Source organism: Marinactinospora thermotolerans DSM 45154 (assembly GCF_900167435.1).
Classification (GTDB): Bacteria; Actinomycetota; Actinomycetes; order Streptosporangiales; family Streptosporangiaceae; genus Marinactinospora; species Marinactinospora thermotolerans.
In genome coordinates this window covers 596,984-654,654 of sequence record NZ_FUWS01000001.1, presented here as the reverse complement: position 1 = coordinate 654,654, position 57,671 = coordinate 596,984, and the positions used below count along the sequence as shown (strand labels likewise).

50 protein-coding genes (2 of these 50 running past the window's edge) are annotated in these 57,671 nt (G+C 71.3%); 37 read left to right on the top strand and 13 right to left on the bottom strand.

Translation table 11 applies throughout. The annotated features are described in order from the left end of the window. The 13 genes from mraY to B5D66_RS02710 all read left to right on the top strand — a co-directional run. A protein-coding gene (gene mraY, locus B5D66_RS02770; protein WP_078759946.1) for a phospho-N-acetylmuramoyl-pentapeptide-transferase crosses the window boundary here: on the top strand, positions 1-858 show its 3' portion. The gene continues 198 nt to the left of window position 1, outside the view; the window shows 858 of its 1,056 coding nt (coding positions 199-1,056); the start codon falls outside the window, past its left edge; it ends in the stop codon at positions 856-858. 2 nt (positions 859-860) lie between these two features. Further along, the gene (gene murD / locus B5D66_RS02765; RefSeq protein WP_078759945.1) at positions 861-2,273 is read left to right on the top strand and encodes a UDP-N-acetylmuramoyl-L-alanine--D-glutamate ligase; all 1,413 of its coding nucleotides are present in this window, start codon (positions 861-863) and stop codon (positions 2,271-2,273) included. Positions 2,274-2,453: 180 nt separating this feature from the next. Further along, a complete protein-coding gene (gene ftsW, locus B5D66_RS02760) occupies positions 2,454-3,815 on the top strand; it encodes a putative lipid II flippase FtsW (RefSeq protein WP_078759944.1) in 1,362 nt (453 codons plus the stop codon). Then, positions 3,812-4,966: an undecaprenyldiphospho-muramoylpentapeptide beta-N-acetylglucosaminyltransferase gene (gene murG, locus B5D66_RS02755; RefSeq protein ID WP_078759943.1), complete on the top strand. Its 1,155-nt coding sequence runs from the start codon at positions 3,812-3,814 to the stop codon at positions 4,964-4,966. Before ftsW ends, murG begins: the two co-directional genes overlap by 4 nt. Beyond that, the gene (gene murC / locus B5D66_RS02750) at positions 4,963-6,393 is read left to right on the top strand and encodes a UDP-N-acetylmuramate--L-alanine ligase (RefSeq protein WP_078759942.1); all 1,431 of its coding nucleotides are present in this window, start codon (positions 4,963-4,965) and stop codon (positions 6,391-6,393) included. Before murG ends, murC begins: the two co-directional genes overlap by 4 nt. A 33-nt stretch (positions 6,394-6,426) precedes the next feature. Next, positions 6,427-7,173 (top strand): cell division protein FtsQ/DivIB, encoded by a 747-nt coding sequence (locus B5D66_RS02745; RefSeq protein WP_078759941.1) that lies wholly within the window; start codon positions 6,427-6,429, stop codon positions 7,171-7,173. A gap of 377 nt (positions 7,174-7,550) precedes the next feature. Further along, positions 7,551-8,975: a cell division protein FtsZ gene (gene ftsZ / locus B5D66_RS02740; protein ID WP_078759940.1), complete on the top strand. Its 1,425-nt coding sequence runs from the start codon at positions 7,551-7,553 to the stop codon at positions 8,973-8,975. A 122-nt stretch (positions 8,976-9,097) separates the two neighbouring features. Continuing rightward, complete coding sequence (gene pgeF / locus B5D66_RS02735; protein ID WP_078759939.1) at positions 9,098-9,826, top strand: peptidoglycan editing factor PgeF; 729 nt, start codon at positions 9,098-9,100, stop codon at positions 9,824-9,826. A 5-nt stretch (positions 9,827-9,831) separates the two neighbouring features. Continuing rightward, complete coding sequence (locus B5D66_RS02730) at positions 9,832-10,551, top strand: YggS family pyridoxal phosphate-dependent enzyme (RefSeq protein WP_078760046.1); 720 nt, start codon at positions 9,832-9,834, stop codon at positions 10,549-10,551. Positions 10,552-10,675: 124 nt separating this feature from the next. Further along, a complete protein-coding gene (locus B5D66_RS02725; protein WP_078759938.1) occupies positions 10,676-11,203 on the top strand; it encodes a cell division protein SepF in 528 nt (175 codons plus the stop codon). A gap of 39 nt (positions 11,204-11,242) precedes the next feature. Further along, on the top strand, positions 11,243-11,536 hold the full coding sequence (locus tag B5D66_RS02720; RefSeq protein ID WP_078759937.1) for a YggT family protein: 294 nt from the start codon (positions 11,243-11,245) through the stop codon (positions 11,534-11,536). 130 nt (positions 11,537-11,666) lie between these two features. Then, the gene (locus B5D66_RS02715) at positions 11,667-12,554 is read left to right on the top strand and encodes a DivIVA domain-containing protein (RefSeq protein WP_078759936.1); all 888 of its coding nucleotides are present in this window, start codon (positions 11,667-11,669) and stop codon (positions 12,552-12,554) included. A gap of 64 nt (positions 12,555-12,618) precedes the next feature. After that, on the top strand, positions 12,619-14,136 hold the full coding sequence (locus B5D66_RS02710) for an MSCRAMM family adhesin (RefSeq protein ID WP_078759935.1): 1,518 nt from the start codon (positions 12,619-12,621) through the stop codon (positions 14,134-14,136). A gap of 299 nt (positions 14,137-14,435) precedes the next feature. Here B5D66_RS02710 and ileS read toward each other — a convergent pair whose 3' ends face one another. Next, positions 14,436-17,612, bottom strand: coding sequence for an isoleucine--tRNA ligase (ileS, locus tag B5D66_RS02705; protein ID WP_078759934.1), 3,177 nt, complete (start codon positions 17,610-17,612; stop codon positions 14,436-14,438). Between the two features lie 367 nt (positions 17,613-17,979). On the opposite strand from ileS, the gene B5D66_RS02700 reads away from it, so the two are divergent. From B5D66_RS02700 to B5D66_RS02690, 3 genes are all read left to right on the top strand, one after another. Beyond that, a complete protein-coding gene (locus B5D66_RS02700) occupies positions 17,980-18,246 on the top strand; it encodes a TIR domain-containing protein (protein WP_078759933.1) in 267 nt (88 codons plus the stop codon). A 225-nt stretch (positions 18,247-18,471) separates the two neighbouring features. Next, positions 18,472-19,125, top strand: coding sequence for a signal peptidase II (gene lspA, locus B5D66_RS02695; RefSeq protein WP_235000658.1), 654 nt, complete (start codon positions 18,472-18,474; stop codon positions 19,123-19,125). Continuing rightward, positions 19,118-20,044, top strand: coding sequence for an RluA family pseudouridine synthase (locus tag B5D66_RS02690; RefSeq protein ID WP_078759931.1), 927 nt, complete (start codon positions 19,118-19,120; stop codon positions 20,042-20,044). The genes lspA and B5D66_RS02690 overlap by 8 nt, the downstream gene beginning before the upstream one ends. Here the strand turns inward: B5D66_RS02690 and B5D66_RS02685 are convergent. Further along, on the bottom strand, positions 20,026-21,006 hold the full coding sequence (locus tag B5D66_RS02685; RefSeq protein WP_078759930.1) for a DMT family transporter: 981 nt from the start codon (positions 21,004-21,006) through the stop codon (positions 20,026-20,028). The two genes, B5D66_RS02690 and B5D66_RS02685, sit on opposite strands and share 19 nt — an antisense overlap. A gap of 73 nt (positions 21,007-21,079) precedes the next feature. On the opposite strand from B5D66_RS02685, the gene B5D66_RS02680 reads away from it, so the two are divergent. Next, positions 21,080-21,985: a LysR family transcriptional regulator gene (locus B5D66_RS02680; protein WP_078759929.1), complete on the top strand. Its 906-nt coding sequence runs from the start codon at positions 21,080-21,082 to the stop codon at positions 21,983-21,985. Positions 21,986-22,004: 19 nt separating this feature from the next. Here B5D66_RS02680 and B5D66_RS02675 read toward each other — a convergent pair whose 3' ends face one another. Then, positions 22,005-23,693 (bottom strand): thiamine pyrophosphate-binding protein, encoded by a 1,689-nt coding sequence (locus B5D66_RS02675; RefSeq protein ID WP_078760045.1) that lies wholly within the window; start codon positions 23,691-23,693, stop codon positions 22,005-22,007. Between the two features lie 918 nt (positions 23,694-24,611). Here B5D66_RS02675 and B5D66_RS25880 point away from each other — a divergent pair. The 6 genes from B5D66_RS25880 (at position 24,612) to B5D66_RS02645 (ending at position 29,301) form a co-directional block, all read left to right on the top strand. Then, positions 24,612-24,764, top strand: coding sequence for a VOC family protein (locus B5D66_RS25880; protein ID WP_235000657.1), 153 nt, complete (start codon positions 24,612-24,614; stop codon positions 24,762-24,764). A 254-nt stretch (positions 24,765-25,018) separates the two neighbouring features. Then, positions 25,019-25,252: a hypothetical protein gene (locus B5D66_RS02665; RefSeq protein WP_078759928.1), complete on the top strand. Its 234-nt coding sequence runs from the start codon at positions 25,019-25,021 to the stop codon at positions 25,250-25,252. A 60-nt stretch (positions 25,253-25,312) separates the two neighbouring features. After that, on the top strand, positions 25,313-25,741 hold the full coding sequence (locus B5D66_RS02660) for a GNAT family N-acetyltransferase (RefSeq protein WP_078759927.1): 429 nt from the start codon (positions 25,313-25,315) through the stop codon (positions 25,739-25,741). A 153-nt stretch (positions 25,742-25,894) separates the two neighbouring features. Further along, positions 25,895-26,554 carry a PaaI family thioesterase gene (locus B5D66_RS02655; RefSeq protein ID WP_078759926.1) on the top strand — a complete coding sequence of 220 codons (660 nt, stop codon included), beginning with the start codon at positions 25,895-25,897 and terminating at the stop codon, positions 26,552-26,554. 45 nt (positions 26,555-26,599) lie between these two features. Then, positions 26,600-28,372, top strand: coding sequence for an AMP-dependent synthetase/ligase (locus B5D66_RS02650; protein ID WP_078759925.1), 1,773 nt, complete (start codon positions 26,600-26,602; stop codon positions 28,370-28,372). Positions 28,373-28,563: 191 nt separating this feature from the next. Next, entirely contained in the window at positions 28,564-29,301 is a 738-nt protein-coding gene (locus B5D66_RS02645) for a carbonic anhydrase family protein (protein ID WP_078759924.1), read from the top strand. A 26-nt stretch (positions 29,302-29,327) separates the two neighbouring features. On the opposite strand, the gene B5D66_RS02640 is transcribed toward B5D66_RS02645, so the two are convergent. Then, positions 29,328-30,032 carry a YdcF family protein gene (locus tag B5D66_RS02640; protein WP_078759923.1) on the bottom strand — a complete coding sequence of 235 codons (705 nt, stop codon included), beginning with the start codon at positions 30,030-30,032 and terminating at the stop codon, positions 29,328-29,330. Then, positions 30,029-30,385 (bottom strand): CU044_2847 family protein, encoded by a 357-nt coding sequence (locus B5D66_RS02635; protein WP_200813484.1) that lies wholly within the window; start codon positions 30,383-30,385, stop codon positions 30,029-30,031. Before B5D66_RS02635 ends, B5D66_RS02640 begins: the two co-directional genes overlap by 4 nt. Positions 30,386-30,461: 76 nt before the next feature. On the opposite strand from B5D66_RS02635, the gene B5D66_RS26425 reads away from it, so the two are divergent. Further along, entirely contained in the window at positions 30,462-30,881 is a 420-nt protein-coding gene (locus B5D66_RS26425; protein ID WP_327307694.1) for a DUF397 domain-containing protein, read from the top strand. Between the two features lie 42 nt (positions 30,882-30,923). On the opposite strand, the gene fxsT is transcribed toward B5D66_RS26425, so the two are convergent. The 3 genes from fxsT to B5D66_RS02615 form a co-directional block, all read right to left on the bottom strand. Next, the gene (gene fxsT, locus B5D66_RS02625) at positions 30,924-35,384 is read right to left on the bottom strand and encodes an FxSxx-COOH system tetratricopeptide repeat protein (RefSeq protein WP_235000656.1); all 4,461 of its coding nucleotides are present in this window, start codon (positions 35,382-35,384) and stop codon (positions 30,924-30,926) included. 62 nt (positions 35,385-35,446) lie between these two features. Continuing rightward, complete coding sequence (locus tag B5D66_RS02620; RefSeq protein ID WP_078759920.1) at positions 35,447-36,577, bottom strand: AAA family ATPase; 1,131 nt, start codon at positions 36,575-36,577, stop codon at positions 35,447-35,449. A gap of 25 nt (positions 36,578-36,602) precedes the next feature. Beyond that, positions 36,603-38,387 carry a VMAP-C domain-containing protein gene (locus B5D66_RS02615; RefSeq protein ID WP_159457205.1) on the bottom strand — a complete coding sequence of 595 codons (1,785 nt, stop codon included), beginning with the start codon at positions 38,385-38,387 and terminating at the stop codon, positions 36,603-36,605. A 468-nt stretch (positions 38,388-38,855) separates the two neighbouring features. Between B5D66_RS02615 and B5D66_RS02610 the strand changes: the two genes are divergently transcribed. Continuing rightward, positions 38,856-39,149, top strand: a complete 294-nt coding sequence (locus tag B5D66_RS02610; RefSeq protein ID WP_078760043.1) for a chorismate mutase — start codon at positions 38,856-38,858, stop codon at positions 39,147-39,149. Between the two features lie 245 nt (positions 39,150-39,394). Next, a complete protein-coding gene (dnaE, locus tag B5D66_RS02605) occupies positions 39,395-42,922 on the top strand; it encodes a DNA polymerase III subunit alpha (RefSeq protein WP_078759918.1) in 3,528 nt (1,175 codons plus the stop codon). Between the two features lie 296 nt (positions 42,923-43,218). Here the strand turns inward: dnaE and B5D66_RS02600 are convergent, their stop codons facing one another. After that, positions 43,219-43,737 (bottom strand): DinB family protein, encoded by a 519-nt coding sequence (locus B5D66_RS02600; RefSeq protein ID WP_078759917.1) that lies wholly within the window; start codon positions 43,735-43,737, stop codon positions 43,219-43,221. Positions 43,738-43,854: 117 nt separating this feature from the next. Here B5D66_RS02600 and B5D66_RS02595 point away from each other — a divergent pair, with 117 nt between their 5' ends. After that, on the top strand, positions 43,855-44,472 hold the full coding sequence (locus tag B5D66_RS02595) for a hypothetical protein (RefSeq protein ID WP_078759916.1): 618 nt from the start codon (positions 43,855-43,857) through the stop codon (positions 44,470-44,472). 7 nt (positions 44,473-44,479) lie between these two features. On the opposite strand, the gene ybaK is transcribed toward B5D66_RS02595, so the two are convergent. The 3 genes from ybaK to B5D66_RS02580 form a co-directional block, all read right to left on the bottom strand. Next, complete coding sequence (gene ybaK, locus B5D66_RS02590; protein WP_078759915.1) at positions 44,480-44,962, bottom strand: Cys-tRNA(Pro) deacylase; 483 nt, start codon at positions 44,960-44,962, stop codon at positions 44,480-44,482. 92 nt (positions 44,963-45,054) lie between these two features. Further along, complete coding sequence (locus B5D66_RS02585) at positions 45,055-45,732, bottom strand: LON peptidase substrate-binding domain-containing protein (protein WP_078759914.1); 678 nt, start codon at positions 45,730-45,732, stop codon at positions 45,055-45,057. An 88-nt stretch (positions 45,733-45,820) separates the two neighbouring features. Continuing rightward, a complete protein-coding gene (locus B5D66_RS02580) occupies positions 45,821-46,387 on the bottom strand; it encodes a ferritin (RefSeq protein ID WP_078759913.1) in 567 nt (188 codons plus the stop codon). Between the two features lie 241 nt (positions 46,388-46,628). Between B5D66_RS02580 and hisD the strand changes: the two genes are divergently transcribed. From hisD to hisF, 7 genes are read left to right on the top strand one after another with little or no spacing between them, the layout of a single operon-like run. Then, positions 46,629-47,933, top strand: a complete 1,305-nt coding sequence (hisD, locus tag B5D66_RS02575) for a histidinol dehydrogenase (RefSeq protein ID WP_078759912.1) — start codon at positions 46,629-46,631, stop codon at positions 47,931-47,933. Then, on the top strand, positions 47,930-49,015 hold the full coding sequence (locus B5D66_RS02570) for a histidinol-phosphate transaminase (RefSeq protein ID WP_078759911.1): 1,086 nt from the start codon (positions 47,930-47,932) through the stop codon (positions 49,013-49,015). The genes hisD and B5D66_RS02570 overlap by 4 nt, the downstream gene beginning before the upstream one ends. A gap of 60 nt (positions 49,016-49,075) precedes the next feature. Next, positions 49,076-49,669 carry an imidazoleglycerol-phosphate dehydratase HisB gene (gene hisB / locus B5D66_RS02565; protein WP_078759910.1) on the top strand — a complete coding sequence of 198 codons (594 nt, stop codon included), beginning with the start codon at positions 49,076-49,078 and terminating at the stop codon, positions 49,667-49,669. After that, positions 49,669-49,830, top strand: coding sequence for a hypothetical protein (locus tag B5D66_RS25630; protein WP_200813483.1), 162 nt, complete (start codon positions 49,669-49,671; stop codon positions 49,828-49,830). Before hisB ends, B5D66_RS25630 begins: the two co-directional genes overlap by 1 nt. A gap of 30 nt (positions 49,831-49,860) precedes the next feature. Next, positions 49,861-50,496: an imidazole glycerol phosphate synthase subunit HisH gene (gene hisH / locus B5D66_RS02560; protein ID WP_078759909.1), complete on the top strand. Its 636-nt coding sequence runs from the start codon at positions 49,861-49,863 to the stop codon at positions 50,494-50,496. 46 nt (positions 50,497-50,542) lie between these two features. Further along, the gene (gene priA / locus B5D66_RS02555; protein WP_078759908.1) at positions 50,543-51,274 is read left to right on the top strand and encodes a bifunctional 1-(5-phosphoribosyl)-5-((5-phosphoribosylamino)methylideneamino)imidazole-4-carboxamide isomerase/phosphoribosylanthranilate isomerase PriA; all 732 of its coding nucleotides are present in this window, start codon (positions 50,543-50,545) and stop codon (positions 51,272-51,274) included. Next, the gene (gene hisF, locus B5D66_RS02550; protein ID WP_078759907.1) at positions 51,271-52,041 is read left to right on the top strand and encodes an imidazole glycerol phosphate synthase subunit HisF; all 771 of its coding nucleotides are present in this window, start codon (positions 51,271-51,273) and stop codon (positions 52,039-52,041) included. The genes priA and hisF overlap by 4 nt, the downstream gene beginning before the upstream one ends. Before the next feature lie 45 nt (positions 52,042-52,086). Here the strand turns inward: hisF and B5D66_RS02545 are convergent, their stop codons facing one another. Further along, on the bottom strand, positions 52,087-53,871 hold the full coding sequence (locus B5D66_RS02545) for a glycosyltransferase family 4 protein (RefSeq protein ID WP_078759906.1): 1,785 nt from the start codon (positions 53,869-53,871) through the stop codon (positions 52,087-52,089). 246 nt (positions 53,872-54,117) lie between these two features. Here B5D66_RS02545 and B5D66_RS02540 point away from each other — a divergent pair, with 246 nt between their 5' ends. The 3 genes from B5D66_RS02540 to B5D66_RS02530 form a co-directional block, all read left to right on the top strand. Beyond that, positions 54,118-54,675, top strand: coding sequence for a peptidoglycan-binding domain-containing protein (locus tag B5D66_RS02540; RefSeq protein WP_159457204.1), 558 nt, complete (start codon positions 54,118-54,120; stop codon positions 54,673-54,675). A 210-nt stretch (positions 54,676-54,885) separates the two neighbouring features. Continuing rightward, on the top strand, positions 54,886-56,784 hold the full coding sequence (locus B5D66_RS02535) for an ABC transporter ATP-binding protein (protein ID WP_078759904.1): 1,899 nt from the start codon (positions 54,886-54,888) through the stop codon (positions 56,782-56,784). Next, positions 56,781-57,671, top strand: the 5' portion of a protein-coding gene (locus B5D66_RS02530) for an ABC transporter ATP-binding protein (protein ID WP_078759903.1). 951 nt of this gene lie beyond the right edge of the window; only the first 891 of its 1,842 coding nucleotides appear in the window; its start codon is at positions 56,781-56,783; its stop codon lies off the right edge, out of view. The genes B5D66_RS02535 and B5D66_RS02530 overlap by 4 nt, the downstream gene beginning before the upstream one ends.

The following is a 57,671-nucleotide window of genomic DNA, read 5'->3' as shown; positions in this document are numbered from 1 at the left end:
GGTGCCCACCTGGTGTTGATGACCAGACCGACGGTCTCCGGCCTTCTCGTGATGTTCCTGTTCGTCGGGTTGGGCTGTGTCGGCTTCCTCGACGACTTCATCAAGATCTACAAGCGGCGCAGCCTGGGGCTGCGCAGCGGCGCCAAGATGGCCGGCCAGGCCATCGTCGGTATCGGCTTCGCCTTCGCCGTCACCCAGTTCCCCAACGGCTACTCCTACACCCCCGGCTCGGTCCACCTGTCGTTCCTGCGCGACTTCGGACCGCCCCTGATGCTCGGCGTCTTCATCATCTGGGCGCTGTTCCTCATCGTCGGTTTCTCCAACGCGGTGAACCTGACCGACGGTCTCGACGGTCTCGCCACCGGTGCCACGATCCTGTCACTGGTCGCCTACGTGGTCATCGGCAACTGGCAGCTCCGGCAGAGCTGCGTCAACGCGCTGGAGCCCAACTGCTACACCGTCCGTGACCCCCTGGACCTGGCGGTCGTCGCGGCGGCGGGGCTGGGCGGCTGCATCGGCTTCCTCTGGTACAACGCGCCGCCGGCCAAGATCTTCATGGGCGACACCGGCTCGCTGGCCCTGGGCGGTCTGCTCGTCGGCCTGGCCATCACCACCCGTACGCAGCTGCTCCTGGTGATCATCGGCGGTCTGTTCGTCCTCATCACCCTGTCGGTGATGCTGCAGATCGGATCGTTCCGGCTGACCGGCAAGCGGATCTTCCGGATGGCCCCCCTGCAACACCACTTCGAACTGAAGGGCTGGGCGGAGAGCACGATCGTCATCCGGTTCTGGATCATCCAGGGCCTGTTCGTCGCGGTGGGGGTCGGGCTGTTCTACCTGGAATGGATGCCGAGGTAGTGATGAGCGACACCAGCGGATCCAAGACGGGCTTCGGCAACCGCGCGGTCTGCGTGGCCGGCCTGGGCGTCTCGGGCGGGCCGGTGGCGCGGGCGCTGCTGGCCCAGGGCGCGCGCGTCACCATCCTCGACGCGCGGACCGACGAGGCCACCCGGGCGCGGGCCGCGGAGCTGCGCGAGGCCGGTGCCGAGGTCGTCCTCGGCGGCGACAGCCTCCCCGAGGGGACCGAGCTGGTCGTCACCTCACCGGGATGGCGGCCCGACGCCCCGCTGCTCGCCGCCGCCGGCGCCGCGGGGGTCGAGGTCATCGGCGACGTGGAACTGGCCTGGCGGCTCAAACCGCGCGACCAGGTGTGGCTCGCCATCACGGGGACCAACGGCAAGACCACCACGGTGCGCATGCTGGAGGCGATGCTGCGGGCCGACGGGCGGCGCGCCCTGGCCGTCGGCAACGTCGGAACCCCCGTCATCGAGGCGGTGCAGGGCGAGGACGCCCCCGACGTCTTGGCGGTGGAGCTGTCCAGCTTCCAGCTGCACTGGTCCTCCTCACTGCGACCGCACGCCGCGGTCGTGCTCAACATCGCGCCCGACCACATCGACTGGCACGGAGGGCTGGAGTCCTACGCGCTGGCCAAGGGGCGGATCTACGCGCCGGGGACGATCCGCGTCGTCAACTCCGCGGACTCCTGGTCGCGGCGTCTGGCGGGGGAGTGCGGCGACCCCGCCGCGCCGTTGGTCGGTTTCACCCTGGAGACCCCGCGCGCCGGCGAGCTCGGTGTCGTCGAGGACCTGCTCGTGGACCGCGCCTTCGTCGCCGACCCGCGCACCAGTGCCGAGGAGCTGGCCACCCTCGCCGACGTCACCCCGGCCGCGCCGCACAACGTGGCCAACGCCCTGGCCGCCGCCGCGCTGGCCCGGTCGATCGGGGTCGACCCGAAGTCGGTGCGCGCCGGCCTGGCGGCCTTCACGCCCGAACCCCACCGCATCGCGCACGTGGCGACCATCGCCGGTGTCGACTACGTGAACGACTCCAAGGCCACGAACCCGCACGCGGCGGCCGCCTCGCTGGCCGCCTATGAATCGGTGGTGTGGGTGGCCGGTGGGCTGCTCAAGGGGGCCGAGGTCGACGAACTGGTCGCCTCGGCGGCGGGACGGCTCCGTGGTGTCGTCCTGCTCGGCGCCGACCGCGCCCGGTTGCGCGAGGCGTTGCAGCGTCATGCGCCGCAGGTGCCCGTGGTCGATGTCGCGCGCACCGACGAGGGGGCGATGACCGAGGTCGTCGCCGCGGCCACCGGGCTCGCCCAGGAGGGCGACACCGTGCTCCTGGCCCCCTCCGCGGCGTCCATGGACATGTTCACCGACTACAAGGCGCGTGGTGAGGCCTTCACCGAGGCCGTACGCGCCCTGGAGTCCTGACCTCCCCACGACGTGTGACGGGGGCGGCGCGCGGAGTTCCGGGAAGCCGATTCCGCGCGCCGCTACCCGCCCCGGTCGCAGAAAAAACCCCAACACACGGGGAATGTGCGAGGTCCCGACGGTCTTTGCCGCCAAACTTGGTCGATGCTGGGAGAAGCGCGGCGTGGGCGGAGGTGGCGTATGGCGGCTTCGACATCGACTTCCCGGCCCGCCGGGGTCAAGCGGCCCCCACGGGCCGGGACGGGGACGTCATCGGATGGACCGTGGGAGCTGGTGCGCCGGCTCGACCGGCCGCTGACCTCCTACTACCTCTTGTTCGGAAGCAGCGCCCTGCTGATCGCGCTGGGCCTGGTCATGGTGCTGTCGTCGTCCATGGTGGACTCCTACACCGAGACCGGCTCCGCCTACTCGCTCTTCCGCAAGCAGATGTTCGCCGCGGCGCTCGGCCTGCCGCTGCTGGTGCTCGCCTCCCACATGCCGGTCCGTCTCTTCCGGCTGGTCGGCTATCCGGCGATGCTCGCCTCCATCGCCCTGCTCGTCGTCACCGTGTTCCAGGGGCAGGAGTACTACGGCGCGACCCGGTGGCTGGAGATCGCCGGGGTCACCGTCCAGGCGTCGGAGCCGGCCAAACTCGCCTTCGCGCTGTGGGGCGCCAACGTCCTCGCGCGCAAGGAGGAGCTGCGCCAACTGGTGGAGTGGCGCCACCTGCTCCTGCCCCTGCTGCCCGGCTGCGGTGTGCTGGTGCTCCTCGTCCTGCTGGGCAGCGACCTGGGGACGACCTTCGTGCTGTTGGCGATCTTCCTGGCGCTGCTGTGGGTGGTCGGCGCGCCGGGCCGGCTGTTCATCGGCATGTTCGGCCTGGTCTCGCTGCTCGTGGCGATCATGATCGCGGTCGAGCCCTACCGCATGGCCCGGCTCACCTCCTTCCTCGACCCCGAGGCCGACCCCACCGACACCGGCTTCCAGCTGTTGCACGGCCTCTACGCGCTGGGGACCGGCGGCCTGTTCGGCGTCGGTATCGGCGGCAGCCGCGAGAAGTGGGGTTTCCTGCCCCACCCCGAGAGCGATTTCATCTTCGCGATCATCGGCGAGGAGCTGGGGCTGCTCGGAACCCTGCTGGTGGTCGGGCTGTTCGGTGTGCTCGGCTACGCGGGCCTGAGGGTGGCGGCGCGGGCCGACGACCCCTTCGTCCGGCTGGCCTCCGTCGCGATCACGGCCTGGATCGTCGTCCAGGCGCTGGTCAACATCGGGACGGTCATCGGCGTTCTGCCCATCACCGGCATCCCGCTGCCCCTGGTGTCGGCGGGCGGATCGGCGCTGATCCCCACCATGGCGGGGCTGGGCATGCTGCTCGCCATGGCCAAGTCCGAGCCGCAGGCCCGAGAAGTGCTCGCGGCGCGCGGTCCCGGCCGTGTGCAAAGGGCTCTAAGCTGGCTTGGCCTGGACGATGTCGACAAGGGTGGGAAAACCGCCACGGCTCGTCGGGCCCAGAACCGAACGCGTCCAACGCAGATTCAAGCGAGGAGGAATCGGCGACGATGAGGGTAGTCCTCGCCGGCGGTGGCACGGCCGGGCACATCGAGCCCGCACTGGCCCTGGCAGACGCGCTACGGCGCGTCGATCCCGACACCCGGATCCTCTGTCTGGGGACCGAGCGGGGACTCGAGACCCGTCTGGTCCCCATGCGAGGATACGAACTGGGGGAGATCCCCGCGGTCCCGCTACCGCGCAAGCTCACCCCCAAGCTGCTCTCGGTCCCCGGCAAGCTGGCCAACGCGATCAGCACCGCCTCGGGCCACCTGGAGCGGGTCCAAGCCGACGTCCTCGTCGGCTTCGGCGGTTACGTCGCCACCCCCGGCTACCTCGCGGCGCGTCGGCGCCGTATCCCGATCGTGGTGCACGAGGCCAACCCGCTGCCCGGGCTGGCCAACCGGCTCGGTGCGCGGTTGACCCCCCACGTCTTCACGGGGCACCCCAACACCGAGATCCGCAACGGCCGCTACGTGGGCATCCCGCTGCGCGAGCAGATCTCCAAGCTCGACCGGCTGGCCATGGGGGACAAGGCCCGGGCCCACTTCGGTCTGCGCCCCGACCTGCCGACCCTGCTGATCTTCGGGGGCTCCCAGGGAGCCCAGGCCATCAACCAGACCGCCTTCGACAGCGGCGAGGACTTCTGCCGCGCCGGCATCCAGGTGCTGCACGTCGTCGGCCCCAAGAACGCGAGCGAGCCCGAGGACCGCACCCGTGACGGTGTGCCCTACGTCGTCGTGCCCTACGTCGACCGCATGGACCTCGCCTACGCCGCCGCCGACGTGGCGATGTGCCGTTCCGGCGCGATGACCTGCGCCGAGCTCACCGCTGTGGGGCTCCCGGCGGTGTTCGTCCCGCTGCCCATCGGCAACGGCGAGCAGCGTCTCAACGCCGAACCCATCGTCCAGGCCGGCGGCGGTCTCCTGGTCGCCAACTCCGAGTTGAATCCCCAGTGGATCCGCGACAACCTGTTGCCGCTGCTCACCGACACCGACCGGGTCGTCGCGATGTCGGAGGTCGCGGCGAAGATGGGCCGGCGGGACGCCGACATGGAGCTGGCCCGCGAGGTCATGGCCATCGCCCGCGGGGACCGCCCCACGCCGGAGATGCCGATCGACGACTCCGACGACGATCTCGACGACGAAGGGAAGGACGGCCGATGAGCCTGGTCTCCCCTACCGAGCCCGTACCCGTGGCGCAACTGGGCCGTGTCCACTTCATCGGCATGGGAGGCGCCGGCATGTCCGGCATCGCCCGGGTGCTGATCCAGCGTGGCGTCGAGGTGTCCGGTAGCGACGCCAAGGACAGCGACGTGCTGCGCTCCCTGGAGGAGCTCGGCGCGCGCACGCACGTCGGTCACGCCGCGGCCAACGTCGGCGACGCCGACACGGTCGTGGTCTCCTCCGCGGTGCGCGAGGACAACCCCGAGCTGGTCGAGGCCCGATCGCGGGGGCTGCGCGTGCTTCCGCGCGCCGCGGCGCTGGGGGCGCTGCTGCTGGGCCGGCGTGGTGTCGCCGTCGCCGGGACGCACGGCAAGACCACCACCACCTCGATCCTGACCGTGGTGCTCCAGCACCTGGGGGTCGAGCCCGGGTACGTCATCGGCGGCCGGCTGGTGACCACCGGCCTGGGGGCCGACGCGGGCGCCGGCGACGTCATCGTGGTCGAGGCCGACGAGAGCGACGGCTCCTTCCTCATGCTCGCCCCGAAGGTCGCCATCGTCACCAACGTCGAGGCCGACCACCTCGACAACTACGGTGGGCTGGACGAGATCCACGCGAACTTCGCGGCGTTCGCCGAACGTGTCGCCGACACCCTCGTGGTCGGCGTCGACGATCCGGGGGCGCGCAAGGTCGCCGAGGTCGCCCGCGGCCTCGGCCGGCGCGTGCTCACCTACGGGGAGTCCGCCGACGCGCAGTACCGCGTGGGGAACGTCCGCGCCGACGGGTTCTCGACCCTCTTCACCCTCACCCCGCCCGGAGGCGACCCGCTGGACTGCGCGGTCGCGGTGCCCGGCCGGCACAACGTGCTCAACGCCGCCGCCGCCATCGCGGCGGCCGACGAGTTGGGCCACGACCCCGAGGTCGCGGTCCAGGGCCTGGCCGGTTTCACCGGTGCCGCCCGGCGCTTCGAGCTCAAGGGCGAGGCGGGTGGGGTCCGGGTCTACGACAGCTACGCCCACCACCCCACCGAGATCGCCGCGGACCTGCGCGCCGCCCGGGCGGCGCTGGACTCCGACACCGGGCGCCCCGAGGAGCCGGGACGGGTGGTGGCGCTGTTCCAGCCCCACCTCTACAGCCGTACGCGGATCTTCGCCACCGAGTTCGCCGACGCGCTCACGCTGGCCGACGAGGTCGCCGTGCTGCCCATCTACGCGGCCAGGGAGGATCCGGAGCCGGGGGTGACGGCGGAGCTGATCACCAAGGGCGTCGGGCACGAGCGGGTCCACTACTGCCCCGACCGCGCCGAGGCGGTGGCGCGGGTGGCCGCGCTCGCCCGGCCGGGCGACATCGTCTTGACGATGGGGGCCGGTGACGTCACCGAGCTCGGTCCGATCATCGTCGAGGCGCTGGAGCGGCTCGCGCGCTAGGCGGTTGCGCCGACGAGTGAGAGAGGTGCGGTGATGGGCTCCGGGCGCCAGAAGGAGCCGGCTTCCGGCCGGGGGGCGGGCGGTGCCGCCCGGCCCCGCCGCTCCGACCCGTGGCAGGTCGCGTTCGTGGCCCTGCTCGTGGTGGGACTCCTCGGTCTGGCCTCGTGGGTGGTGCTGGGCTCCCGGCTGCTGGTCGTCCGCGACGTCGAGGTCACGGGGGTGAGCAGACTGAGTCCCGAAGAGGTCGCGGCGGCCGTCGACGTGTCCACCGGAACGCCGTTGGCGAGGGTGGACGTGTCGGCCGCGCGCGAACGGGTGGAGAAGCTGCGCCTGGTCGAGTCGGCCACGGTCACCCGGGGCTGGCCGGCGTCGCTGCGCGTCGAGGTCACCGAGCGTCGGCCGGTCCTCAGCGTCGAGGTCGACGGAGGTTACCGGCTCATCGACCGAGAGGGCGTACGTGTCGCCGACTCCGAGAAGCTCCCACCCGACCAGCCGCTGATCACGGTCAAGGGGGAGATCGTCGGCAATCCCGCGGTCGCCGAGGCGGCCCGGATCGTCGGCGAGCTTCCCTCCTCGATCCTGGAGCGGCTGGAACACGTCGAGGCCGCCGACCGCGCCGAGATCACGCTGCACCTGTCCGACGGCGCGAGCGTGATGTGGGGCGACGGCGAGCGGACCGCCCAGAAGGCCCGCGTCCTGGAGGTCCTGCTGCGTGAGCACCCGCCGAGCGCGGAGCGTTCCTACGACGTCAGCGCGATCGACGTGGCGGTCGTCACGTAGCCGTCCCGGGGCCGAGCCGGGCATATCCGGGCGCGACGCGCCGAGCGCGCGCATCGCGTCCGCCCGCGACACGCCGATAGGCTGATCTCGTGGTTGGTTGCTCGTCGGCGGACGTCGGCCTACTGTCGGAAAGCACTACCTTTAGTTGACATAAGTATCGACTTCGTTCATCGGGGATGAATGCGATGGGGAGAGACCCCGGGTCCCGCCCTCCACGCGATCCCCGTGGCACCGCAGCCGGCTCGCCGGAGGCGGAACGCAACCGAACACTGTAGAACCGGACGCCGGAGGACCGAGCCCCAGCGGTGGGAAACGGGAGAGACCACCGAAAGGGGAACGGCAACGCCGGCACGAAGCGAGCGGAAAGGCCCCTCGTCGTGGCAGCACCGCAGAACTACCTCGCGGTCATCAAGGTCGTCGGCATCGGCGGCGGCGGTGTCAACGCCGTCAATCGGATGATCGAAGAGGGACTCAAGGGCGTCGAGTTCATCGCCATCAACACCGACGCTCAGGCGCTGCTCATGAGTGATGCCGACGTCAAGCTCGACGTCGGCCGTGAACTCACTCGCGGACTGGGCGCGGGGGCCAACCCCGACGTCGGCCGCAAGGCCGCCGAAGACCATCGGGAGGAGATCGAGGAGGTCCTCAAGGGGGCCGACATGGTCTTCGTGACCGCGGGCGAGGGCGGTGGTACGGGCACGGGGGGTGCGCCGGTCGTCGCCAACATCGCCCGTTCCCTCGGCGCCCTGACGATCGGTGTGGTCACCCGCCCCTTCGGCTTCGAGGGCAAGCGCCGCGCGACGCAGGCCGAGACCGGCATAGCGATGCTGCGCGAAGAGGTCGACACGCTCATCGTCATCCCCAACGACCGGCTGCTGTCGATCTCCGACCGTCAGGTCAGTGTCCTCGACGCCTTCAAGGCCGCCGACCAGGTGCTGCTCTCCGGTGTCCAGGGCATCACCGACCTCATCACCACGCCCGGCCTGATCAACCTCGACTTCGCCGACGTCAAGTCCGTCATGTCCGGAGCGGGGTCGGCCCTCATGGGCATCGGATCGGCGAGGGGGGACGACCGCGCGGTCGCGGCGGCCGAGATGGCGATCTCCTCGCCCCTGCTGGAGGCCAGCATCGACGGCGCCCACGGGGTGCTGCTGTCCATCCAGGGCGGCTCCGACCTGGGACTGTTCGAGATCAACGAGGCGGCCCAGCTCGTCGCGAACTCCGCGGCGCCCGAGGCCAACATCATCTTCGGCGCGGTCATCGACGACGCCCTCGGCGACGAGGTGCGTGTCACGGTGATAGCGGCGGGCTTCGACGAACCGCGTGCCGACGCCGCGCCCCCCCAGACGCTCAGCAGGCCCGGTCCCGTCTCGCCTCCGCCGGCACCGCAGCAGGTGAGCCCGCCTCCGGCGCCCACCCCCGCCCCGGCCGCGCCGGAACCGTCCGCGGCACAGCCGGCCGAGCCGGCACGCGAGCCGGAGCCGGCCCCCGAACCCGAGATCGTCCAGCCGCCGCGGGCCGGTCAGGCCCCCCTCCGCCCGGCCGAGCCCAGCCCCGAGCCGGAACGGCCCCAGGCCGAGGAGGTCTCCCGCCCCGAACCGGTCCGTGAGCCCGAGACGCCGGCCGAGGAGGAGACCTACCAGTCCCGCAACGTTCGCCCGCTCGGCGACAACAGCTACGGGACGCTGCGCCGTGGCACGGCGGACAGTCCCTTCTCCCGCTCCGGCGACATCCCCGCGCCGCGCCGCAGGGTCGTCTTCGAGGAGGGCGACGACCTGGACGTGCCCGACTTCCTCAAGTGACCGTGGCCGGGACGGCGCCACCCACGACCGTCCCGGCCCTCAACCGCACCGGCGGACCGCTCGCCCCGAGCGGCCGCCGGCTCGTGCTTCCCCACCCCCCACCAGGAGGACCTTCCCCCGCGATGAGTGCCGTGATCGAGCTGGGACCGGGCATCCGCGCCGGTTTCACGCAGCGTTACGACGGAGGCGTCAGCGCCCCTCCCTACGACACGCTCAACCTCGGCGCCGGAGTCGGTGACGATCCGGCCGCCGTCGAGGAGAACCGCAAGACGGCGGGTGTGGCCTTGGGGTTCGATCCCGAACGTGTGGTGTGGATGGAGCAGGTGCACGGCGCCGACGTGGCGGTCGCGACCGGGCCGGGAGTCGTCGGGCGTGTCGACGCGGTGGTGACGGTCGAACCGGATCTCGTCCTGGCGGCCCTGGCCGCCGACTGCCTGCCGATTCTGGCCGCCGATCCCGTCGCCGGAATTCTCGGAGCCGCCCATTCCGGACGTCAGGGAACGGCTAAAGGGGTCGCCGTGGAAATGGTGGCCGCGATGGAGCGCCTGGGGGCCACACGGTCGGACGTCGTCGTCGCGCTGGGGCCGTCGATCTGCGGGGAATGCTACGAGGTGCCCGCGGCGATGCGCGATGAGGTCGCCCGTAGTGTCGCCGAGGCCGCCTGCACCACCCGTGAGGGAACGCCGGGGATCGACATGCGCGCGGCGGTCGCGGCCCAGTTGGGACGGGCCGGGGTCGGCCGGGTTCTCGTGGATGAGCGCTGCACGCTGGAGTCCCCGGAACTGTTCTCGCACCGGAGGGGCGCGCCGACCGGCCGGCTGGCCGGATACGTGTGGCGGGAACAGGAGTGACCGACATGGATTCGCGTAGAGCGAAACAGATCGCCGCGAACCTCGTCGCCGTTCGCGAAAGGGTCGAGAGGGCCTGCGACGCCGCCGGCCGGGACCCCGCGGACGTGACGATCATCGCGGTCACCAAGACCCGACCGGCCTGTGACGTGCGCATCCTGGCGGAGCTCGGCGTCACCGACGTCGGGGAGAACCGGGACCAGGAGGCGGCTCCCAAGGCCGCCGAATGCGGTGATCTGGATCTCACCTGGCACTTCGTCGGGCAGCTCCAGACCAACAAGGCCCGTTCGGTGGCGCGTTACGCCGACGTGGTGCACTCCGTCGACCGCGAGCGGCTCGCCCGGGCACTGGGGGCGCGCGCCCGAAGCGAGGGGCGCCGACTGTCCTGCCTGGTCCAGGTCGACTTGGACCCGGGGGCGTCGGCGGGGGTGATCGGCCCCCGGGGCGGAGCCGATCCGCGTGATGTCATGGCCGTCGCCGAGGCGATCGATGCGGAGGAGGGGCTCGTGCTCGGGGGTGTCATGGCGGTCGCGCCGTTGGGTGCCGATCCGGACGCGGCGTTCGCGCGACTGTCCGAGGTGGCCTCTACGCTTCGGGATCGCTACCCTCATGCCACGGCCATCTCCGCGGGCATGAGCGGTGACCTGGAGGCCGCGATCGCGAGGGGCGCGACACACCTCAGGGTGGGTACGGCGTTGCTCGGCGATCGCGGGACGATCGTGGGGTAATGTCCCCACATGGAACTTGGCGCCCATCTGTCGAGTTCGCCCACCGGACGGACATGAGGGGCGCGGGCCCGCCAGCGACAAGTCATCTGCGGTGCATCACCACAGGGACGACGGAGGACAAGAGATGGCCGGCGCGATGCGCAAGATGGCGGTCTACCTCGGCCTCGTGGAGGACGACCGTTACGATCACCGCTATGCGGATGAATATGATGACTTCGATGACTTCGATGAAGGGGCCGACGACCGCCGCGACCGCGGTCTCGACGCCCGTGGCGGCGACTCCAGAGCCGAGCCCGTGACGGAGGCGGACAACTACGCCGTGTCCAACGGGGAGCGACGCAACGTCACCCATACCGCTCCTGCCACCGCCGATCTCGCGCGGATTACTACGCTGCATCCCCGCACGTATAACGAAGCGCGTACTATCGGAGAGCATTTCCGGGAAGGTATACCGGTGATCATGAACCTCACCGAGATGGTCGACAGTGACGCCAAGCGTCTCGTCGACTTCGCGGCGGGGCTGATCTTCGGTCTACATGGCAGTATCGAGCGCGTGACGAACAAGGTGTTCTTGTTGTCCCCGGCTAATGTTGAGGTGACCGCTGAAGACAAAGCACGCATCGCTGAGCGAGGGTTCTTCAATCAGAGTTAGATCTTTCCAGATGTCCAGTGACCAGGTCGGGGAACGAGTGTGAGTATCGTCCAGAACATACTCATCACCGTCCTGTACCTCTTCATGTTGGTACTCATCGGACGGCTCGTTTTCGAGATCGTGCAGTCGTTCGCGCGGTCCTGGCGACCCACGGGATTTGTACTGGTTCTGGCCGAGTCGACGTACACGATCACCGACCCGCCGTTGAAGCTCCTGAGGCGCTTCATCAAGCCGGTACGGCTGGGAAGCGTGGCGCTGGATCTGAGCTTCACCGTCCTCTTCCTGCTGGTCGTGATCCTCATCCAGCTCGTGGCTACGATCCCGATCGTGTAGCTGAGTCCAAGATGTCGGAAAGGTAAGCTCCGGTTCCGATATGTGGTCTTGGTCATGGTCTGGATTGCCGTAAGGTCACGATCAGGTAGCGTCCCTACGGACAGAGTCCAAGCGCGCCAAGGAGACGAACATGCCGCTAACACCCGCGGATGTGCGAAATAAGCAGTTCAGTACGACCCGGCTTCGGCCGGGGTACGACGAGGAAGAGGTCGACGCGTTCCTCGACGAGGTCGAGTCCGAGCTCGACCGTCTGATCCAGGAGAACGAGGAGCTGCGGGGTAAGCTCGCCGAGTGCCTGCGTGGCAAGGTTCCGCCGGCCGGGATGAACGACTTCCAGCCGCAGGAGCCCCAGCAGCTCGCTCCGGAACCGCCGCCCCAGCCCGAGCCGATCCGGCAGCCCGAGCCGATCCGGCAGCCCGAGCCGATGCCCGTCATGGGCAACATGGGCGGCATGGGCAACATGGGGCTGCCCGGTGGCGGCGAGGACAACATGGACACCGCGGCGCGGGTCCTGGCGCTCGCCCAGCAGACCGCCGACCAGGCGATCTCCGACGCCCGCCGCGAGGCCGACGAGACGCTCGGCAAGGCCCGCCACGAGGCCGACGACATCCTCGGCAAGGCCCGTCGCCAGGCCGAGCAGATCGTCAACGAGGCCCGCGCGCGTTCCGAGAACCTCGACCGTGACGCCCAGGAACGTCACCGTCAGGTCATGGGCTCCCTCGTGCAGCAGCGCGAGGAGCTGGAGCACAAGGTCAGCGAGCTCAAGGACTTCGAGCGCGAGTACCGCAGCCGGTTGAAGGACTACTTCGAGCGGCAGCTGCGCGAACTGGCCGAGGGGGCCACCGAGCACGCCGGACCGACGACCACGGGAAGCTTCCAGACGATGGCGCCCACCGGCGGCAGTCCGTCCTTGCAGCACAGTGGACCCGGCACCGCGCCGGGAGGCAACCCGTTCGCCCAGCCCGAGCCCGCCCAGCACGGTGGTTACCACCCGGACGCTCCGCACGACCGTCGCTGACGGGCGTGGAGGACGCGACACAACACAAATGAACCCTTGAGTTCGTGAAAAGGCCCTCCCTCCAGTGATCATCGTTTGCCTCGTCCTCGTCGTCGCGGCCCTGGTCGTGATCGGCGCGGCGCTGGTCCTCGCAGAGCAGACCCTGGTCTACATCGCTCTCGGGCTGGGAGTGCTGACGGCGCTCCTGCTCGCGGTCGAATTCGTCCGGGCGAGGAAGACGCTGTTCGGCTCTCGACAGGATCACCGGGCAGGAGGGACCCTTCCGGCAGAGGTGTCCCGGACGGGCGGTTTGGGGAAGGCGTCCGTCCGTGCCGCCTCTGTCGGTTCCACCACCGTTCCGCTTTCGTTGGGCGGTGACTCTGGGGCGAGTACGTCCACCGCACCCGCGTCGGCCATGGAGCTGGCGCGGGCGGTGTCGTTCCCGGGCCCCGATGGAAACGGGGAACACCAGCCCCCGACCTCCGGTGTCCTGGCGCACCGTTACCTTCCCCCCACCGATGACGCATGGTCCGGTGACAGCCGCCTGCACAAGGCCATCCTCACCACGGGAAGGAAAGGGCGGCAACGCGGGGACGGCGAGCACGCTGTCCTGGTCGGCGGAGACGACCACGCCGTGTCCCACGACCCGGGGGACCCCCGGACATCCGCCGCCGAGGAGAGCGTGGAGCCGGGAAAGGGCTCCGGCGAGGGGGAGCGCCCCTCCACAACGCGTCCCCTGCGCCACTTCACCTATGTCGTCCCCGGCGAGTCCGCCCCGGCACAGGTCCGCGAGGACGAGGACGACCGCCGGGACGGGGAACGGTCCGCGGACGCCCCACGAGAAGAGAACGATGACGTCGCCGCGTCCCCCGGGGACGAAGAGGCGGGCCTCGCGGAGCACCCGGACCGGGACACCGCGCGCCAAGACGACACCGAGGAGGGGCCGGACGGCCACGGGGATGAGGGGGACGTGACCGTCCTCGCCTCCGACCGGTCCGATGCGGCCTCCGCCGAACCCGAGCCGGCCTCGTCCGGCGAGGAGCCCGAACCCGCGGACGACACCGCCGAGCCCGTTGTGGCCCCCGAACCCGCGGCGACCGACGAGTCCGACACCGAGAGTCTGGCCCCCCTCCGCCACCCCGTTGGGGAAGCAGCGTCGGAGCACGCCGAGACGGTCGAACCGGAGCTGATCGCGGACGAGGCCTGGGCCGACGACCCCTCGGATGACACCCCCGAAGCACCCCGCGCGGCCGAGGAGCCCGAGGACTCCTCCCTTCGCGAGCGAGACGGGGAGGCCGGCTCCGAGCAAGGCGAGGAGGGAGGGGAATCGTCCCCCTCCGGACAGCTGGAGCGAGAGGATGAGGATCTCGCCTCCGATGACGCCGACAGCAGCGCGCACGACGGGGATAGGGAAGTCCTGCCCGCGCCGGAGGAGGATGCCGGACGGGAGACGGCTGTCTCCGCCCGGTCGGAGCGGGACGGCGCGGACTCCCGGGCCGATGTCGACAGCGCGGAACGCGACGGGGACGACGCCCCGGGGGAGCCCGACGAGGACCCGGATCGCACGGTGCCCCTCCGCCCCACCACGGCCTCGGCGGAGTAACACCGGAGGCGTCCGTAGCCACCGGACGCCGTCTTCGGCCCGCGCTCAGCTGTTCCACGAGGCCCACCAGGGTGTTGCCGTCGCAGCCCGCGCCCTCCTGAGGAGGGCACGGCGGCCGCGCGGGCGGCGGGACCGTCCGCAGAGGACCGGGGTCTTCGGCCCATCTCCGGGGAGGGGCGACGACGTGTCGCCTCGCCCCTCTCACACGAGGAGGACGGCCCACCCGGGCGCGGCCCTCCGTGAGACGAGAAGGGCGGACCGGGAAGCTCCGGCCCGCCCCGTCACGCGGTCACCCGTGACTACGCCTTGCGCAGCCACAGCGTGACGCCGTAGTCCTGCGAGGACACGGAGTAGACCTCCTCCTCGGGAGCGCCCTCGGTCATCGAGGCGGCCAGCACCTCGCCACCGATCGTCGCCGCGTGCTCGGCGACGGCCCGCGCCGTCGTGGGATCCGTCGCGCTCCACCACAGGTGGATGCGGTCGGAGATGTCCAGGCCGCTGGCCTTGCGGGCGTCCTGGACGAGCCGCACCACCTCGCGGGCCAGACCGGCGAGCTGGAGTTCGGGGGTGACCTCCAAGTCGAGCGCGACGGTCTCGCCCGCCTCCGAGGCGACCGCCCACCCCTCGCGGGGCTGCTCGGTCACCAGCACCTCTTCGGCGCTGACCTCGACGGGTTCGCCCTCGACCTCGATGTGCGCCCAGCCGGTCGACCGGATCTGCTCGACGAGCGTCTTGGGGTCGGCGGCGCCGATCCCCTGGGCGATCAGCGGCGTGCGCTTGGCGAAGCGCTTGCCCAGGGCCCGGAAGTTCGGCTTGACCGTGTAGTCCACGAGGTCACCACCGACCACCGACAGTGAGTCCAGCGCGACGACGTTGAGCTCCTCGCGGATCTGTCCCCGCAACTGCTCGGGCAGCGAACCGAAGAGCGTCGCGCCCACCAGCGCGCGCGCCAGCGGCTGGCGGGTACGCACGCCGGAGTCGGCGCGGGCCGCCCGGCCCAGCTCCACCAGACGGCGGGTGAGCGCCATCTGCCGGGACAGCTCCTCGTCGATCAGCTCCTCGCGGACCTGGGGCCAGGAGGCCAGGTGCACCGACTCCGCGGCGTCGGGACGGCGCAACGCGGCCCACACGTGCTCGGTCAGGAAGGGCACCAGCGGGGCCATGAGCAGCGTCACGGTCTCCAGGCACTCGAACAGCGTCGCGAACGCCGAGGCGCCCTCGGGCGTGTTCGCCCCGGCCCAGAACCGGCGGCGGGAACGCCGCACGTACCAGTTGGACAGGTCGTCGACGAAGGCGGTGAGCAGCCGTCCCGCGGTGGCGGTGTCGAAGCGCTCCAGCGCCTCGTCCACGCCCTTGACGACCCGGTTCAACTCCGACAGGACCCAACGGTCCAGCAGCGGCCGGTCGGCCGGGGCGGGCGCGTCCGCCAACCGCGAGTGGTCCCAGGCCTGGCCCGCGTTGGCGTAGAGGGTGAAGAACGAGGCGGTGTTGTAGTAGGTCAGCAGGACCTTGCGGACGATCTCCTCCAGCGCCGCGTGGCCCACCCTGCGCGGCGTCCACGGCGAGCCGCTGGCCGCCATGAACCAGCGCAGCGCGTCGGCTCCATGCCGTTCCATCACCGCCATGGGCTCCAGGATGTTGCCCAGGTGCTTGCTCATCTTGCGGCCGTCCTCGGCGAGGATGTGGCCCAGGCAGACCACGTTCTCGTAGGAGGACTGGCCGAAGACCAGCGTGCTCACGGTCATCATCGAGTAGAACCAGCCACGGGTCTGGTCGATGGCCTCACAGATGTACTGGCCCGGGAAGTTGTCCCGGAAGACGTCCTCGTTGCGGTGCGGCGCGCCCCACTGGGCGAAGGGCATGGAGCCGGAGTCGTACCAGACGTCGATGACCTCGGGGACGCGGTGGGCCTCCCCGCCGCACTGGGGGCAGGCGAAGGTGACGTCGTCGACATAGGGCCGGTGCGGGTCGAGGGCGCTGAGGTCGCGCCCGGCCAGCTCACCGAGCTCGGCCAGCGAGCCGACGACGTTCACGTGGTCCTCGGGGCAGATCCATACGGGAAGCGGCGTGCCCCAGTAGCGGCTGCGCGACAGCGCCCAGTCGACGTTGTTGCGCAGCCACTCGCCGTAACGCCCCTCCTTGACGTTGGCCGGCACCCAGTTGGTCTCGGCGTTCTGGGCGAGCAGCTCGTCCTTGATCGCGGTCGTCTTGATGTACCAGGACGGCAGCGCGTAGTAGAGCAGCGCGGTGTGGCAGCGCCAGCAGTGCGGGTAGCTGTGCTCGTAGGCGACGTGGCGGAACAGCAGGCCGCGTTCCTTGAGGTCGGCGGTGAGCGCGGTGTCGGCCTCCTTGAAGAACACGCCGCCGACCAGGTCCAGGTCCGCCTCGAAGGTGCCGTCGCCGCGGACGGGGTTGACGATGGGCAGACCGTAGGCACGGCTCACGGCCATGTCGTCGGCGCCGAAGGCCGGGGCCTGGTGGACCAGGCCGGTACCGTCCTCGACGGTGACGTAGTCGGCGAGCACCACATAGTGGGCGGGCTGGTCGAACGCCACCAGTTCGAAGGGCCGCTGGTAGGTCCAGCGTTCCATCTCCGCGCCCTCGAACCGTTCCCCGGTCAGCTTCCAGCCCTCGCCCAGCACCGAGCCGACCAGCGGTTCGGCGAGGAGGAGCCGTTCGGTGCCGTCGGTGGCGACGACGTAGTTCACGTCGGGGTGCACGGCGACCGCGGTGTTGGACACCAGGGTCCAGGGGGTCGTCGTCCACACCAGCAACGCGGTGGGGTGGTCGGGATCGGCCAACGGGCCGGAGGTCAGCGGGAAGCGCACGTACACCGAGGGATCGGTGACGGTCTCATAGCCCTGCGCCACCTCGTGGTCCGACAACGACGTTCCACAGCGCGGGCAGTAGGGGCTGATCCGGTAGTCGCGGACGAGCAGCCCCTTGTCCCAGATGACCTTCAGCGACCACCAGACCGACTCGACGTACTCGGGGTCCATGGTGCGATAGGCCTCGTCCATGTTGACCCAGTAGCCCATGCGCTCGGTCATCTGGGTGAAAGCGTCGACGTTGCGCAACACCGACGCGCGGCAGCGGGCGTTGAACTCCGCGACACCGAACTCCTCGATGTCCTTCTTGCCGGAGAGGCCGAGCTCCTTCTCCACCGCCACCTCGACGGGAAGGCCGTGGCAGTCCCAGCCGGCTTTGCGCTCGACGTGGAAGCCCTTCATCGTCTTGAAGCGCGGGAAGACGTCCTTGAACACCCGCGCCTCGACGTGGTGCACGCCGGGCTGGCCGTTGGCGGTGGGCGGCCCCTCGAAGAACACCCAGTTGGGACCGCCGCGGGTCTGCTCCAGGGAGCGTTCGAAGACCTTCCGCTCCGACCAACGGCGCAGCACCTCGTGCTCGACGGCCGGAAGGTCGATCTGGGCGGGAAGGGAGGGGAAGGGGCGGGAGGGGAGTCGTTCCTGCGTCATCCGGCGTACCTTTCCATCAGGGCTCGTCCTGACGGAGGGACGAGGCGCACGGCCCCGCGGTACCACCCTCCTTGGGAACACCGTTGCCGGGCGTCCCCCACTTCGTTGCTGCCGCTGCCGGTTCTACTGGGCGTCCCATCGGGGAGGCCGTTCTTCCGGCGGCTCCGGGGTGATGTTCACGACGGTCGTCACCCCCCGGGCTTCCACCATCCCCGGGTCGCTGTGGGCCGTCTCCGGCGCTACTCGTCCCCATCCACGCCTCGCTGGCACCGAGGATAACGCAACCACGACGGTGCCGGACCGGTTTCCCGGCCCGATGGGGCGGGGGCATACTTGGCGTCCGACACGACCACGATCAGGAGGGCCGATGACGGGGGAACCGGTGCGGGCCGGGACGGTCCTGGTGACGCTGCCGGACCGGGACGACGCCGAGGAACTGGCCGAACAGCTCCTCGCGCAGGGGTACGAGCCATGCCTGGTCCACCGCGACATGCTCGCCGGCGAGGACGACGCCGAGGACGTCGACTGGGTCATCGAGGTCCGGACCGGACCGCACGGAGGGCCGGCGACACTCGACGAACCCCATCTCGCCGCCCTCGCCGAGGACTACGACGGCTTCACCGCCGCGGAGTGACCCCGCCGGCCGGCGCACGGGGCGGTCACCGGCGCCGACGTCGTGTGGCGCTGGCCTACAATGGCAGGCGGACCGCCCGTCCCAGTGGGCGGCCGACGAAACGGATGGACGCGGGGCCCAGGTCGCCCGTGTGCCGCCCGGTCCGACCGGCGGCATCACAGGCGTCGGTCCCAGCGCCACGTGAGTCGTGGCGCGCGAACAGCGCGAGGAGCGTCGCTGAGTGACGTGAACCCCGATCGGGGCGAAGACAAGACCGTGCACGGATCCGCCCCGGCCCGACCGCGGCGAGTCCTCCTCCTACTGCTCGTGGCGCTGGCCGCGCTGGCCGCGGATTTCCTGACCAAGGAGATCGCGCTGGCCCGCTTCTCGCCGCAGGACCCCGTGGTGCTGCTCGGGGGGCTGCTCAAACTCACCCTCATCTTCAACCCCGGCGCCGCGTTCTCCATCGGCACCGGCTACACCTGGTTCTTCAGCCTGGTGATGATCGGGGTGATCGTCTACATCCTGAGCACCGCCCGCAAGCTGCGCAGCGTCGGTTGGGGGATGTCGCTCGGACTGATCCTCGGTGGGGCATCGGGCAACCTGGTCGACCGCCTGTTCCGGCCGCCCTCCCCGCTCCACGGCCACGTCGTCGACTGGATCCAGGTTCCCAACTGGCCGGTTTTCAACATCGCCGACTCCTGCATCGTCGTCGGCGGCATCCTGGCCGTGCTGCTGGCGTTCCGGGGGATCAACCTCGACGGCACCCGCGAATCCGACGGCGAGGAGGACCAGGCGGAGGCGACGCGACCGCCGGCGCAGGGGGAGGCCGGAGGGCGAGGGGCGGAGGACACCGCCGAGGGGAGCACATCCGTGCGGAAGGAGGACGGCCGTGAGTGATCGGCGCAGCATGCCCGTGCCGGACGGTCTGGAAGGCGACCGGCTCGACGCCGCCATCGCGCGCATGTTCGGGCTGTCCCGTACCAGGGCCGCCGAACTCGTCGCCGCCGGCGACGTCCTGGTGGACGGCGCCGCGGGGGCCAAATCCGACCGGGTCCAGGCGGGTTCCTGGCTCGATGTGACACTGCCGCCGCCGCCCAGCGCCCCCGTTCCGCGCCCCGACCCGGTGCCCGGGATGACCATCGTCTACGAGGACGCCGACATCGTCGTCGTCGACAAGCCGGTCGGTGTGGTCGCCCACCCGACCGTCGGCTGGACCGGCCCCTCGGTACTGGAGGGACTGCTCGCCTCCGGCGTGCAGCTCGCCACCAGCGGGGCGGCCGAGCGGCAGGGGATCGTGCACCGCCTGGACGCCAACACGACCGGCCTGATGGTGGTCGCCAAGAGCGAGGTCGCCTACAGCGTCCTCAAGCGGGCCTTCAAGGAGCGCACGGTCGACAAGCGCTACCACACCCTGGTCCAGGGCCACCCCGACCCGCTGCGCGGCACGGTCGACGCCCCCATCGACCGGCACCCCTCCGGAGACGGCAGGTTCGCCGTCGTCGCCGGGGGCCGTCCCTCGATCACCCACTACGACACGCTGGAGGCGTTCCGCGCCGCCAGCCTGCTGGAGATCAAGCTCGAGACCGGCCGCACCCACCAGATCCGCGTCCACATGGCGGCCCTGCGCCATCCCTGCGTCGGTGACCACCTCTACGGTGCCGACCCCACGCTGGCCGACCGGCTGGGGGTCCACCGCCAGTGGCTGCACGCCGTCCGGCTCGGTTTCGAGCACCCCACCGAGGGACGCCCGGTGGAGTTCGAGAGCCCCTATCCCGAGGATCTGCGCAAGGCCGTCGATCAGCTCCGGGAGGACTGAAGCGGCGGCGCGTCGGTCTGCGCCGAGGAGGGGCCCGGCGATGCCGGGGACGGCCGTGACGGGGCCTGGCACAGCAGCGCTCCGGCGATGATGACCACGGCCCCCACCACCTGGTTCCACGACGGCGACTCGCCGAGCAGCAGCACACCGGCGGCCATCGCCACGACCGGGAGCAGGTAGGTCACGGTCGAGGCGACCGTCGCCCCCGCCGCGCTCACCACCCCGTACTGCAGCACGTAGGCCAGGCCGGTGCCGAGCGCGCCCAGGGCGAGCATGGCCAAGACGACGCGCGGGGAGACCGCCCCGGGCAGGCCCCCGGCGAAGGGGACGATGAGGAGGAGCTGCGCGCTGCCGGCCAGAAGCTGAGCGGCCGACAACTCCAGTGGGCCGTACTCGCCGCCGGTGAGGAAGCGCCGCATGTAGGGCAGTCCGATGCCGTAGCACAGCGCCGCCGCGAACGCCGCGGCCAGGCCCGCGGGAGCCGGCCCGGTATCGCCCTGCCACACCCCCGACACCACGATCACCCCCGCGAAACCGGTGGCCAGCCCGGCCAGACGGCGGCGTGTCGGCCGTTCCTGCGGCAAGACGAGCAGGGACACCAGCAGGGTGAACAGGGGCGTCGCGGAGTTGGCGACGCCCGCCACGGACGAGGGGATCTGCCCGCCGGCGTAGCCGAACAGCGTGAAGGGCAGCGTGTTGAGGAAGAACGCCGCGACACTCAGGTGCGCCCACACCCGGAGGTCACGCGGCAGGCGGCCTCCGAGCAGCCACAGGACGGGGACCAGTGCCAGCGCTCCGGTGACGACGCGGGCCAAGGCGATCTGCACCGGTCCCAGCTCCGTGGCGCCGATCTTGATGAACATGAAGCTCAGGCCCCAGATGAGGACGAGGAGCAGGAAGCGGGGACGCCAGTCGTGGCGGAGGCGGCCGAAGGGACGAGGCGACGGGGCCGTGAGGTTCATGTCTTGTTTGTAGCGTTCTGACGGGTCTTAGGACTACTTCAATGTTCTTAAGCGGTGGGTTAGCATTCCTTACATGCTGAACGTGGAGCGGATGCGTGTCCTCCACGCGATCGCGGTGAACGGTTCGCTCAACCGGGCCGCCGAGGAGTTGCACGTCACCAGCTCGGCCGTCTCCCAGCAGCTGGCCAAATTGGAGCGTGAGGTCGGCCAGCCCCTGGTGGAGCGCAACGGCCGGGGCATCCGTCTCACGGAGGCCGCCGAAATCCTCGTCGAACACGCCTCACAGATCCTCTCCCTGGTCCGGCGCGCCGAGGCCGACCTGGAGGCGCACCGCGACGAGGTGGGCGGCCACCTCGTGCTGTCGGCGATCGCCACGGCCGCGCGCGGACTGGCCCCCACCGCCCTGGTCCTCCTGCGCGAACTCCACCCGGGGCTGCGAGTAGAGCTACGCGAGCAGGAGCCCGACGAGAGCGTGCCCGCCGTGGCGCGTGGCGAGTCCGACATGGCGATCGTCGTGGACTGGACCGGCGCTCCCATCCCCCTTCCCGGCGCAATGGCCAAGGCGCCGCTGATGGAGGACGTCGCCGACATCGCGTTACCCGCGGGACACCCCCTCGCCCACCGGGACCTCGTCGACTTCGACGAGGTCGCCGGCGAACGCTGGATCAGCTGGACCCGCGGCTCGATCTGCGACGACTGGCTGCACGGAATGCTGCGCGCCCGCGGGGTCGAACCCGACATCGCCCACAGCGTCGAGGAGCACCAGACCAAGCTCGCCATGATCGCCGCGGGACTGGGGGCGGCCGTCATGCCGCGGCTGGGCCGGGGACCGGTCCCCGAGGGGGTGCGCCTGGTCCCGGTCCAGCCGGCGCTCGTCCGTCAGGTCTACGTCTTCTGGAGGGCCGACGCGGGGCGCCGCCCGGCGATCAGGGCGACGGTGCGGGCGCTGCGCGAGGCGGTCGGCGCCGCGGAGGAGTGACCCGGCCGGCCGCTCGGGCTCACCCCCGGTGCCGTGCCAGCAGCCCGGTCAACGTCGCCGAAGGGCTGATCGCGTCGGGGTCGGTGCGCACGTCGACCAGCGTCGGCCCTTCGGCCTCCGCCGCCGAGACGAGCGCCTTCTCCAGTTCGGCCACGGTGGTCGCCGTCACGCCGCGGGCGCTGAGGCCGCGCGCGTAGGAGGCCAGGTCCAGGGGACCGCTGATGTCCACCGCGGCCATCCGGCCCAGGTCCCGGGCCTGATGCATGGCGATGGTCCCGTACAACCCGTTCTGGAACACCACGACCGTCAACGCCAATCCCAGCCGCGCGGCCGTCTCCAGCTCCTGGCCGGTCATCAGCACACCGCCGTCGCCGGCCACCGCGACGACGTGGCGTCGCGGCTCCACCAGTTTCGCGGCGACCGCGGCCGGCACGGCATAGCCCATCGCCCCGCTGGTCGAGGCGAGCTGGGTGCGGGGGTGGCGGTAGATCCAGCCGCGGTGGAGGAAGGCGGCGAAGTTGCCGGCGTCGTTGGTGACGATGGCGTCATCGGGGAGGACCCGGCGCATCGCCGCCACGACCTGCCAGGGGTGCAGCAGTCCCGGCGCGCCGCTGTCGGGGACCGGGGAGGAGAGGGTGGACCGCTCCCAGTCGTGGTGACGCTCCGACCAGGCGCGTTCGGTGACCTCGACCTCGACGTCGGCGAGCGCGCCCAAGGCCCGTGCGACGTCGGCGACGACCCCGAAGCGCACCGGCATCGACGAGCCGACCTGGGCGGGGTCGATGTCGATCTGGGCGACGCGAGACGTCCCGTCCGCTCCGATGGCGGGCAGCCGGTAGCCCTGGGTGGTGACATCCCCCAGCCGCGAACCGGCGACGAGGACCGCGTCGGCCTCCTCGAGCGCCCGAAGGGTCGCCGCAGGACAGCCCAGGCCCAGGTGGCCCAGGTACAGCGGGTGATCGTTGGGGAACACGTCCTGGCGCCGCCAGGACGTGTAGACACCGGCCCCGAACCGTTCGGCGGTCCTCACCAGCGCATCGCGCGCGTCACGGGCCCCACCCCCGGCGATGATCACCGGCCGCCGCGCCGAGGCCAGCCAGGAGGCGATCCGGTCGCGTTCGCGCGCGTCGATCGACGGGAGCGGCGCCGCCGGGGGCGGTGGCGGCACCATCAAGGGCGTCACCCGCTGCCCGAACAGGTCGCCGGGAACGGCGATCGCCACCGGGCCCGGGCGCCCCGTGGTCGCCACCCGGACGGCCTGGGCCGTCACCTCGGCCAGCCGGTCGGCGCGGGTCACCGTCGTCGCCCACTTCGTGATGGGGGAGTAGAACGCGGTGAGATCGACCTCCTGGAACGCCTCACGGCCCAGGTGGGCGGTTTCGACCTGGCCGAGGAACACGACCATCGGCAGGGAGTCCTGCGCCGCGGCGTGCACCCCCACCGCGAGGTTCGCCGCACCGGGGCCGCGCGTCGCCGCCGCCACCGCGGGCCGGCCCGTCAGCCTGGCCTCGGCACCGGCCATGAAGCCGGCGCCGTTCTCGTGCCGGGTCGACACCAAGGTCATGTCCGGATGCCGCTCCAGCGCGTCGGTCAGCTCCAGGAAGCTTTCGCCGGGAACCGTGTAACAGCGCCGGACGCCGGCCGCGGCCAGGACCTCCACCGTCTGCTCGGCTGCGGTGGTGGCGGGGACGGCCTCGGGAGGGGGCAGAGGGGTGTGGGACACAGCGGGAGCCTTCCGTCATCGCAAGGAACACGGGCGTCGTCGGCTCCACGCTGTCACGTCCGGGGCCACGGGTGAAGGCGCACACGCGGCCACAGCAGGTCCGGCGCCGCTACGGGCCGGACATCGGTCACCGGCCCGGCGCGCGCCCCGCGGCCGCCACGGCGGCCTCCGGGAGCACCGACGGGGACGGGACGCGCAGGGCCGGCGCCACAGCCGCCGCGCTCACGACCGGCCGGCCGGGCAGCGTCGACCACGATGAGCGCGCCCGCCAACGCCACCGGCAACGTCAGGGCGAAGCCGCGTGCCAGGGGTGCCGGAGCAGGCGGCACGACCGGCGGGCTTCAGCGGGCAGCACCCCGGCCGCGCCGAGCATGGCGGTCCACGGACTCACGGGACTCCTTTGCCGCGCGGGGGCGGCACGTGGATCCGCCCCTACCCGGCTCCGCAGAAGAGCCCTGCGGGCGGGGCGAACGCCCGGCCGGGCGTGCCACGACCGACGCGCGGCGCCGGACCGGTGGCCGTGGGGGAGGCCCGCCGCCTCGCCACGGGACCGGCCGGCCGCGCTCCCCCGCCGAAGGTCACTAGCGGACCCTACGGTGGTTCCTCACAGTGGACGACCACGAGCGGAGTCTCCCATGTCCTCGCCCACAGGCGTTTTCGTCATCGGACTGCCCATCGCCGATCGACGACGCACGATGGCCTTCTACCGTGACGCCTTCGGTTTCGAGCCGATCGGCGCGCCGGCCGAGGACGGCGTACCCGAGCCGTTGCAGTACCCGATCGGCGAACAGACACGCCTGATGTTCGTTCCCACGGGCGGGTTCGGCTGGGCCCTCGGTGACCGGGGGATCGCGCCGTCGGGAACCAGCGAGTGCCTTCTGAACACGACGGTCGTCACTGAACGTGACGTCACCGACCTGGCCGCCCGGGCCGGCCGGGCCGGGCGGCGAGGTGATCAGCGAACCCGGGCACCGACCGTGGGGATACGCGGTGACCCTCGCCGACCCCGACGGGCACGTCTGGCAGATCACCGCCGCGTCGCCCGCGGCCTCCTGACCGGGCGCCGTCCCACCGGACGGCTACGCTGCGGCGGCCGCGCGCGTCACCGGGCCGGACCGCCCGGAACCGGGACGTCGTCCGCGCGCCCCGTTCCCCGGCCGTGGACCGGTGAGCCATGCCGGCAGGCCGGCCGCGCCCGTCCATCGCCCAGGCGGGCAGCCCGCAGCGCAGGGAGTGGCGGCGGGCGAAGGCGCCGGTCGCGCCGGTGCCGTGCCTGCGGCCCCGTCCCCTGCGACCACGGTGCGCGGGAGTTGTCCAGCCGCCGGGCGGCCGAGGCCCATGACGTCCTCGCCACGGCGGCCCGCGCGGTGGGGCGTTGCCGCGGGACGCCCGCCGACACCATCAGGATCGGCGTGCTCGGACCACCCGCCCTCGACGGGGCCGGGCCGGCCAGGGTGGGGACTCAGGCGCTTCATGAGTGGATCGGCCTGGAGAGCACGCCCGAGCGTGCCGCGCTGCTCGCGGCGATCCCGGCGGAGGTCTGACAGCGCCGTCCGGTCGCTCGACACGAGAGAAACCGTCGAAAGGGCATAAGCTGTCTCTTCGTGGTTGAAATCGTCATCGTCGATCGGTGTGAGGACCGTGACCAGGTCTTCGTGATCCGCGGCGCCGTCTTCGTCGCGGAACAGGACGTTCCCATCGAGGAGGAGCGAGACGCCCGCGATCGTGACGCCGAGCACTTCCTCGCCAAGGTGGACGGCGTGGCGTCGGGCACCTGCCGCCTCGTCGTGGAGGGGGAGACCGCGCTGCTGGGCCGGCTCGCCGTCCTCAAGCGCGCGCGTGGCACCGGGCTGGGTGCGGCGCTGGTCCGCGCGGTGGAGGAACGGGCGCGTCAACGCCGCCTCTCCTCGATCGAGCTGCACGCCCAGACGCACGCACGGGGATTCTACGAGCGGCTCGGCTACACCGCCTTCGGTGAGGAGTTCCTCGACGCGGGGATCCCGCACCTGGGCATGCGCAAGGCGCTGACCTGACCACCGCCCCCACCTCTGGGCGGGCCGGGCGAACGGCCCGATGTCACCGATCCCACAGGCCGGGCCCCGACCTCTGTGGTTACCGGCCAGTAGGATTCGGTTCAGTGATGGGCACCCCCACCACGACGCGGACGAGAAAGCTGACGAACACCCATGACGGTCCACGCAGAGCCGGTCGCCGAACTCCCCGATCCCGCCGACTACGGCCTCACCGTGGTCGAGGCGGAGGCGCTGCCTGCTGAGCTGATCGCCCTGGTCGACCAGGTGCGCGCGCTCGCCGACGCGGTCGCCCACACCGAGGCGGACCCCGCCGAACTCGCCGAGGCCGGCGCCGCCGTGGCCGCGCTCACCGAACGGCTCGGCGCCACGCGCCGCATGACCGGCGCGATGCTGCGCCAGCGCCACCCCGACGGGCGGATCGAGTACAACACCCTCACCAACCTCGTGTCCGGACCGGTCAACCCCACGGCGCCGCCCCTGGAGCTCACCGAGGCCGACGGTGGACTGCGCGGCGAGGTCACTCTCAACGGCACCTACCAGGGGCCGCCCGGCCTCGTCCACGGCGGTTGGATCGCCGCCATGCTCGACCAGGCGCTGGGCGCCGCCGCCGGCGTGGCCGGCATGCCCGGGCTCACCGCCAACCTCACCGTCGACTACCGTAAGCCCACGCCCCTCAACGCGCCGTTGACGGTGACCTCTCGGGTGACCGGAACCGAGCGCCGCAAGGTGTTCGTGTCGGCCGAGATCCGCCACAACGGTGAGATCACCGCCGAAGGCACCGCGATCATGGTGCAGATCGCGCTGCCCGGATAGGGGCGCGTGTCCGCCACCGCGGGCGTGGGTGTAGGCAAGGAGACCATGAAGGAACGTTCCGCCCCCGCTATGGCCACCCCTCCCACCGAGGGGGGACTGGCCGAGCCCCTGTACGCCCGCGCGGCCGAGGCCCCCGAAGAGGTCATGCTCGACCGCAAACAGGAGGGCTGCTGGACCGGTGTCACCGCGGGTGACTTCGCCACCCAGGTGACCGCCGTCGCCCGCGGCCTGATCGCCGCGGGGATCGAGGTCGGGGACCGCGTCGGCCTGCTGGCCGACAACGCGTTCGAATGGACGCTGTTCGACTACGCCCTGTGGGCCGCCGGCGCCGTCCCGGTACCGATCTACCCCTCCTCCTCGGAAGGGCAGATCCGCTGGATCCTCGGTGACTCCGGCGCCCGCGCCTGCCTCACCGACACCGCCGAACGCGCCGCGGTCATCGAAGGGCTGCGAACCGACCTGACCGGACTACGCCACGTCTGGACGGTCGAGGAGGGGGCGGTCGACACCCTGCGCGCCGCGGGCGCGGACATCCCCGAAGAGGAGGTGAGCCGCCGCAGGGCGGCCGTCTCCCCCCGGGATCCGGCGACCATCGTCTACACCTCGGGCACCACCGGATCGCCCAAGGGATGCGTCCTCACCCACGCGAACTTCTTCGCCGAGGTGGACAACATCATCGCCGCGCTCCCCGAACTCTTCCGCCCCGACGCGGCCGGCCGGCGCCCCAGGACACTGCTCTTCCTGCCCCTGGCCCACGTGTTCGGCCGCATGGTGGAGATCTGCGCGATCCACGCCGGGGTCCGGCTCGCCCACACTCCCAGCGTGCGTTCGCTCCTGGACGACCTGACCACCTTCCGACCCACCTTCCTGCTGGCCGTGCCCTACGTCCTGGAGAAGATCCACGCCACGGCCCAGACCCAGGCGGGCACGGGACTCAAGGGCCGGATCTTCGCGGCGGCGCGCGCCACCGCCGTCGCCTACAGCCGCTCCCTCGACGAGGGCGGCCCCGGACCCCTGCTGCGCCTGCGCCGCGCGGTGTTCGACCGGCTGGTGTACCAGAGGGTCCTCGGGGCGCTCGGCGGGGAGGCCACCCGCGTGATCTCCGGCGGCGGGACACTGGAGCCACGGCTGCTGCACTTCTACCGGGGGATGGGGCTGGAGGTCATCGAGGGCTACGGGCTCACCGAGACCACCGCGGCCGTCGCGGCCACCCGGCCCGGCCGGGTCCGCCCCGGAACGGTCGGCATTCCCCTGCCCGGAGCGTCGATCCGCATCGCGCAGGACGGGGAGATCCTGGTCAAGGGGGAGCAGACCTTCACCCGCTACTGGAACAACGAGGCCGAGACCCGCGGCGCCTTCACCGACGGCTGGTTCGCCACCGGCGACCTCGGCGAGTTCGACGCCGAGGGCAACCTGCGCATCATCGGCCGCAAGAAGGAGATCCTGGTGACCGCGGGCGGGAAGAACGTCGTCCCCGGCCCCATGGAGGACCGGGTGCGTGAGCACCCGCTGGTCAACCAGTGCATGGTGCTGGGCGATGGCCGCCCCTTCGTGACCGCGCTCATCACCCTGGACGGCGAGGCCCTGGCCCGCAGGGAGGGGGGACCGGACTCCGAGGAGGTGCGCGCCGAAGTTCAGGAGGCGATCGACGCCGCCAACCGGCAGGTCTCCAAGGCCGAGTCGATTCGCCGCTTCACCATCCTGCCCGGTGCCTTCTCCGAGGAGGACGCGACGCTGACCCCGACCCTCAAGCTGCGCCGTTCGGCCATCCTGGAACGCTACGCCGGTGAGGTCGAGCGGATGTACGCCAAGAGGTGAGGGCCCTCCCGTCCGCCGTCCCGCCGAAGAGGCGGACGGGGCCGGTGGAGCCGCCTTTTCCGTCGTTTCGACCCCGACGGGAGGCGGATCTGCCAGCATCTCCTCAGCACGGACCGGGTCGGCGCCCCACCGCGCTGCCGCGCGGATCCCGGCCCGTGAGACCACATCCCATCCCGCGAGGAGGAACTGTCATGTCCCAGGAAACGGTGTCGGAGCAGGACGGCTCGATCGAGGCCGGACGGCCCCGCAGGTGGGGCTTTGAACAGAGCCCGGTCAACATCCGCACCGATCTGCTGACACACAGGCGCCTGCCCCGGCTGGAGTTCGCCTACGGGAACTCGGCCAAGATCGAGCTGGAGTACGTCCGCCATCCGGCCGACGAGCCGCCGGGCCTGGGCGTGCACCGCCCCGAAGAGAACGTCGCCGGACACATCCGCTCCCACGACCACCACCTTCGCGTCGGTGACGCCGACTACGTCCTCTCCGAGGTGCACTGGCACACCCCCTCCGAGCACCTGATCGACGGAAGGACGTTCTGGGCCGAGCACCACCTCAAGCACCACCGCGTCGACGACCCCGGCGACGCCCTGGTGGTCGCGGTCTTCTGGGAGGCAGGGGAGGACCACCCCGACCTTCAGCGGCTGGTCCGGGAGTTCCCCCGCTGCCGGGACAACGCCGAGATCATCACCGTCGACTCGGTCGACCTGACCCGGCTCGTCCCGACCGAACGTGCCTCCTACCGCTACCGGGGCTCCCTCACCACCGCCCCCTACAGCGAAGGGGTGAGCTGGATCGTCATGGCCTCCCCCCTCACCGCGCGAGCCGCGACACTGGCCGAGCTGGAGACCGACTTCCCCGGCGGCACCGCGCGCAGCGCCCACCCCCTGTACCGCCGGACCATCGAGACCGACGTTCCACGTGTGCGCTGACCGTCAGCCCCTCCGGGCGGGAAACCTCAGCCCCGGAGGGGCCCGGCCACGACGGCGTGCCGGGTGAAACCGAGCCGGACAAGCAGGTCGTGGGCTTCGCGCACCCGGTCGGGAACGGGCACCGGGGCACTCCAGCCCCGCTCGGCGTAGAGCACCAGGCGCTGGAGGTCCCCGACCAGGAAGTGCAGCACCTCGGCCTCGGGGTAACGGTCGTCGTCGTGGTAGCCGGCGAGACCGCCGGGGAAACAGCGGAAGGACCAGTGCACGCCCGGCCAGTGCACCGCCGCGGTGGCCAGCGCCCGCTGCCCCATATAGGGCTTGGCGGTGACCACGGCGCGGCGCACCGCGATCCCGTGCCCGTCGACCAGGAGCCGGGAGAAGGCGAAGTTCTCGGCGGTGTTGGTCGCCCGCCGCTCCAGCAGCATCGCCGAATCCGGGATCGCCGTCTCACGACGGGCCACCGCGGCGAACTCCTCGGCCTCGGGCCGCTCCCAACGGGCCGGACCGGTCTGTCCGGATGTGTGACGGCCCCGGTCGCCCGAGAAGACGACGAGCGGGGCGACCCCACGCTCCCAGGCGCGGGCGGCGTACCCGGCCACCCGCAGGTCGTGGCTGCCCAGGGCGAGGAGGATGTCGGCGCCGGAGGCGTCGCCGGCACGGTCCGGCGCGGTGTGGAAATCCCACAGCACCTGGGCCGCGCGGCGACCTTCGGGGGTGAGGTGAGCCGTCATGGCGTGCCGGGGACCTCGGGTGGACCGGCCGCGCCCTTTTCGCCTTTTCTCCAGGTCAGCGTGATCTTCATGGTGCTTTCGGCATTGGCTTTGACGAGCATGATGTCGGCGCCGGCGGTGACGTTGACCCCCAATTCGACCGATACCTCGTCGGGGGAGGAGGCCAGTTCCCCCAATTCATGAGCGACCAGGTCGGACAGTGCGCGGACTTTGCCCAGCACCGTCTCGAATTTCTCCTCGGCCGTGCGGAAGGCGGTCCGCGAGCTGACATCGCGGACCTTGGCGGGTCCTCCAGCGGTCTCGATGAGGACCGACCCGCCATGGGCACTGTCGAATCGAATGATCTCCGGCAATTCTTCCCGCCTTTCACCGGCGTGACGTGGTGATGTCCGTCGATCCTGTCCTCCGGAACGGGAGGACGTAAGCAAAATGTCCGGGATCGGTCTACATGGATTTGTAGAGACCGGGGATATCCACCTCACTGGCCGTATGTCAGCATATTCGTCATGGGAAGTTCCGTGTGCCGTTTCCGTACCCCCCGGCGGCTCGCCGTCGCGCTTAGTTCGAGAGAATCGGATGAGTCCTGACCCAACACGCAGCGAGGGACCTGGTGGAGGCGAGGACGGAACGGTGCCACGTGCCGGCGGTTCCCTGACCAGGGAGATGGCAGACCTGCACTGGTGGAAGTCGAGCCACAGCAACAATGCGAACGGCTGTGTTGAAACCGCTCGTCACCAGGACGGCAGCGTCGCGCTCCGCGATTCCCGTAACCCGGAGAAAGCCGTCCTGGGCTTCCAGTGCATGGAATGGTGCGCTTTCCTCGCCGGAGTGCGGAAAGGGCTCGGGTGACCCCGCGGGACGGGGGACGGCGCCCTCGCCCCGCGGCGCGGCTCACAGGTCGTTGATGTGCAGATCGCAGTTGGCCCGCACGTTCTCGGCGGCCGAGAGCGTGCTGGGGTGGTCGGGACCGAACACCGTCGCGTAGCGCCGGATCACATCATCGGTCTCCTCGGACAGCGTGGAACCCTCGATCGCCTGGCGGTCCAGCACCAGGTTGCGTAGAGCCGCGAGGGTGAGCGGATGGTTCTCGGGGAACGCCCGCCGGCATCGGTCGAGGGTGGTGGTGTCCATCTCCAGGGCCGCGGCGACCTGTCCCGTCGCGAACAGGTCGCTGGCCAGGTTGATCGCGTTGGCGATCGTGCTGGGGTGGTCCTCACCGAGCCGGTCGACGTGAACGGCCAGCGCCTCCTCGTCCAGCCGCCGCGCCTCGGCGGCCCGGCCGAGGAGCCGCAACACGACCGCGTGGTTGAGCGCCACGTCCGCGTACAACGGGTGGTGCTCGCCGTAGAGGTCGCGGAAGCGATTCAGGGAGTCCTCCGATAGCCGCAGCGCGGCGTCGTGCGCGCCGGCCGCCCGCAACGACACCGAGTGGTTGGCCGCCGCGCGCATCGTTCCCGGGGAGGCGGGACCCAGCCGCTGGTGGGAGAGCTGCCAGGCCTCCTCCGTCAGCTCCAGGGCCTCTTCCAGCAGCCCCAGCCGTCGCTTGACGGTGCCCACCGCCTGCATGGTCACCAGCCGCGACGGGCTCTGCCGTTCGCGGATCCGGTTGTTCAGCGTGTGGATGGCCTCCAGTTCGACCGCCGCCTCGCGGTAGCGGCCGGACTCCATGAGGTTCATCCCGTAGCCGTAACGGCTGCCGTTGGTCAGGGCGTGTTCGGGGCCCAGGATCTCGACGCGGATCTCGTAGTTGTACCGGTCGATCCGCATCGCCTCGTCGAAACGGCCGTTCAGCCGCAGGCCGACCGCGTGCAGGTGGGCCGCGCGCAGGGTCAGGGGGTCGTCGCGGCCGAAGATCCGCTCGTGCCGCTCCAGGGAGTCGGTGCTCACCTCGACCGCGCGCTGGAACTCGCCGATATTACGCAGGTCCCACGACAGGATGGCGTGGGCGTCGAGAGTCTCCTCGTCGTCGGGACCGCTGGTGCGGGTCAGCGTCTCGACGGTGCGCGTGCACAGCTCGTAGGACTCCTCGAAGCGGCCGAGCTCACGCAGGATCTCGGCGTAGCGCATGGCGGCACGCAGCGTCTGCACGTGATCCTCGCCCAGGCGCCGGCGCCACTCCTCCAGCACCTCCAAGCCGAGGTCGTGCCCCTCCTGGTAGCCGCCCCACAGGGACAGGAAGTGCAGCTCGCCCAGGACGAGCTGGCGCGCCCAGTCGCTGTCGCACCGCCACTGCCGGGTCGCCTGGACGTGCGGCAGCAGTTCGACGTAGCGGCCCCACTCGCGGATGGCGAAGGGGTCTCCGGGGTCGAGGTTGGCCAGCAGCATGTGCGCGCAGTGCAGCACCTCCTCGCGCTCGCGCGGGCTCAACGGGATCCGCAGCGCCTCCTGCACCAGCCGGTGCAGCTGGAAGGTCTCGTTGCGGTGGTCCATCTTGACCAGCGCGTAACGGTCGATCGCGCGCAGCGCCCTGCTCAGCTTGATCGCGGGATCGGCGAGGATCTCGGTCAGTTCCGGCGGCGCGTCGACGTTGCGGGCGCCGTTGAACAGTTTGCGCGGGATGGGCTGCGGCGCGAGGAACGCGCACACCCGCAGCAGTTGCAGCGCTCCGGGGTTGGTCTCGCTGAGCCGGTCCAGGGTCATGTTCATCGTCGCCGCCACCGACCGCGGGTAGTCGGGGCTGGGGCCCAGGTTGGCGAGCAGCTCGTCGGCCTTCTCGTCGAAGACCTCCAACCACTCCGTCGCCGGCATCAGGGTCTCCAGCAGCCACACCGCGGTCTGCTCGACGGCCAGGGGGAGGTCGCCCAGCCGTTCGGCGATGCGGTCGGCCTCGTCGTCGGTGAGCGTCTTGGGGCCGCGCTTGTGCAGCAGCTCCTTGCTCTCGGCGCGTTCGAAGGTGTCGACCTCGAGCAGGCTGTTGTCCCCGGCCCGCCACCGCGGCGAGCGCGAGGTGATGAGGAGCTGGCCGGGGCCGTCGGTCGGCAGGAACCCCTGAAGCTCCTCGGGATCGCCGGCGTTGTCGTAGATCAGCAGCCAGTTGTCGATCGGCGCGCCCAGCCGCAGCGCCTCGAGCGCGGCGCGTACCGCGGCCGCGGGATCGTTGGAGGAGCCGACCCCCAGACGCACCGCGAGGTCGATGAGGGCCTGCTGCACCTGGGCGGAGGTCTCCGAGGGGATCCACCAGACGAGGTCGTACTCGGCCCGGTTGCGGTGCGCGTACTCCATCGCCAACTGGGTCTTGCCCACCCCGCCCATACCCTGGAGGGTCTGGGGGACCAGGGCGGTGGTCCCCTCGCGCAACCGCCGTCGCAGTTCCTCGAGAAGGAGCTCGCGCCCCACGAAGGTGCGGTTGCGAGGCGGGATCTGCCCCCAGATGGTGGGGGAGGCACCCCGGTCGGCGGACCGCTGCGCGGTCAGGCTGCGCAGGACGTCTGTCACGCTGTCTCCTTCGGGAATGGTCGGTGGCAGCCCGTTCTCGGGTGTCCCGACGGGTGCGCTCACGGGCGGGTCGGGGATCGGGCCGCGTTGTGCGGTCGCATGGTCGTCCGCCGGTTGTTCCGGGGCGTCGGCGGAGGGGGACGCCGCCTCCTCGCCTCTCCCCTCGACGGGGGCGGGGGAGGAGGGGCCGATCCGTTCCGCCCAGTCGGTGGCGGCCCTGCGGACGTACCCCGAGAGCGCCTGGAGCGCGGGGATGACGGCCCGGGCGAACGGCTCCGTGGCGGCGTCGACCTCGGGGGGCCGCCAGGCGTCGGGCTGCCGAAGCAGCGGCGTCAACCGGCTCAGCCAGGGAACGGAGTCGCGATGCTCCTCGGCGAGCGACCCGATCAGCTCGGTGATCTGGGATCGGCGGCCGCCGAGGGCCAGCAGACGTTCGCGCACACCGGGGTGGAAGTCCAGGGCGACACGGTCGGGCCGGGAGATGTCGTCGTCACCGATCCGGTCGACCAGGTCCGACCACAGGACCTCGGCGAGGTCGGTGCTGCGGGAGGCGGGGGCGAAACGCCGTTGCACCCCGCGGATGATCGGCAGGTTGAGCGGGACCGCGGCGAGGTAGACCGCGAGCTGGAACGCGGTGGGGGAGGCCGCGGCCCGGAATCGTTCGATCCGCTGGTCGGCGTTCAAGGGGGCGGCGCGCCGGCGCGCCCGCGCGGCGAGTGTCACCTCCCGGGAGGCCAAGGCGTCCTCCTCGTCCCACGCGGCGGTCTCCTCCACGGCGTCCTCGACGATCAGCGCGCTGCACCGGAAGCCGTCCGGATCGCCCCGCCCGGCGAGGAAGCGCGCCCAGCGGCCGATGTCCTCGGGTTCGAGCGCGAGCACCGGTACGGCCAGACCACGGATCTCGGCCTCGTCGGAGCGCGCGGCGGGCGCGATCGGCAGCGTGGAGAGGTGGGCGACACGGTAGCGCGCGTTGGGCACGGAGGCGCCCCGGGCCGGGACGGAGGCGCGCAGCGCGACCCGGTGCAGCCTCATCGTGGTGCGTCGCCACTGGTGGCGTTCCATCACCTGCACCAGGCCCACGGAGGCGTCGCGTCCCCAGCGGGCCAGCCACGACTGCACGGCCCCGCTGTGCCAGCCGAAGCCCAGTGCGTCGCTGAGCACCAGGACGACGTGCCGGCCGGGGCCGTGGGCCGGCAGCGTCGGAGCGGGGTCGGCGGCCCCCTCGCCCTTGAGCGGAACCTCGCCGAAGAAGGTCTTGTCGGAGTCGAAGCGTACGAGTCGGACCTCGCCGAACACCCGTACCTGGCGTACCAGGTCGGTGAACTCCCGGACGAGCGGTCGATGCAGCATCATCGACAGGCTGTCGTCGACGAGGAGCGTCAGCTCGTCGGCGAGGAACACGTCGGGGGAGAGGACGGGAAGCAGCGGTGTGCGGCCGGCTCGGGCCGTCTCGGGGGCGGCCAGGGCCAGCTCGGCGTAGCGCTGGGCCGTGCGGGACTCGTCGAGTCGCTGCCCGCCGGGACGGAGACGGCGAAACGCCCGCAACGCCCGGACCAGGGCCTGGGGGCGCCGCAGGACGGACTCCACCGGCGTGGCCGGCGAGGCGCCCGCGGGGCCGGAGGCGGGCGGGACGGGGGGAGGGGGGTCCGGCCGTGTGGGCCGTGTCTCCTCGGCCTCGGGGGCCGGCCGCTCCGGGGGAGCGGAGGCGGGATCCTCGCCGGTGGTGCCCTCGTCCCCGAGCGGCCGGGGGCGGGGCGCCGGGGGCCGTGGATCGGCGGGCGCGTCCGAAGGCGCGGGGTCCGGCGACCGGGTCGGGGAGGCGGGATCGGCCGCGTCGCGCACCGCGGCCAGCCACAGGGCGTCGGCGACCTCCCACCACTGCGGCGCGGAGGCGGGGCAAGCCTGTGGGTACGACAAAGGGGGAGGCGGCGCGCTTTCCGCCTCCGTCCCGTCGAACCGGTCGTGACCCTCGTGTTCGGTCACCCGTGGCCCGCTTCCGTCAGGCGTTGCCAGACCAGTCTGAGTACCCGGCCCCAGGCGTCGGAGTCCAAGGATGCGCCAGGGGGGTGCCCGGCGGAACTGGCGAGATAGACGGAGTTCAGTAGCTGGTCCACGGAGAGCCCGTCGAGTTCTCCCGAGCGTTCGATGAAGCGGCGGATCAGCTCGTGGTCGTCGCTGCGCAGGCGGCCTCCGAAGTGGGCCATGACGATGTCGGCGAGCTCGGTCTCGCTGGGGCGGCGCAGCCGGAGGGGCAGACAGCGGCGCAGGAAGGCGGGTGGGAAGGGGCGTTCGCCGTTGCTGGTGATGATGATGAAGGGGAAGGCGCAGCAGCGGACCTCGCCGTTGTGCACGGTGAACGCGCGGTCGGGGTCGTCGGTGGGCACGGTGATCCGGGGATGGCGGGACCGGAGGCGGGCGAGTTCGGGAATGGCGTAACGCCCGCTCTCCAAGACGTCGAGCAGGTCGTTGGCCAGGTCGATGTCGCCCTTGTCGAACTCGTCGATGAGCAGGACCCGGGGCAGCCGGTGGGGGAGCAGGGCCGTGCCCAACGGTCCCAGGCGCAGGTAGTCGCCGATGGGGCGATCGGCCGCGCGCTGCTGGTCGCCCCCTCCTCCCGCGGTGTCGGCGGAGATGTCGTGGATGCGGGCGATGGGGTCGTATTCGTACAGTCCCGAGCGCAGCGTGCTGCGGCTGTTGACCGGCCAGCGCAGCACCCGGCCGAGTTTGAGCTCGTGGGCCACCCGGTAGGCCAGACTGGACTTGCCGACCCCGGGGTCGCCGGTGACCAGGAGCGGCCGGCGGAGCAGGAGCGCGGTGTTGACCGCGTCGATGACCTCGGTCTCGTGAGGGGTCGGCGGTCGGGAGCGCGGGGTCGCCGTGCCGAGCATCCGGGTGATCTCGGAGTGGTCGTCGGGCGGGGCGGGCTGGAGGGGGCCTCCGTCGAAGCGCCGCCACGGGGGCGGGGCGGGGAGTTCGGAGGCGAGGTCGAGGTAGTCGCGGGGTCGCCCGGTGCCGCGGTAGATCCACCAACGGGGGATCTGCGGGCTCGCTTCGCCGCCGTGGTCGCTCCCGGGCGCTCGCCCCGGCTCGGATGACGGGACAGACGCCATCGGCGGACCTTCCTAGGACGGGGTTTCACCTGCTGTGGTGCGGGTGGAAATCAGCAAGATCGGGCGGATCGGGCATTTGTGACGAAATTTCGTAAACCATGCTGACTTCGAGCGGATCATAGCCGCTTCCCTCCTGCCGGGATCCTATCTCACTTCCCGTGCGGAACTTTTTCAAGGCGTGCGGAAGGGCCTCGATTTTCGCCAGTGAGAGGCGTTCCCGGTCGCCGCCGAGAAACGGTCGCACATGGCGGTGGAAAAGTTCCGTCCCCTCCGCGTCTCCGCGTAACCACACGATGATCGGGATTCCGGTGGTCAGGGCGATGCCGAGCTGTTCATAGCCTTCGGAGGTGCGCGGATCTGCGCCCAGAACGCACGCGACCAGTTCCTCGTCGGCCAGATGGGTGTTGAGCGTCCTGCGGGCCGTCTCGCTCGTCGTCGAGGTCGAGACCCAGTAGACGTCGCCCTCCTTGCGGGCCGAAAGCGCGTGCTGGTGCTTGCGTAACTGGGCGTGCACGTCCCGCCATTGCGGGTGGTCGTTGTAGAGGAGTTCCCAGCAGCGCAGCACGATCTCGTGGGCGCCGCCGATGGGCTGGACGATCCCGGTGATCGGCGCCGGCCGCCCCCACCTGGTCACCTGCCACGCCAGCAGGGAGAAGGGGAGGACGAACTGGAGGTTCAGGCCGTGGGAGACGGCCCCGGGCAGCCGCTTCGCGGCGTCGACCATCTCCAGCACCGTCTCCTCCAGCGTCTCCCGGGTGACGGTTCGGCCGCTCCCCCTGCTGTAGCCGGGCCGCGGCCCCCCGGAGACGGTCCAGGAGGTGACGGTGTAGCGCTCGGGGCCGTCGAGGTCGCCTTCGACCGGTTCGGCGCAGACGATGAGCCAGGGCGCCTCGGCCCGTTCCGGGGGACGGGGGGCCCGGGAGCGTCGCATCAGCCCGCGCCACTCCTCCTCGGCGAGGGTGTTGCGGTGGTGGCGGTCGATGGTCTCCGACAGCCCCTCCCCGGTCCACAGGCCCCGCGCGCGCACCTCCTCCAGGAAGATCGCGTCGCGTGGCAGGCCGTCGTCGTCGGGGGTCAGGTCGGCGAGGTAGTCGTAGGCATCCAGGGCGGTGCCGAAGTCCTCCCGCGGATGGTCGGCGCGGCCGTGCATCGCCTCGTCGAAGGCGCTGCGGATCGCGCCGAAGCGCAGACCGGACAGCCAGCGGCGGACGGCGAGGGTGGCCTCCTCCTGCGCGGTGAGGAGATCCAGCAGGAACGGGACCTGTTCCACCGGGATCATGAAGGCGGTGCGCCCGTCCTCGGGGATCAACCCCTCGACGCGGCTGGTGAGGATGCCCACCACCCGGCCCTGTAGATCGTCGATCACCCCGCAGCCGCTGAAACCGCCCTCGACCGGGACGGGATGGGAGCGGTCGATGTCGACCTGGAGCTGTCCGAGACGGGTGCCGCCCCGTCCCACCACCTCGGCGCGGGCCGTCAACCCGCCCTCGACCCCCTGGGGATAGCCGTGGACGCGGACCCTGCGCGGACGGGGCCCCGTGGCCACACGACCCAACTGGACGGCCGCGCCGACCGGATGCGCGTCCCGCAGCGTCAGCACGGCGATGTCGAGCGCGTCGTCCCAGTGCTCGGCCAGGAGCCCGGCGGCGCGGCGCTGTCCGTCCTCGGTGCCGACGACGACCTCGGCCGGGGCCGGTGGCAGGTCCGTGTCCTCCAGGCACAGCGCGTCGCGCACGACATGGGCGCAGGTCGCCACGTGGCCGCCGGGGAGCAGGATCCCGCCTCCCACCACGTAACCGTCAGGGGTCATGATCCGGACCTGCCAAGAGAGGTCGAAACCGGGCGAAGGGGATGGCATTGCGCCGCAGCCTCTTTCCTCGAATCGTTCAGGGGCGTGTATTTCGATTCTGTGGGAGGGGGAGGGGGGATTCGGTCGTTTCCTTATTCTTCCCTTCGGGAGGAATCACGGTGCGGACACGTGAAAGCGGACACGAGGGATCATCCCATCCGACGTCTCCGAAGTCGTCCCGGTTCCCGGAAGGCACCTGGGGCACGGGCGGGTCCGGTATCATCAGCGGCATGTTCCACCGCTATCGCCTGTTTAGCGAGCCGGCTCCGCAGCAGCCGGCCGCCGACATGTGACGGCGGCGGAGCGGAGCCGGCCGAAGAGCGCGGAGGTCACCGACCTCGCGCTCTTTTCCTTTTCGTGGCGGTCGGCCGTCCCTCCCTCCCGGACGGGCCCGCCGGCCGCGTCCACCGGATCGAGGAGACGACCCAGATGACCACCAGCCCTTCCCTCGCCGAACTGCGCGCCCGTATCGACGAGGTCGACGCGACACTGGCCGAACTGCTGGAGCGGCGCGCCCTGCTCGCCGCCGACGTGCAACGTCTCAAGCCCGTCGGCGGGTTCGCCGGACGCGACCCCGAGCGTGAACGCGCGGTCGTGGCGGCGATGGCCCGGCGGGCGCCGCGCCTCGGCGCCGAACGCCTCGCCCGCATCATGAACGGCGTCATCGAGAGCGGACTGGAGGTCGCCGAGGAGGAACGGCACACCATCGACCCCCCTCGGTGACCCTGGCCGGGGCCGTGCCGCCGGGCACGGCCCCGACACGCCGACACTGCGACCCGCGCGCCGATCCACCTCCCCGCGGGCGGTGATCTCGGCGACACCCCACCGCTGTCCGCGCCGCGGGTGACGACGGGCTCTTGCCCGTCGCCGGGGACGGCGAGCGCCGGATCGGGATCCGTGACCCCCGTGACCGTCATAGGCTCATGAGGCACACCAGTCCACCGAGCCGCATGTGGGGAAACAGCACCATGGCCGACTCCTTCGTCCACCTGCACGTCCATACCGAGTACTCGATGCTCGACGGTGCGGCTCGGTTGAAGCAGCTGTTCGAAGTGGCCCAGCGGGAGAAGATGCCGGCCGTGGCCATGACCGACCACGGCAACGTCCATGGCGCCTACGACTTCTACAAGCAGGCCAAGAACGCGGGTGTCACCCCGATCATCGGGGTCGAGGCATACGTCGCACCCGAGTCGCGCTTCCACAAGGAGCGGGTGCGCTGGGGTGACCCCTCGCAGAAGGACGACGACGTCTCCGGTGGTGGTTTCTACAACCACAAGACCATCTGGGCGCAGAACAAAGAGGGCCTGCACAACCTGTTCAAGTTGAACTCGCGGGCCTCCAAGGAAGGCCACGTGCGCAAGTGGCCGCGTATGGACAAGGAGCTGATCGCGGAGCACTCCGCGGGGCTCATCGCGACCACCGGCTGCCCCTCGGGAGCGGTCCAGACCCGTCTGCGCCTGGGGCAGTTCGACGAGGCGTTGAAGGTCGCGGGGGAGTACCGCGAGATCTTCGGGCGCGAGAACTACTTCGTCGAGTTGATGGACCACGGTCTCGACATCGAGACCCGGGTCCGCTCGGGGCTGCTGGAGATCGCCAAGAAGCTGGGGCTGCGCACCGTCGTCACCAACGACTCCCACTACACCTACGAGAGCGAGCGCGACGCCCACGACGCGCTGCTGTGCATCCAGACCGGTTCCAAGCTCGCCGACACCGACCGGTTCCGCTTCTCCGGATCCGGTTACTTCCTCAAGAGCGCGGACGAGATGCGCGCGATCGACTCCTCCGACGCCTGGCAGGAGGGGTGCCGCAACACCCTGGTCATCGCGGAGATGATCGACACCTCCGGAATGTTCGACTACTACAACCTGATGCCCAAGTACCCCATCCCGGAGGGGGAGACGGAGGAGAGCTTCTTCCGCAAGGAGGTGCTGCGGGGCCTGGAGCGGCGCTTCCCCGACGGTGTGCCGGAGAAGTACATCAAGCAGGCCGAGTACGAGATCGACGTCATCATCCAGAAGCGTTACCCCTCCTACTTCCTCGTCGTCGCCGACTTCATCAACTGGGCGAAGGCCAACGGGATCGCGGTGGGACCGGGCCGTGGATCGGCCGCGGGGGCGCTGCTGGCCTACGCGCTGGGCATCACCGACCTCGACCCGCTGCCGCACAGCCTCATCTTCGAGCGGTTCCTCAACCCCGAGCGCGAGTCCCCGCCCGACATCGACGTCGACTTCGACGAGCGCCGGCGCGGTGACGTCATCCGTTACGTGACGGAGAAGTACGGCGAGGACAAGGTCGCCATGATCGCCACGTTCGGAACCATTAAGGCGAAGGCTGCCATCAAGGACGCATCGCGCGTCCTGGGCTTCCCCTTCGCGCTGGGCGACCGCATCTCCAAGGCGTTCCCCCCGGCCGTCATGGGCAAGGACATCCCCCTCAGCGGCATCTTCGACGAGAAGCACCCCCGCTACAGCGAGGCCGGTGAGCTGCGCAAGCTCTATGAGGAGGACGTCGACGTCAAGCAGGTCATGGACCTGGCCCAGGGTCTGGAGGGGCTGATCCGCCAGACAGGTGTCCACGCCGCCGGCGTCATCATGAGCTCCGAGTCCATCACCGAGCACATCCCGGTCATGACCCGTCCCGCCGACGGTGTGACCATCACGCAGTTCGACTACCCGACGTGCGAGACGCTCGGGCTGATGAAGATGGACTTCCTCGGCCTGCGCAACCTCACGATCATGGACGACTGCATCAAGAACATCGAGGCCAACCGGGGGGAGAAGATCGACCTGCTCTCCCTGGGGCTCGACGACAAGAAGACGTTCGAACTCCTCCAGCGGGGCGACACCCTCGGCGTCTTCCAGTTCGACGGCGGTCCGATGCGTTCGCTGTTGCGCCAGATGAAGCCCGACCACTTCGAGGACATCTCCGCGGTCGGCGCGCTGTACCGCCCCGGCCCGATGGGCGCGAACTCCCACATCAACTACGCGCTGCGCAAGAACGGCCTCCAGGAGATCACACCGATCCACCCGGAGCTCGCCGAACCCCTCAAGGACATCCTCGGCACGACCTACGGCCTGATCGTCTACCAGGAGCAGGTCATGCAGATCGCGCAGGCGGTCGCCGGCTACACCCTGGGCCAGGCCGACCTGCTCCGTCGCGCGATGGGCAAGAAGAAGAAGGAGGTCCTCGACAAGGAGTTCAAGCCGTTCAGCGAGGGCATGAAGGCCAACGGCTTCTCCGACGAGGCGATCAAGACCCTGTGGGACATCCTCGTCCCCTTCTCCGACTACGCCTTCAACAAGGCGCACAGCGCCGCCTACGGGCTGGTCTCGTACTGGACCGCCTACCTCAAGGCCAACTACCCGGCCGAGTACATGGCGGCCGTCCTCACCTCGGTGGGCGACGACAAGGACAAGAGCGCGCTCTACCTCAACGAGTGCCGCCGTATGGGCATCAAGGTGCTGCCGCCCGACGTCAACGAGTCCGACTCGACGTTCACCCCGCGCGGCACCGACGAGATCCGTTTCGGCCTCTCGGCGATCCGCAACGTCGGCGGCAACGTGGTCGACGCGATCGTCAAGGCGCGTACGGAGAAGGGGCGTTTCTCGGGATTCGCCGACTTCCTGGACAAGGTCCCGGCCCAGGTCTGCAACAAGCGGGTCGTGGAGTCGCTGATCAAGGCGGGCGCCTTCGACGAGTTCGGGCATCCGCGCAAGGGCCTGGTCCTGGTGCACGAACAGGCGATCGACGCGATCATCGGTCACAAGCGGGCCGAGGCGGCCGGGCAGGACTCGCTGTTCGGCGGCATCACCGAGCCGGAGTCGGGCATCCAGGTGGTGCCGGCCATCCCCGAAGGGGAGTGGGACAAGACCACGTTGCTCACCTTCGAGCGGGAGATGCTCGGGCTCTACGTCTCCGACCACCCGCTGCTGGGCCTGGAGGGGATGCTGGCCTCCAACACCGACTGCTCGGTCGCCGATCTCGCCGAACGCCCGGACGGGACCACCGTCACGGTCGGCGGTCTGCTGTCGGGCCTCACCCGCAAGGTCACCAAGCAGGGCAACTCCTGGGCGATGGCGCAGCTCGAGGACCTGGGCGGTGCCGTGGACTGCATGATCTTCCCCAACACCTACCAGCTGTGCTCGCAGGTGCTGGCCGAGGACGCGATCCTGTTCGTCAAGGGGCGGCTCGACCGTCGTGAGGACACCCCGAAGCTGATCGCGATGGAGGTCATCCAGCCCGACCTGTCCAAGGTCGGTAAGGACCAGCCGGTCGTGGTGTCCCTGCCGCTGAGCAGGGTCGTCCCCGAGGTGGTGGCGGAGTTCAAGGACATCCTCTCCCGCAACCAGGGGCAGACCCAGGTCCATCTCCAGGTCCACAACGGTCCCCGCACCACGGTGTTCGCGCTCGACGACAAGCTGCGCGTGGCGCCCTCGCCCGAACTCATGGGCGAGCTGAAGGCGCTGCTGGGATCGAACTGCCTGGGGGGCGTCTAGCGTCCCGCCGGTCCCGGGGCCTTCCCGGCGGCGGGAGGAGACGGCCGGCCGGCGTGCGGCTCCCGGCCCCGGTGATGTCGGCCGATGTCGTGGAAGCGCCCAGGGCGGGCACCAGGGGATCGGCCCGGCCCGTGGAGCCCGCCTCCCGTGAGACGGCCCGTCTCAGGGGAGGCGGGCCGTTTCGTCGGGCGCCTGGACACCGACCTGCTCCGGGGCGCCGCCGACGTGCCGCGGGGCCGGGAGCGGGCCGTCGTGGACGCCGCGCGGCCCCGTCCTCCTCGCCCGGCGGGGTGGGCTCAGACGCCGGTCGCCCCGTCGCCGGATTCGCGCAACAGGTCCAGGTGGCCGTTGTGGCGCGCGGTCTCCTCCAGCACGTGTGTCAGCACCCAGCGCAGTGTCACGGGGGGACGCCCGGGGGCGCCGCGCCGGCGCGCGGCGTTGCCCAGTTCCAGGCGGGCGGTGATCTCCCGGGAGCGCGCGCACTGGGCGTCGTAGTCGTCCAGCAGGGCGGCGACGGGCAGCGTGGCGCCCAGCCGCCATTCGGCGTCGGGGTCCTCGGCCGAGCACGGGGAGCGGTTGGGCAGTCCCAGCATGACGACCTCGAACCAGTGGTGCTCCATCCACCGCAGGTGTGAGAGGAGTCCGGCGATCGTCATCAGGGGGGAGGTGGGCCAGGGGGCGTGTGCCGCCAGCGTCGGGTCCAGCCCGGCGCACTTCCAGCGGACGGTGGTGCGATGCCAGTCCAGCCAGGCGGTGAGCATGGTCCGCTCGTCGGCGGCGGGAGGCGGGGACGTACGCGGGTCGATGTCCAACATGGGGCCATTGTCGTGATTGGCGCGTCGGGCGTCACACGTTTTTCCGATCCGGAACAGCGGATAGATTCGGTGCGCGGACCGCCCGGCCGGAGGCGGCGAGGGAGAGGTGGGCGATCGGTGAAGCGGCAACGGCTCGTCGTCGGCGGCGCGGCGCTCGGGCTGCTGACGGTGCTGGGCCTGCTCCTGGGACTGCTGTGGTGGGCGATCGCGCCGCGGCCCCGGGTGACGGTCGTCGAGGGCGGTGCCACCGCGCCCTTCCCCCTGTCGGAGACCGCGTTCGCCGCCGAGGGGCACTACGCGCTGATGATGATGGTGGCCGGCCTGCTGTGCGGGTACGGGGGCTACCTCCTCCAGCATCACCTGTCGGTGCGTCGGCGCGTCGACATGCGCTCGGCGATGCTGCTGGGACTCGCGGTGGGCGCGCTGACCGGTTCGCTCGCGGCGTGGGGCGTCGGGACGCTCCTGGACGCCGGCGCGGCCCAGCGCGCGATCGAGGCCGCCCGGCCGGGAGACGTCGTCAGCGAGGGACTGCACCTGCGGGCACACAGCGCCCTGCTCCTGTGGCCCTTCGTCACCGTCCTCCAGTACGCCCTGTTCGACGCGGTCAGCCTCTGGCGAGGGGACGTTCCCCGTTTCGACCCGCCCGGGGAGGACGGTCAGGACGCGGCGCCGGACCAGGACGGCCGGACGGCGGCGGTGGCCGGGGAGGGGACGCGGGAGACAGGCCCCGCCTGAACCGTCCTCAGCCCCGGGCGCCGATCGGGGCGGTCACCGCGCCGGTGAGCCGCACCAGCTCCTCGGGTGCCAGTTCCATCTGCAGACCCCGGCGTCCGGCCGAGACGAAGATGGTCGGATGGCTCGTCGCGGAGGAGTCGATGACGGTGCGCAGCCGTTTGCGCTGCCCCAACGGGCTGATCCCGCCCACCACGTACCCCGTCGCGCGTTCGGCGGCGCGCGGGTCGGCCATGGTGGCGCGCTTTCCGCCCACCGCGGCCGCGAGCGCTTTGAGGTCCAGTGACGTCGCGACCGGGACGACGCCGACGGTGAGGGTCCCCTCCACGTCGGCGACCAGGGTCTTGAACACCCGCTCGTGGGCGACCCCGAGCGCGTCGGCGGCCTCCTCGCCGTAGGAGCCGCCGTTGCCCGTAGCGGTGTAGGGGTGCAGGGTGAAGGCCGCCTTCGCGCGCTGCGCCGCGACCGTCGCCGGAGTTCCCTTGCCGCTCACCGTCGCCCCATCCCCTCGGTCCCGTCGCCTCGGCCGGCAGGTCCGGCCGGTCCCAACCCTAGCGCCGCGAGGGCCGCGGCCGCGCGGTCCGGTCAGTTCAGGTTGATCTCCTGGCGCAGGAACTGCCCGGCCGGCAGGGTGGGCAGCGAGGCCAGCACCCGGTTCTCGCGGCGCAGGAGCGCCGCGGCGCGTTCCAGGCGGGCCGCGGCGTGGTCGGCCTCCAGCAGCCCCTGCTTCTCGTCGGGGTCCACGATGATCGCCGCGGACACCGCGTAGGACACCGGCAGCGGGGCGGTCGGGAAGTCCGCCGGGGGATCGGCCGGAATCCCGATCCCGGTCAACCGCTCGCAGTAGCGGCCGAACAGCCGGGCCACCACGTCGACCTGTTCCCCCGCGCCGGGGCCGTCCTCGTCGGGCAGGGGGGTGGTGGAGGCCCGCAGGTAGGGGAAGGAGTCGTCGGGAGGGAGCAGCTCGTCGATCCGGAACCGCCGGCCGCCCTCGACGACGAGGTCGTAACGCCCGTCTCCGCGCAGCCGGGACGTGCGGATCTCGGCGGTGCAGCCGACCTCGAAGAGCCGCTGGGCCGACCTCTCGCCGACCTCGTGCCCGAGTTCGATGCCGACCACTCCGAAGTGCCGGGGTGTATCGGAGGGAGCGTCGAGCAGGTCGCTCACCAGACGCCGGTAACGCTGTTCGAAGATGTGCAGCGGCAGGGGCAGGCCGGGGAACAGGACCGACCCGAGCGGGAAGAGCGGCAGCCGGTGGAGCACGGGACAAGTATGCCCAAAAAGGGAGGCCCCTTCCGGGAAGCCTCGCGGAAGGGGCCCTGCGTCCGGCCGGTGTGGCGGTGGACGCCGGTCACAGGGTCAGGGAGGGGCCCGCGGTCCCGGGAGCGGTGGCGTCGCCGCCGGTCTCGTCCGGCATGTCGCGCGCCACGAACGTCTCGACGTCGAAGAGGTTGCCGTTGCTGCGGTCGATCACGGCGAGCAGCGTCGACATCTTGGCGACCTCCTCGGTCTGCTCCTTGAGGAACCAGTGCAGGAACTGCTCACCGGTGTAGTCGTTCTCGTCGCGGGCGGCCTTGGTCAGAAGGTGGAACTGCTCGGTGACCTCACGCTCCTGGCGCAGCGCGAGCGCGACGAGGTCACGGGCGGTGTCGAATTCGTTGCGCACTTCGCCGGTCGCCGGAATGGTCACGGGAACGTCGTTGTCGATGAGGAAACGCACGATCATCATCGCGTGGTCGCGTTCCTCCAGGGACTGCCGGTAGAAGACCCTGGCCAACTGGGGGAGGTCGCGTTCGTCGAACCAGGTCGCCAGGGCGATGTACTGCTGGGAGGCGGTGAACTCGTGGCGCAGCTGGTCGAGCAGCAGGCGGTGGAACTTGGAAAGTCCGCGTTCGGAGCCGATCGTCGTGGAAGTCATATTCCGATAATAGTTTGAAATTGCGCTGAAAGCGACGAGGGGAAAGGTGATTTCCTTCGCTTAGGGAAGGCTTTTCAAAATGGAATGAGGTTAGGTTTTCCAAACTTAGGATGTGCTTATTTTCATTCCCGGTCCGATCGTCTCCGGCCGGCCGGGACGGTCGGCGGCGCGGCGGACGGGGACGTGGTGCGATTCGTCACCGCAGGTAGGGGCGGGGCTCCCGGCCACTAGACTGAGGGGCGTGATCTCCCGAATCGATCTCCGAGGAACCCCAGGTGACCCGCGCGGCCTGCTGCCCCGCGCCGAACTCGACGTCGAGGCCGCGACCGAGAAGGTCCGCCCGATCTGCGAGGACGTGCGCCATCGAGGCGTCGAGGCGCTCATCGAGCTCACCGAGCGGTTCGACGGCGTGCGGCTCTCCGACATCCGGGTCCCGCGCGAGGTGATCGATTCGGCCCCCGACCGTCTCGAACCGGCCGTGCGCGCCGCGTTGGAGGAGTCGATCCGGCGTGCCCGCCTGGTCCACCGCGACCAGCGCCGCGCCGACATCACCACCGAGGTGGTGCCCGGCGGCACCGTCACCGAACGGTGGATCCCCGTGGACAGGGTCGGCCTGTACGTCCCGGGCGGCCGTGCCGTCTACCCCTCCAGCGTCATCATGAACGTCGTGCCCGCCCAGGAGGCCGGCGTGCCCTCGCTGGCCGTGGCCTCCCCGCCCCAGGCCGAGTTCGGCGGCCTGCCCCACCCCGCGATCCTGGCGGCCTGCGCGCTGCTGGGCGTCGACGAGGTCTACGCGGTCGGCGGCGCCCAGGCCGTGGCGATGTTCGCCTACGGCGCCGGCGAGTGCGCGCCCGCTGCCATGGTCACCGGCCCCGGCAACATCTGGGTCGCCGCCGCCAAACGCCTGCTCAAGGGGGTCATCGGCATCGACTCCGAGGCCGGCCCCACCGAGATCATGGTGCTCGCCGACGACAGCGCCGACCCCGACTATGTCGCCGCCGACCTCATCAGCCAGGCCGAGCACGACGTCATCGCGGGGTCGGTGCTCGTCACCCCGTCCGAGCGCCTGGCCGGCGAGGTCGAGGAACGACTGCGGGCCCGCGTCGACGCGGCCAAGCACCGTGAGCGCATCACCGAGGCGCTCGGCGGCCGTCAATCCGGCATCGTCCTCGTGGACGACCTCGACCAGGGGCTGGCCGTCGCCAACGCCTACGCCGCCGAACACCTGCAGATCATGACGGAGGACCCCCGTGCCGTCGCCGCGCGGGTGCGCAACGCCGGCGCCATCTTCATCGGCGACCACTCCCCGGTCTCCCTCGGCGACTACTGCGCGGGCTCCAACCACGTCCTGCCCACAGGGGGGTGCGCCTGCCACTCCTCGGGGCTGAGCGTGCAGACCTTCCTGCGCGGCGTCCACGTCGTCGAGTACGACCGCGCCGCGCTCGCCGACGTCGCCCACCACGTGGTGGCGCTGGCCGAGGCCGAGGACCTGCCGGCCCACGGCCAGGCGGTCACCGCCCGGTTCGAGGGGGAGGAGCGCGCGTGAGCGAGTTCGGCCTGGAGGACCTGCCCATCCGCGACGACCTGCGCGGCCGCACCCCCTACGGCGCGCCGCAGCTGGACGTCCCGGTGGCCCTCAACACCAACGAGAACCCCTACCCGCCGTCGCCGCGACTGGCCGAGGCCCTGGCCCGCGCCGTCGCCGATGTCGCCGTCGGGCTCAACCGCTACCCCGACCGCGACGCGGTCCGGCTGCGGAGCGCGCTCGCCGACTACCTCGGCCACGGCCTGGACGTCCGCGGGGTGTGGGCGGCCAACGGCTCCAACGAGATCCTCCAGCAGGTGCTGCAGGTCTTCGGGGGGCAGGGCCGCACCGCCATGGGGTTCGAGCCGTCCTACTCGATGCACCCCGTCATCACGGGTGTCACCGGGACCCGTTGGGTGGCCGAGCGGCGCGGTGACGACTTCTCGATCGACCCGGCCGAGGCCCGCGCGGCGGTCCTGCGTCACCGGCCCGACGTGGTCTTCCTGACCTCGCCCAACAACCCCACCGGGACGGCGCTGCCACTGGAGACGATCGAGGCCGTGGCCGAGGTGGCCCCGGGCGTCGTCGTGGTCGACGAGGCCTACGCGGAGTTCCGCCGCGAGGGCACGCCCAGCGCGTTGTCGCTGCTGCCCCGCCACCCGCGGCTCATCGTCTCGCGCACCATGTCCAAGGCGTTCGCGATGGCCGGGGCGCGGCTGGGCTACCTCGCCGCGCATCCGGCGGTCGTCGACGCGATCCAGCTCGTCCGGCTGCCCTATCACCTCTCGGCGGTCACCCAGGCGGTCGCCGTCACCGCCCTGGACTTCGCCGACGAGCTCCTGGGAACCGTCAAGCAGCTGCGCGAGGAGCGCGACGCCCTCGTCGCGTGGCTGCGCGAACGGGGGTTCAGCGTCGCCGACTCCGACGCCAACTTCGTCCTGTTCGGGGTCTTCCCCGACCGCGGCGAGGTCTGGCGGCGAATGCTCGACCAGGGAGTCCTCATCCGCGAGGTGGGTCCCTCGGGCTGGCTGCGGGTCTCCGTCGGCACGCCCGAGGAGAACGCGGCGTTTCGCGCCGCGCTGTCGAATGTGACCGGTCACTAGACCGTCCGCTTCGCCCCAACACCGTCACACAACACCGTCCAGCAGAGAGCCGCGATCCCCATGAGCCGCATCGGCCGCGTCGAACGCACCACCAAGGAGACCAAGGTCCTCGTCGAGATCGACCTCGACGGGACCGGCGTCGCCGACATCTCCACCGGCGTCGGCTTCTACGACCACATGCTCGACCAGCTCGCCAAGCACGGCCTGTTCGACCTCACCGTGCGCACCGAGGGCGACCTGCACATCGACTCCCACCACACGATGGAGGACACCGCGCTCGCGCTGGGCGCGGCCTTCCGCGAGGCGTTGGGGGACAAGGCGGGCATCCGCCGCTTCGCCGACGCCAAGGTCCCGCTGGACGAGGCGCTCGCCGAGGTCACCGTGGACCTCTCGGGCCGGCCCTACCTCGTCCACTCCGAGCCGCAGAACATGGCCCCGGTCATCGGCCGCGACTACGACACCACGATGACCCGGCACATCTTCGAGTCCTTCGTCGCCCAGGCGCGTGTGGCGCTGCACATCCACGTGCCCTACGGGCGCAACGCCCACCACATCGTCGAGTGCCAGTTCAAGGCGTTCGCGCGGGCGCTGCGGTTCGCCTCCGAGCGCGACCCGAGGGTCACCGGCGTTCCCTCCACCAAGGGCGCCCTGTGATGGACAGCCTCGCGCCGGTCCTGCTGCTGGCCCTCGGCGGGCTCCTGGCCGGAGGGACCATCGCCACCTGGCGGAACAGCAGAGTGCTCGCGGTCGCCCTCGCCGTCTGCGCGCTGCTGGCGGTCGTCGCGGGCGTCCTGCGGCTCGACTACTTCAACTGACCCACGACCCATGGAAAGGCGCGGTCACACGTGCAGCCACGTGTCGTCATCTTCGACTACGGATCGGGCAACCTCCGTTCGGCGCAGCGTGCGGTGGAACGCACCGGCGCCGACGTCACCGTCACCAGCGACCCGCATGCCGCGCTCGACGCCGACGGCCTGCTCGTGCCCGGCGTCGGCGCCTTCGAGGCGTGCATGACCGGGTTGCGCGCCGCGGGCGGCGACCGGATCATCGGCCGGCGGCTGGCCGGCGGCCGCCCGGTTCTGGGGGTCTGCGTGGGCATGCAGGTCCTGTTCGAGCGTGGCATCGAGCACGGCGTCACCACCGAGGGCTGCGCGGAGTGGCCCGGCACGGTCGAGCGCCTGGAGGCGCCGGTCGTCCCCCACATGGGGTGGAACACCGTCGAAGCCCCCGAGGGATCCCGGATGTTCGCCGGTATCGACCCCGACGAGAGGTTCTACTTCGTCCACTCCTACGGGGTGCGCCGCTGGGAGCTCGACGCCTCTGGCGCGCCCGTCGCGTCGCCGTTGGTCACCTGGTCCCGGCATGGCGAACCCTTCGTCGCGGCGGTCGAGAACGGACCGCTGTGGGCCACCCAGTTCCACCCGGAGAAGTCCGGCGACGCCGGCGCGAAGCTGCTGGCCAACTGGGTCGCCACCCTGTGAACGGCCCGAACACCGACCGTCCGTCCCATCCGACCGAGGTTTGCCAATGACATCCACGCTCGAACTGCTGCCCGCCGTCGACGTCTCCGGCGGCCAGGCCGTCCAGCTCGTCCAGGGCAAGGCCGACTCCGGGGGCCGCTACGGCGATCCGGTCCAGGCCGCGCTGGGCTGGCAGAAGGCCGGCGCCGAATGGATCCACCTCGTCGACCTCGACGCGGCGTTCGGCCGCGGCCACAACCGCGAGCTGCTCGCCCGCATCGTCGGCGAGCTCGACGTCAAGGTCGAGCTGTCCGGCGGCATCCGCGACGACGAGTCGCTGGCCGCGGCCCTGGCCACCGGCTGCACCCGGGTCAACATCGGGACCGCCGCGCTGGAGGACCCCGACTGGTGCGCCCGTATCATCGGCGAGTACGGCGACCGCATCGCCATCGGCCTGGACGTGCGCGGCACGACGCTGGCCGCCCGGGGATGGACTCGGGACGGCGGGGACCTGTATGAGACCCTGGAGCGCCTTGAGGCGCAGGGGTGCGCCCGTTACGTCGTCACCGACGTCAACAAGGACGGCACGCTCAAGGGCCCCAACCTCGACCTGCTGCGCGACGTGTGCCGCCACACCGACAGGCCGGTGGTGGCCAGCGGCGGCGTCTCCAGCCTGGACGACCTGCGCGCGATCGCGACGCTGGTGCCCGAGGGCGTCGAAGGGGCGATCATGGGCACCGCCCTGTACGAGGGCGCCTTCACCCTGGAGGAGGCCCTGAAGGCGGTGAGCCCCCGATGACCCTGGCGGTACGGGTCATCCCGTGCCTGGACGTCGACGCCGGCCGCGTCGTCAAGGGCGTCAACTTCCAGAACCTGCGCGACGCCGGCGATCCGGTGGAACTGGCCGGGCGCTACGACGGCGCGGGCGCCGACGAACTGACCTTCCTCGACGTCACGGCCTCCAGCAGCGACCGGGAGACCACCTATGACGTGGTGCGCCGCACCGCCTCCCAGGTGTTCATTCCGCTGACCGTCGGCGGGGGCGTGCGCACCCCCGACGACGTCGACCGGTTGCTGCGCGCCGGTGCCGACAAGGTCGGTGTCAACACCGCGGCGATCGCCCGTCCGGAGCTGATCCGCGAGATCGCCCTGCGGTTCGGCAACCAGGTGCTGGTCCTCAGCGCGGACGTGCGGCGGGTCGGCCCGGAGACCTCGACCCCCAGCGGGTTCGAGGTGACCACGCACGGGGGGCGGCGCGGCACCGGCATCGACGCGGTGGAGTGGACCCGGCAGGCCGCCGAGCTGGGAGCGGGCGAGATCCTGCTCAACTCGATGGACGCCGACGGAACCCGCGAGGGCTTCGACCTGGAGCTGATCCGGGCGGTGCGCGAGGTCGTCGACATCCCGTTGATCGCCAGCGGCGGCGCCGGCAAGGTCGAGCACTTCCCGCCGGCGATCGACGCGGGGGCCGACGCGGTCCTGGCGGCCTCGGTGTTCCACTTCGGCGACTTCACGATCGGCGATGTCAAGGCAGAGCTGCGCGCCCACGGCCACCCCGTCCGCTGACCCCGGCCGCCGTTGCGCGCCGGTGCGCGGGACGGCGGTGTCGGCTCACCGGGCGCCCAGACGCTCGTACAGCTCGCGGTAGGTCCGGGCGACGCGCGGCCACGTGCGTCGCCCGGTCACCTCGGCGCGTCCCGCCGAGACCAGGCGGGCGCGTAGCCCCGGGTCCCCGCGCAGCCGCAGCAGCGCCTCGGCCAGCCCGCCCGCGTCGCCCGGGGGAACCAGCACGGCGGCCCGCCCCTCGGCCAGGACCTCCCGCAGCGCGGGAATGTCGCTGGCGACGACGGGCGTGCCCAGGGCCATCGCCTCGACCGGTTTCAACGGCGTGACCAGCCGGCAGACCCGCTGGTCCGCGCGTGGGGCGACGAACACGTCCAACGCGGCCTGGGCGCGCAGCGCCTCGTCGGGGGGGACCCGGCCGGGAAGCAGGCAGGCGCTCCCCAGCCCCAGCCGGTCGGCCTGTTCGCGCAGGCCGGCCCGGGCCTCGCCGTCGCCGACGAGCAGGACGCGCACGGCCACACCGGCGTCACGGAGCCGGGCCGCGGCCGAGATGAGCGTGTCGAAGCCCTCGTAGGCGACGAGGCTCGACACCGAGCCGACGACGAACTCCTCCTCGCCGATCCCGTGCGCCCGCCGGAAGGCCGCGCCGTCCGGCCTGGCCTCCAGCAGGGCCGGGTCCACCGCGTTGGGGGCCAAGACGACCTTGTCCGGGTCGATCCCGCGGGCCACGATCTCCTCCCGCATCGTGGCGGCCAGGGTCACGACCGCGTCCGCGGCCCGCATCACGGCGGTCTCACGTTCCACGATCAGCCGGTGCCGTTCGCTGCCCTCGGCCCGCGGTCCGGCCTTGGCCAGCCAGGTCTCCTCCAGAAAACCGCGCACCTCGTAGACCACGGGGATGCCGAGCCTGGCCCCGACGGCCAGCGCGACCGAGCCGTTGCGGTGGTCGGTGGCCGCGTGCAGCACCGATGGGCGCAGCCGGAGGGCCAGTTCGGTGGCGGCGGCCACGCCCGCCTCAACCCGGGGCCCGAGTCCTTCGGGGAGCCGCCCGCCGGGGCGGAGCCGGTGGTAGGTGATGCCGTCGACCTGCTGCTCGGATTCGCCTCCCTCGGGGGGCCAGCCCACGAAGGTCGCCACGTGGGGGTCCAGCCCGGCGGCCTGTTGCGCGCAGACGATGCGATGGGTGCGGACGGTGTATCCGGCCTGGGTGTGCGGTAGCGCGTTGGAGACCAGGTGCAGCACCCGTCCCGGTAGGGGCTCCGGCGCGTCCGGGGCGCGTTCGGGCAGGGCGGGCAGGGGGCCCAGCCCGGCGCGTTCTCCCGCGTAACGGCGGGCCAGCAGGCCGGCCACGGGATGGGCGTCGGCGTGCGGGGCGACGGTCTTGCCGGCCCCGTCGAGATCTCCCTGGTCGAACAGGACCCTGGCCCGGCGTACCGCGACGGAACCTTCGAGCTTCGCGGCGTGCCGCGGGGGCACGCGCAGGTGCTGGAGCGCGACCTCGGTCAGCCGCGGCTGTTCCAATGCGGTGATGGCCGTGACCAGGCGCCGGTTGAGCAGGCGGGCCAGAAGAGTCCGCCGATGAGCCCGCTGCGCCAGGTCGGGCAGGAGCTCCCGAGCGTCGTCGACCCTTCCGCCGCTGGCCAACAGGGCCAGGGCGGTGGTGGGCAGCAGGCGGGAGGACAAGGGAGAGCCCGCGAGGCCGGCCGCGGAGGCGCGCACGCCGGTGGGCAGCGCCCGGGAGAGCAGGACGCAGCGGCGCACCAGCGCGTCGTGGGCGGCGCCCAGCAGCGCGCGCGGACCGGTGGGGTCGGTGGGGGAGGGTCGTTCCGGCACGCTCCAGTGTGAGCGTGCCCGGCGGTGGAAGACCAGGGGGATGGGCGGATCCTTCCCGGTTGTTCCCCGAGGGGTCCCTGGACGTTCACCTGTGACGCGCGGGCGTGCGAAGCCCTCCGATTCGGTGACTCTATGTGATCATATGATCGCAAAGAGGGGAAGTCGGTGTTGAGGGGCGGGCCCGGACGGGGAGCGGAGCGCCCCGACGATATGACCGCACGGCGCTGCCTACAGGGAGAACAACAGATGACGCATTCCAGGACCACCACCGTTTTGGCCAGCGGCGCGATCGCGTTCGCGCTCGGTCTCACCGGCGCGCCCGCGGCGCTCGCCGAGGAGGCCCCCGCGCCTATGGGGAGCAGCGCCGAGCTCCGGGCGCTGCCCTGGCCGGAGTACAAGGAGGGCGACTCCGCTCCCCAGATCGCCGCGGCCTCCCACCTGCTGAGGTGGACCGGCCACTACAAGGAGAAGGCCGACGAGAAGTTCACCAAGGAGCTCACCGCGGCCGTCAAGGCCTTCCAGGCCGACCGCCACCTGCCCGAGGACGGTGTCCTCGGGCAGGAGACCTGGGGGCGGCTCAGCGGTGGCGCCTTCGGCGAGGTGAGCCTGGGGATGAGCGGCGAGCACGTCAAGGCGATCCAGTACCTGCTCGCCCACCTCCACGGCGCCGAGGTGTCGGTGACCGGCACCTACGACGAGGCGCTGCGCGACGCCGTCCGGGAGTTCCAGAAGAGCGCCGGGGTCGCCGCCGACGGCATCGTCGGCCCCATCACCTGGAGGGCGCTGGTCAGCGGCGGAGCGTGAGCCGCACCCCCGACCGGACCCTGCGGTCCCGTGGCCGGTCGCCCCTGACGGGGCGGCCGGCCACAGTGCGGAATAGGTCTTCATGGGACGGTGCTGAACAAATCGGTGTGCCATATCCGGCCGCCGGAGTAGCGTGTGATCGATGCCGCCACGTCCGAACTGGCGGCATCCGGCTTGTCCGGACCGCCGACAACGAAACTGGGGGAACGCATGTCACCGGGAGTAAACAGACAACCGCCCGCAGTGGACTCCCGGGTGTTGCGGCGGGGACTGTACGTGCTCGGGGTCTCCATCCGCACCGAACCGTGGGTGTTCGCGATCGCCGTCATCGGCAGCGCGCTGCACGCCGGGCTCAGCGTGGCCTCCGCGAGCGTCCTCGGGCACATCACCGACTCCGTCATCCTGCCGGCCTTCGAAGAGGGACGCACGACAGCGGCGGCACTGGCCGTCGCCGCCGCGCTGACCCTCGGGGTCGGGGTGGGCAAGGCGCTCGGACTGGCGGCACGGCGCCTGTACGCCGGTCTCATGCAGTTCCGCATGCAGGCCCGCTACCGGCGCTCCGTCGCGCGCAGGTACCTGGACCTTCCCCTGGCCTGGCACCACCGCCACCCCACCGGCCAACTGCTGTCCAACGCCAACGCCGACGTCGAGGCGGCCTGGCAGCCCCTCGCCCCGCTGCCGATGGTCATCGGCAGCCTGTTCATGCTCGTCATCGCCGCGGTCTCGATGCTCCTCACCGATCCGGTGATCGCCGTCGTCGGGTTCGTCGTCTTCCCCGTGCTGGCCCTGCTCAACTACCTCTTCCAGCGCCGGGTCTCCCCACTGGCCACCCGGGCGCAGGCGCTGCGCGCCCAGGTCAGCGAGGTCGCCCACGAATCCTTCGACGGCGCCCTCGTGGTCAAGACGCTCGGCCGCGAGGACACCGAGACCGAACGGTTCACCGGCGCGGCGCACCGGCTGCGCGACGCCCAGATCCAGGTCGGCCGGATGCGCGGAGCCTTCGACCCGATCATCGAGTCGCTGCCCAACATCGGGGTGCTCGCCGTCCTGCTCGTCGGTACCTGGCGGCTGTCCCAGGGCGAGATCGCGGCCGGCGACCTCGTCGAGATCTCCTACCTGTTCACCCTGCTGACCCTGCCGATCCGCTCCCTGGGCTGGCTGCTCGGCGACCTGCCGCGCAGCGTCGTCGGCTGGAACCGGGTCCAGGCCGTCCTGTCGGCCCGGGGGAGCATGGAGCACGGGACGACGCGCCTGGACGGCGAGGGCGGCTTGCGCGTCGAGGTCAACGGGGTCGGCTTCTCCTACGAGGACGGGTACGCCGAGCCCGGACGCGACCTCACCGACACCGCCTCGACGGAGGAGCACGCCCACCCCCGCACCACGGTGCTGCGCGACGTCAGCTTCGAACTCAGCCCCGGGCGCACGATCGCCCTGGTCGGCTCCACCGGTGCCGGCAAATCCACGCTGACCTCCCTGCTCATGCGCCTGGTCGACCCCGACTCCGGCACCGTCGCCTTCAACGGCGTCGACGTCCGCGACCTCGCCAGGGGAGAGATCGCCCGCGTGGCGGCGCTCGTCCCCCAGAGCACGTTCGTCTTCGAGGACAGCGTGCGCGACAACGTCACGCTCGGCGCCGACATCGACGACGAACGGGTGTGGGCCGCCCTGCGTCTGGCCCACGCCGACTCCTTCGTCGCCGCGCTGCCCGAAGCGCTCGACACCCGTCTGGGGGAGCGGGGGGCCTCCCTGTCGGGCGGACAGCGCCAGCGCCTCGCCCTGGCGCGGGCGATCGTGCGCTCCCCACGGCTGCTCATCCTCGACGACGCGACCTCCGCCGTCGACCCGCAGATCGAGGCGCGGATCCTCGCCGGCCTGCGTGACACCGACCTGGCCGCAACGGTCGTGGTCGTCGCCTATCGCAGGGCCACCATCGAACTCGCCGACGAGGTCGTCTACCTGGAGCAGGGCACGGTCCGCGACCGTGGCACCCACGCCGAACTGCTCGACCGCTCGCCTGGTTACCGGCGGCTGGTCACCGCCTACGAACGAGCCGCCGAACAGCGCGCCGCCCAGGCCGCCGGCGACGACACCGAGGAGGTCGTGCGATGAGCGCCCCGGCGCGCACCCGAGTCGAGCCCGACGACGCCCCCGAGCGTCCCGCGGTCCGGGAGGGGACGGCGATGCTGGGCCGCTCCTCCGACTCCGCGCTCGCCACCCTCCGCAGGGGCCTGCGGCTGTCGCCGGAGTTCACCCGGGGGATCGGCCTGACGTTGCTGTTCGCGGTGATCGCGACGGTGGGCAAGGTCGTCGTCCCCCTGGCGATCCAGCAGATCATCGATCGGGGACTCCAGCCCGGAGGCGACCCCGACCTCGGTTTCGTCGCCGCGGCGGTGGCCGTCTGCTCGGCGCTGATCGTGGTCACCGGCTTCTGCTCCTACCTGATGAACGTGCGGTTGTACCGGGCCACCGAGTCCGGTCTGGCGACACTGCGCCGCAAGGCGTTCCGCCACGTGCACGACCTGTCGGTGCTGACCCAAAACAGCGAGCGGCGCGGGGCGCTGGTCTCGCGGGTCACCTCCGACGTCGACCAGATCAGCACGTTCATGCAGTGGGGCGGCATCCTGCTGATCGTCAGCAGTGGTCAGCTGCTCATCGCCACCGTGCTGATGGCGGTCTACTCCTGGCAGCTGACGATCCTGGTGTGGGTGTGCTTCCTGCCGCTGCTCTTCGGCGCGCGCTGGTTGCAGGTCAAGCTCTCCAAGGCCTACCTGAAGGTGCGCGAGCGCACCGGCGACATGCTCGGCGCGATCTCCGAGACCGTCGTGGGCGCCGCCGTCATCCGCGCGCACGCGACCGAGGAGCGTACCGGCCGGCGCATCGACCAGACCGTGCTGGCCACCCGCCGGGCCCAGGTCAAGGCCCAGCGCCTGTCCATGGCGATCTCGCCGTTCGCCGAGTTCGTCGCCGCCGTCGCCAACGCCGCGGTGATCGTCGTC

Bases quoted from the DNA above. Each gene is read 5' to 3' on its own strand.
- dnaE (WP_078759918.1), top strand. From the start codon at position 39,395: ATGGCCGACTCCTTCGTCCACCTGCACGTCCATACCGAGTACTCGATG.
- B5D66_RS02650 (WP_078759925.1), top strand. From the start codon at position 26,600: ATGAAGGAACGTTCCGCCCCCGCTATGGCCACCCCTCCCACCGAGGGG.
- B5D66_RS02640 (WP_078759923.1), bottom strand. From the start codon at position 30,032: ATGACGGCTCACCTCACCCCCGAAGGTCGCCGCGCGGCCCAGGTGCTG.
- B5D66_RS02685 (WP_078759930.1), bottom strand. From the start codon at position 21,006: ATGAACCTCACGGCCCCGTCGCCTCGTCCCTTCGGCCGCCTCCGCCAC.
- murD (WP_078759945.1), top strand. From the start codon at position 861: ATGAGCGACACCAGCGGATCCAAGACGGGCTTCGGCAACCGCGCGGTC.
- B5D66_RS02580 (WP_078759913.1), bottom strand. From the start codon at position 46,387: ATGACTTCCACGACGATCGGCTCCGAACGCGGACTTTCCAAGTTCCAC.
- B5D66_RS02725 (WP_078759938.1), top strand. From the start codon at position 10,676: ATGGCCGGCGCGATGCGCAAGATGGCGGTCTACCTCGGCCTCGTGGAG.
- B5D66_RS02680 (WP_078759929.1), top strand. From the start codon at position 21,080: ATGCTGAACGTGGAGCGGATGCGTGTCCTCCACGCGATCGCGGTGAAC.
- B5D66_RS02715 (WP_078759936.1), top strand. From the start codon at position 11,667: ATGCCGCTAACACCCGCGGATGTGCGAAATAAGCAGTTCAGTACGACC.
- murC (WP_078759942.1), top strand. From the start codon at position 4,963: ATGAGCCTGGTCTCCCCTACCGAGCCCGTACCCGTGGCGCAACTGGGC.
- murG (WP_078759943.1), top strand. From the start codon at position 3,812: ATGAGGGTAGTCCTCGCCGGCGGTGGCACGGCCGGGCACATCGAGCCC.
- B5D66_RS02645 (WP_078759924.1), top strand. From the start codon at position 28,564: ATGTCCCAGGAAACGGTGTCGGAGCAGGACGGCTCGATCGAGGCCGGA.
- B5D66_RS02540 (WP_159457204.1), top strand. From the start codon at position 54,118: ATGACGCATTCCAGGACCACCACCGTTTTGGCCAGCGGCGCGATCGCG.
- ileS (WP_078759934.1), bottom strand. From the start codon at position 17,612: ATGACGCAGGAACGACTCCCCTCCCGCCCCTTCCCCTCCCTTCCCGCC.
- B5D66_RS26425 (WP_327307694.1), top strand. From the start codon at position 30,462: ATGTCCGGGATCGGTCTACATGGATTTGTAGAGACCGGGGATATCCAC.
- B5D66_RS25630 (WP_200813483.1), top strand. From the start codon at position 49,669: ATGGACAGCCTCGCGCCGGTCCTGCTGCTGGCCCTCGGCGGGCTCCTG.
- ftsW (WP_078759944.1), top strand. From the start codon at position 2,454: ATGGCGGCTTCGACATCGACTTCCCGGCCCGCCGGGGTCAAGCGGCCC.
- B5D66_RS02745 (WP_078759941.1), top strand. From the start codon at position 6,427: ATGGGCTCCGGGCGCCAGAAGGAGCCGGCTTCCGGCCGGGGGGCGGGC.
- B5D66_RS02730 (WP_078760046.1), top strand. From the start codon at position 9,832: ATGGATTCGCGTAGAGCGAAACAGATCGCCGCGAACCTCGTCGCCGTT.
- B5D66_RS02700 (WP_078759933.1), top strand. From the start codon at position 17,980: ATGACGGGGGAACCGGTGCGGGCCGGGACGGTCCTGGTGACGCTGCCG.
- hisF (WP_078759907.1), top strand. From the start codon at position 51,271: ATGACCCTGGCGGTACGGGTCATCCCGTGCCTGGACGTCGACGCCGGC.
- B5D66_RS02620 (WP_078759920.1), bottom strand. From the start codon at position 36,577: ATGGCGTCTGTCCCGTCATCCGAGCCGGGGCGAGCGCCCGGGAGCGAC.
- B5D66_RS02600 (WP_078759917.1), bottom strand. From the start codon at position 43,737: ATGTTGGACATCGACCCGCGTACGTCCCCGCCTCCCGCCGCCGACGAG.
- hisB (WP_078759910.1), top strand. From the start codon at position 49,076: ATGAGCCGCATCGGCCGCGTCGAACGCACCACCAAGGAGACCAAGGTC.
- B5D66_RS02615 (WP_159457205.1), bottom strand. From the start codon at position 38,387: ATGACCCCTGACGGTTACGTGGTGGGAGGCGGGATCCTGCTCCCCGGC.
- priA (WP_078759908.1), top strand. From the start codon at position 50,543: ATGACATCCACGCTCGAACTGCTGCCCGCCGTCGACGTCTCCGGCGGC.
- B5D66_RS02610 (WP_078760043.1), top strand. From the start codon at position 38,856: ATGACCACCAGCCCTTCCCTCGCCGAACTGCGCGCCCGTATCGACGAG.
- pgeF (WP_078759939.1), top strand. From the start codon at position 9,098: ATGAGTGCCGTGATCGAGCTGGGACCGGGCATCCGCGCCGGTTTCACG.
- B5D66_RS02535 (WP_078759904.1), top strand. From the start codon at position 54,886: ATGTCACCGGGAGTAAACAGACAACCGCCCGCAGTGGACTCCCGGGTG.
- B5D66_RS02655 (WP_078759926.1), top strand. From the start codon at position 25,895: ATGACGGTCCACGCAGAGCCGGTCGCCGAACTCCCCGATCCCGCCGAC.